The sequence below is a fragment of the Acinetobacter sp. LF10 genome (assembly GCF_048585715.1).
Lineage (GTDB): Bacteria > Pseudomonadota > Gammaproteobacteria > Pseudomonadales > Moraxellaceae > Acinetobacter.
Map to the genome: position 1 here is coordinate 57672 of NZ_CP184160.1, position 57671 is coordinate 115342.

Here is a 57671-nt window from a genome sequence, read left to right on the forward strand (position 1 = left end):
ACGTCATCCCAACTGGCCTGACCAAGATCGTCTACGGTTGGAAACCTTTCGATAAAGCGATCAAAATATTGCAGCACAGTTTTAACTTGAGTCTGTTGTAGCATGATTTCTGACACCCACACTTTGTAGGGATCATCAGCGATTTGCCATGGTAAATCGTGGCGGCCATGTTGGTCGAACCACGTGAGTAGTGCATCAGAAAATGAGAAATCAGACATGAATCAGAACAATCAAAAGCAGAGGCTTAGTATAATGAAAATATAATCGTGGACTCATTTAAATGATAAAAACATTTGTTCGTGTGTAGGAGACATAAATGCCACCTACACAGAATGAAGTCTTTGCGAAAGTTTATGCCAATATTTTGAATCAGGTTAAATGTTTATCTAGTAATTTATACATAGCTTCTAATCCTTGATGTTCAGCTTCGGCGTTATAGCCTAAGTCAACATTATTTGCTTTAGCTCGCTCATCTGCGAGGCGATTACTAAAACCATGTTTGGCATCTTCAAAAATAATCACGTCATGATCGACTTCTGCATCGTGCATTTCCTGACGGAAGCTTGCGACATCATCTAAAGAAACCATGGTGTCGATCTCACCATGTAATACAAGAATTTCAGCCTGAATCTTTCCTTTTTGTGCAGGTGCTTTAGGGCTTAAATTCGCGTGGAAGGTCACCACAGCTTTCAAATCGGCACCAGATCGCGCCAAATCAAGAACAACTTTACCACCATAACAAAAACCAATTGCTGCCAATTTTTCAGTATTGACCTCTGGTTGTGCTTTTAAAGCATCTAAGCCTGCTTGAGCACGCTCAACCACGGTCTCTACATGATCAAATGTTTGCATCATCCATGCAGATGCTTGAGGAACATCAGAGGTAACTTTTTTGTCTCCATACATATCAATTGCGAGAGCGGCAAAACCGTGTTCTGCAAGTTCACGCGCACGTTGCTCGGTATATTCGGTACGTCCCCACCATTCTGGAGCAACAATAACTCCTGCAACTGGTACATCTCGGATAGGTGTCGCAAAATAGCCAATAAGGCGCTGACCATCTGGAGCAGTATATTCAATTTCACGTGTTGTAATTGGAAAGCTCATTTTTTAATCCTGATCTATATTTTCAATGCTTTGATTAAAGCATAAAAAAGCAAAAAATTGATGATGTTAGCGGAAAGACAAATTTTTATTCGGCTGAAATGATGACAATAAAAAAAGAAGAATACGGCGATTCTTCTTTTTTCTTTCTGAATTTTTATTTCTCTTTAAACTAAGCTTTACCGCGTGATAAAAAACCCACTACAGCAAGAATAGCCGCGATCACTAATAAAATGACGGCAAAGTCTTTGGATAAACCAGCAACACCACCAAAACCTAATAAACTCGCGATTAATGCAATCACTGCAAAGATAATAGCCCAACGGAACATATTACTTACTCCTAAATTTATCGTTATGAGATTACTATAGCGTGTATTTTTTGAACCAAATGTGGTGTTTCTGTGGTTGAAATGTTCAATAACTTAAGTATTGTTAATCGCTTAAGTCGCTTGGAAAACAGCTTGATTGGGAATAAATGCTATAATCAACACAAATTTTAAAAGCCTAAAACATTTGCCATGTCTACCGAATTGCGCGCTAACTTTTGGAAACTATATCCACTTGATCAGTTGAATAATACTGAGTGGGAGGCATTGTGTGATGGTTGCGGTTTATGTTGTTTGGTTAAGCTTGAAGATGAAGAAACGGCAGAAGTCGCATACACCAAAGTTGCATGTAAATTATTAGATTGTAAAACGGCACGTTGTTCTGATTATCCGAATCGTCAACAGCATGTTGCAGATTGTATTCAATTGACACCTGAAAGATTGCAAACAATTACATGGTTACCTCCTAGTTGTGCTTATCGCCGTTTGAATGAAGGTAAAAATTTACCGTCATGGCATTATTTAAATACGGGCTCACGTCAAAGTGTGATTAAAGCGAAAAAATCAGCAGCAGGACGCTGTATTTCAGAACAAGATATCAATGACGAAGATATCGAAGATTATGTCGTACGTTGGATACGATAAGATAGAGTTCTCTTTATTGATCAGCGTTTCTCAGCAATAAAAACAATACTTTTACAGTAATTTTTCTATTCCCCCGATAGGATGAGCATCGAGAGGCAGGCATTGTTGCCGCAGGCTCTCTAGTTGTTTGAATGAAATGAGTTTGGGAAATAGACATGATCGCATCAAGAATGCTGTTCTTCACCGTAGGGCTTTTATCTTGTTATTCTTCGGTTTGGGCGCAACCGCTCAGTGAGCAGCAAGTCAAAGAGATTGTAGATCAGCAATTTAAACCACTATTAGATCAATATAAGATTCCTGGATTAGTGGTTGCGGTGACATTGAAAGGGCAGCATTACTTTGTAAATTATGGTGTTGCTTCCAAGCAAAGCAATCAACCGATGAGTAATAAGACCTTATTTGAACTTGGCTCAGTCAGTAAGACCTTTAATGCTACTTTGACAGGCTATGCACAGGCGCAAGGGCAATTATTATTGTCTGATCATCCTGCCAAGTATTTTCCAGAATTAAAAAATACCGCACTGAATAAAGCTACGATTTTAAATTTAGGTACATATACCGCAGGTGGCTTTCCGCTGCAATTTCCAGATGAAGTTGTTACTCAGCAGGATATGGTTCAATATTTTCAGAATTGGCAGCCAAAAACTAAAGTCGGTGCAGCCCGTCAATATTCTAATCCAAGTATTGGTTTGATGGGCTATGTCACAGCCTTGGCAATGAAAAAACCCTATAGCGAACTGATTGAAAAAACCTTGCTACCACAATTGGGAATGACACAAAGTTTTATTCGAGTACCCGAACAGCAGATGCCACAATACGCATGGGGGTATAAAAATGACCAACCCATTCGCGTTTCTGCGGGGATGTTTGATGCGGAAGCGTATGGCGTGAAGAGTAGCAGTTTCGATATGCTGAAATTTTTAGATGCTCAAATTTACCCACAAAAATTAAAACACCCTCTTCGCAAAGCGATTGAAAATACGCATGTTGGGTATTTTAAAGTCGGTGCGATGACCCAAGGTTTAGGTTGGGAGCAATATGCTTATCCTGTTAAGCTTGAAACACTTTTACAAGGCAATTCAAGCAAAATGGCTTTAGAAAGTCATATCGTTACACCGATCAAACAACCAAAGCGTGCTCGAGCAGCAACATTGTTTAATAAAACTGGTTCAAGTAATGGCTTTGGTGCCTATGCTGCATTTATTCCACAGCAGAAAATTGGGATTGTGATGCTCGCGAATACTAATTTTCCGAATGAAGCTCGAATTACTGCAAGCTACCATGTCATGCAGCAGTTACTTCAAAAGAATACTGCGCAATAGAATGTCGCGTGGTTGCAGATTCAAATTGTAGATTTGCCCCAGACGCAATAGACTAGGATAAAACAGCAGAAAGCCCTTGATGATGTCAGATACGCATATTCCACTTCCTGAACGCTTACGTCCCCGTGATTTGTCCGAAATCATCGGGCAGGATCATTTGTTGGGTGAGCATGCACCCTTGCGCCAGATGATTGATCAGGGACATTTGCCATCGATCATTTTCTGGGGGCCTCCTGGGGTAGGTAAAACCACCATTGCCCTGTTGCTGGCTCAGGCGGTGGATCGTCCTTTCATTAGCCTGTCTGCACTGAATACAGGTGTGAAAGAACTGCGCGAAGTGATTGCCGAAAGTGGTGATCTGCTTACGCCAGTAGTGTTTATTGACGAAATTCACCGTTTTAATAAATCACAGCAGGATGCCTTACTGGGTGCGGTGGAGAAAGGCAAAATTACCCTGATTGGGGCCACCACTGAAAATCCATCCTTTGAGGTCAATAGCGCACTGTTGTCCCGTTGTCAGGTCTATACCCTGAATAGTCTGGATGCGGATGCGATTCAAACCCTGATCAATAAAGCCATTCAAAGTGATAAGTTTTTGAAAGAGCGTTTTATTCAGATTGAAGAATATGATGCGCTGATTCAATTTGCTGCGGGTGATGCACGTAAAGCGCTTAATTTGATTGATTTAATTGCCAGTACTTTTGAGGCAGACGTTGAAAATATCGTGACCAATGCAATTGTGGTTAAAGTCGCACAGCAGAATATTGCACGTTATGACAAATCAGGTGAGCAGCATTATGATTTGGTTTCGGCATTTATCAAATCAATTCGTGGTAGCGATGCGGATGCGACCCTATACTGGATGGCACGCATGCTCAAAGGTGGTGAAGACCCTATTTTTATTGCACGTCGAATGTTGATTGCAGCATCGGAAGATATTGGAAATTCTAATCCAAATGCCTTGTTGTTGGCGGGTGAGTGTTTCCGTTCAGTACAAGCGGTCGGTATGCCTGAAGCACGGATTATTTTAGGTCAATGTGCTGTATATCTCGCAACCAGCCCGAAAAGTAATAGTACCTATCTCGCGATTAACCGAGCTTTGGAGCTTGCCGAAAAAACTGCGAATTTGCCTGTGCCGTTACATCTACGTAATGCGCCAACCAAATTGATGAAACAACAAGGTTATGGCGTGGATTATCTCTATCCGCATAATTACCCTGAGCATTTTGTTTTACAGGAATATTTGCCGCCTGAGTTGCGGGGTACGAAGCTGTATGAGCGAGCCTTAAATAAACGTGAAGTTGAAGCCGAACGTTTGCAGCAACGCCGTTGGCAGCAGGAACAACAGCAACAATAAAGATCTGTTTAAACAGATGAGTTGTATTTTCACATTTCACCTAGTTAAGTTCCCAAAAGTGTAAATGGGAATTTGGCTGCGGTTTTATATTCGATTTATTTCAATATGAACTCAAAAAAAGCCACATTCATTGGATTGCTTGCGATCTTCCTATGGAGCTTGATCGTTGCGTTGATCAAGGATGTCAGTTCGCATTTTGGTGCAGTCGGTGGCGCAGCATTAATTTATACGCTTGCCTCTATTTTCCTGTTTTTTTCAGTAGGTTGGAGCAAGCTTAAAAATTTTCCAAAAGCCTATTTAATTTGGGGTAGTATTTTATTTGTTAGCTATGAAGTGTGCTTATCACTATCTATTGGCTTTAGCAGTAATAATCGAGAAGCGATTGAAGTTGGGATGGTGAACTATTTATGGCCAACATTCACGATGGTTGCTGCTATTGTATTTAATCAACAAAAAGCCAATTTTCTCATTATTCCTGGTTTTATGATCTCTCTCTTGGGCATTTGCTGGGTATTAGGCGGTGAGCAAGGTCTTGATTTACCTAGCATGTGGGCAAACATACAACATAACCCACTGAGTTATGCACTGGCTTTCATCGGAACGCTCCTTTGGTCGGCTTATTGTACCCTCACTGCGAAGATGGCTAAGGGTAGTAATGGGATTACCTTATTTTTTATGTTGGTTTCGATGGTGCTTTGGATTAAATATGCATTGATGGGCGGCGGCGCATTTGATTTTGATTGGTCATCTTCCACGTCCTTACTTTTTGCCGCTGCCGCTATGGGCTTTGGTTATGCTGCATGGAATGTCGGGATTTTGCATGGCAATGTCACGTTATTGGCAGGTGCTTCGTATTTCATTCCTGTATTCTCAGCTTTTTTCTCGGCAATTCTACTCAGTACGCCACTGACGATTTCTTTTTGGTATGGTGCCTTTATGGTGTGTATGGGGTCAATTTTATGTTGGTTCTCGACTCGAGTGAAGCAATAAGTAGGCGCATTTCAGATGGGTAGATGCTTTTATTCTGAGTTGTTATAGTCACTATATTTTTTAAGTGGCTACTAGACACTTCACATAAAAGATCGCATTATCGCGGCATATCACGGATGATAAAGCTCTGCCATGATCACAAACAAAATCAATGCTGCGGAAAGTATCCGAGGTTTAGCCTGCCTTGCGGTTGTGTTGTCACATCTATCGTTGACATTCTTTCCTCAAATGCATCATTTTGATTTAAGTGCTGTACCTCAATATCCCTTTTTTGATCAACTTTATCATTCCCCATTTGCATTCTTCTATTCAGGTACAGGCGCAGTTTTTGTTTTTTTTGTTTTAAGCGGTTATGTCCTAAGTTTATCGAGTTTAAAAAAGAAAAATTCAGCTGAAAAACTCAAAAAATCATTAATTAAACGTTATCCACGTTTGGCTATTCCTGCGTTTATTTCTTGTATTGTTGCCTACCTCGTTTGTTTTGTTCCTGTCGATGTTACGCATGTTTCTGAATGGGGGGCAGCTTTGGCAAATCCTCATCCAAAATTAAGTATAGCTTTGTATGAGGGCAGTATCGGAGCATTTTTATTTGGCGACTCAAGCTATAATTGGGTATTGTGGACGATGCAGATTGAGCTGCTCGGTTCATTGGTAATTTATCTCGCCAGTTATTTTTATAGCAAACGACCGATGCTTGCAGGTGTATTCTTGCTGTTGAGTATTGCGACAGCCTATACGATTTCACAAACAGTATTACTCGGTATGCTGAGCTTTATTTTAGGTATGGGTTTATTTCTATATGCATCAGAATTAGCAACAGGGTTATCTGTGTTGCTATTCACGCTGGGGCTATATTTCTGTGGTGCGCATAATGAAAGTTTGAGTTATCGGATTTTTGCTCAATTTTTAGGTGAGCAAACCTACGATTACCTGAATTCCATTGGCGGTTTTTGTATCGTGTATGCGGTATTAAAAGGCAAATGGTTAGCACAATTTTTTGATTCGCCATTTTTAGTTTTCTTAGGCAAGATCTCATTTTCTATTTATTTAATTCATCTTGCTGTGATTTATGCTTTAGCAATTCCTTGTTTTAATCTATTGCATATTCAATTGGGTTTTTCGTATTGGGTAGCGGGTCTGTGGGCGAGTTTGTTTACAGTGATTATAAGTATTGTTTTAGCTACTCCTTATAGTCGCTATGTAGATGATATTGCAATTAAAGTCTCTAATAGGCTTACAAAGATATTTTAATTTTACAGTATTCATTTCGTCTTTTGAATATTGTATCGCACGATAAATATTATTTTCGTATTACAAAAAGAATCCTTTTAACCTTTTTCAACAGAAAAAGAATAAGGTTTAATAATAAAGGCATAATAAAAACATGGAATTAGCTCTATGCATTTAAAATATTTTTATCCTGTTTCTCTCATCACTTTGTTTGCCGTTGCTGTATCTGGTTGTATGAGCATCAAGTCAGCTCAACAGCAGTCAACGGAGAAATTATTTTATGGTGGCTCTATTCTGACGATGGAAGGAATGCAGCCTAAATATGCTGAGGCGCTATTAGTAAAGGATGGGAAAATTGTATTTGTTGGCTCGAAGCAGCAAGCAGAGCGGTTGGCAAATGCCCAAGTTCAATATATTAATCTAAACAACAAAACTTTATTACCGAGCTTTATTGATGCGCATAGCCATGTAAACATGGTGGGTTTTCATCAAATGGTAGCGAATCTTTATCCTATGCCTGATGGTTCAGTTTCAGATATCAACTCACTTGTAAAGGTAATGAATACGTGGAAGACACAAAATCCAGCAGTGATTAAAATGATGGGTGGTTGGATTTTGGGAAATGGTTATGATGATGCACAATTATCTGAACAACGTCATCCTACGGCAAGTGATTTAGATCGGGTGTCCAAAGATCAACCCGTGATGATTTTACATCAGTCTGGGCATTTAGCTTCTGTGAATCATAAAGCATTAGAATTACTGAATTTTAATCAAAATACACCAAATCCAGAAGGAGGAGTTATTCGTCGTGAAGCCAATTCAAATATTCCAAATGGAGTCTTAGAAGAATCGGCTTTATTTACGGCGATTGGTTCAATTTTTAAAGATGTGCCGCCGCAAGTGATGTTCCAAATCGCGCAAAAAGGTATCGATGCCTACGTCAAAAATGGTTTTACCACGGTACAGGAAGGGCGTGCAGATCAGGGCACAACGGAGATGTGGCATGCTTTAGCCAAACAAAATCAATTGCCAATTGATGTGGTTTCTTATCCAGATATTACCACCAGTCAGGAGTATATGCTGAAGCAAGGCAGTAGTCGTCAGTATAATCAGCATTTCCGTATTGGTGGCGTGAAAATCAGTTTAGATGGCTCACCACAAGGTAAAACAGCTTGGTTGACACAACCTTACTTAATTCCACCTGAAGGTAAAGATAAAAACTATAAGGGCTATCCTGCGATTAAAGATAACCAACAGGTCAATCAATATATTAATTTAGCGTTTAAACAGGGTTGGCAAGTACTTGCACATGCCAATGGTGATGCGGCAATTGATCAATTTATTGGAGCTGTAAAAGATGCCACATTAAAACAAGGCAAAGCAGATCGTAGAAGCGTATTGATTCACTCTCAAACGATTCGTGAAGATCAACTGGATCAACTGAAAGCCTTGGATATTATTCCATCCTTCTTCTCATTGCATACGTTCTATTGGGGGGATTGGCATCGTCAACAAACCTTAGGTGAGGCGAGAGCAGCACGTATTTCACCAACGGCAAGTGCTTTGAAGAAACAGCTTATTTTTACAGAGCATCATGATGCACCTGTTGTGCCGCCGAATAGTTTGATGATGTTAGATGCAACCGTCAATCGAGTGACACGCAGCAATTATGTATTGGGTGCAGATGAGCGCGTGAGTCCCTATATGGCTTTAAAATCCATGACTGATTGGGCAGCTTATCAATATTTTGAAGATCAGCATAAGGGCACGATAACTCAAGGGAAACTGGCTGATTTAGTGATCTTGGATCAAAATCCGCTTACGATTCCAAGCCGAGAGATCAAAAATATTCAGGTATTGGCAACCTATAAAGAAGGGAATCTGATTTATCAGAAATTAGGGAAGTAGATAAACAAATAAAAAACCAGCCTAATCAGGCTGGTTTTTACTCAGAAGTTAGAGTTTAGGCTTAGATATTATCTAAGTTAATGCCTAAACGTGTAGCAACTTCTTCATAAGCTTCAACCACACCACCTAAACCTTGGCGGAAACGGTCTTTGTCTAATTTTTTCTTGGTATCTTTATCCCATAAACGGCAACCGTCTGGAGAGAATTCATCACCCAATACGATACGATCGTGGAATACACCGAATTCAAGTTTGAAATCAACAAGAATCATATTACCTGCATCGAATAATGCTTTCAGTACATCATTCACTTGGTAAGTCAGTTCTTTCATTTTTTCAAGTTGAGGTGCTGTTGCCCAACCTAAAGCAATTGCTTGAGATTCATTGACCATTGGGTCACCAAGCGCATCATCTTTGAAGAACAATTCAAATGTTGGAGGCGTTAATTCTTTACCTTCTTCAACACCTAAACGACGACATAATGAACCTGCTGCGTAGTTACGAATAACACATTCAACAGGGATCATTTGTAATTTCTTTACAAGTACTTCTGTTGGAGAAAGTAACTTTTCAAAATGAGTTTCGATACCCGCTTCAGCCAACTTTTCCATGATGAAGGCATTAAAACGGTTGTTCACCTTGCCTTTACGATCTAGTTGCTCAATTTTTTCGCCATTGAATGCTGATGCATCATCACGAAAGACTAAAATCAGGTGATCAGCATTATCTGTTTCATATACAGATTTTGCTTTACCAGTATAGAGCAAGGTTTGTTTTAACATGGGGGAACCTTTTGAAAAAGTATGCCTAGTAAACGACTAGGCTGGCCAATTTTGGTAAATCTGGGTTAACACTTCAGCTGCAACAGCAGGGTCTGCAAATGTTGTATCAAGTTTGAATAGCGCAACTGTATTGCTTGAGCCTACAGCCGATAATTTCAGTAGATAATTTTGATCGCCTACTTTAATCGTTGCTTCATAGCCATTTTCTGCTTGAGAAATAACTTTGTAGTTGAGGCTACTCAAGGTTGCGAAAGTATATTGCCACGCACCTGCTGTTGGACCATCAACTTTGAGTAATGGGTTTTTATTCCCATCAGTGACGAGCTGTGGGCGACCCACTGTTGAAGCTGTTGCTGAAGTATTATCGGCTGAATTTTGCATCGCTTTTGGACGAGGCAATGCATAGCGGTTGCCACTTTCATTCTCAAGCTTTGGCGCATGCTCAATTGCAAGTGGGTCAACCGTAGGCGCTGGATACAATGGCGTAAATGGTCTTGCCGTTATGCCCTCAGGAAATTTGAGTGGTTCAAGGGCTTGAGCTTTTTTATAATCTAAAGAATGATTATTGAGGGCAAAACGACCACAACCAGTCAAACTCAAAGCTGAAATGACTAGGACAACACCAAGACGTAATTGCATCATAAATTGCTCGTATTAAATAATTCCCGCAACTTTTAAATTAGTGCGGAGCGGTTCACGATATTGTTCTGCTAGAGCGGTTAATGGTAAGCGTACGCCAGTACCAATTGATCCCATCTCGTGCAATGCCCATTTCACAGGAATTGGGTTTGATTCGCAAAACAAAATATTGTGTAGATTTGCAATTTGTTGATTCAAGCTTTGTGCTTTTGCTTTATCTCCAACTAACGCAGCTTCACAAATTTCGCTCATTTGCTTTGGTGCAACATTGGCTGTTACAGAGATATTACCTTTTGCACCCAGTAAAATGAGTTCCCAAGCAGTTTCGTCATCACCTGAATAAACAGCGATTTTATTATTTAAACCTTCGATGAGGGCTTGACCACGTGGTACGTCGCCTGTTGCATCTTTAATACCAACAATGTTTTTAACATCAGCAAGACGAATAACGGTTTCGTTTTGCATATCGACACCAGTACGACCTGGTACATTATAAAGAATTTGTGGAATATCAACAGCTTCAGCAATAGATTTGTAGTGTTGATATAGGCCTTCTTGTGTTGGTTTATTATAATATGGCGTAACGAGTAAGGCCGCATCAGCACCTAATTCTTTTGCAGCTTTAGTCAATTCAATCGCTTCACGCGTTGAATTTGCACCTGTACCTGCGATAATTGGAATACGTTTGTTGGCTACACGAATCACTTCTTTGATGACTTGTGTGTGTTCTTCCATGCTTAATGTAGACGCTTCGCCCGTCGTGCCGACCGCAACAATACTATGTGTACCTTGTTGGATATGCCACTCAACGAGCTTCTCAAGACTCTTCCAATCTACGCTGCCATCTTCAAACATAGGGGTGACGATTGCGACAATTGAGCCTTGAATATTCTGTGCTAGCTGAGTCATTTTAAAAAACTATCCTATTTTCCCATCCGAGATTGAATTAGTTGAAACGAAATATTGGATGGTTGCAGTATTTTGATTGGTCACCCAACAATTCGATCGGGTTGAATGACAATTACGCAAATTATGACTGATCGGAGGCATAAGAACAATATGCTTTAGTCAAACTGTGGAAAACTTTAATTCATCTTTATCTTGAATTGTTTTCATCTTTTGTAAAAGTGAAAACATGAGTAGCCAGAACATAATCAGCAGGGTATTGTAAAAATACAAGTTTTAAACTGGAGCATGGTATGCAGACACAATCTCATCATGTCGCATTAATTGTTGTTGATGTCCAAAATGGATTTACTCCTGGGGGGAATTTGGCCGTTGCAAAAGCAGATCAAATTATTCCGATTATTAATCAACTTGCAAAAAAGTTTGAGCATATCGTGCTGACACAGGACTGGCATCCTGAGCAACATATTTCTTTTGCAGATAATCACGACAATAAAGTGCCGTTTGAAACCATTGAATTGCCGTATGGAACCCAAGTGTTATGGCCGAAACATTGTGTTCAAGGCACTCACGATGCGGAATTTCATCCTGATCTGGATGTTCCAACTGCACAACTGGTTATTCGTAAAGGCTTTCATGCCGATATTGATAGTTATTCTGCTTTTATGGAAGCAGATCGTAAAACACCAACGGGTTTGAGGGGTTATTTAACAGAACATCAAATTGATACAGTATATATTGTAGGGATTGCCACAGACTTTTGCGTTGCGTGGACAGCCTTAGATGCTGCACAGATGGGCTTTAAAACTTATGTTATTGAAGATGCCTGTAAAGCGATTGATTTGGATGGTTCACTACAAAGCGCATGGCAAACAATGTTAGAGCAGGGGATTGAGCGTATTCAATCGACTACAATTTTGTCATAAGCTTGAGCCGTTTGATCTAAAGGCGTTAAACTTCTAAAACTGATAAATCAATATCAGTTAAACTCTAACTTCAGACAGAATTGAGCGTTTTATGTCAGTTGAACTTGATGATTTTGATCAGAAAATTATTCATTATTTACAAATGAATGGAAGACTAGCTAATCAAGAATTAGCAGAATTGGTGGGATTATCAACTTCTCAATGTTCACGTCGTCGTATTCAGCTTGAACAAAATAAAATTATTACGGGTTACTATGCGCAAATCGCATTAAGCGCAGATCCGACACCGATCATGGGTATTATTGAAGTAAAATTGCAAAACTACAATGATGCGACACACGATCGCTTTGTTGAGTTTCTTTTAAATGAACCTGCGGTGAAAGATATTCATAAACTCACAGGAAGTTATGATTTTGCACTGAAGGTTGCAGTCAAAAATTTAGATGAAATGGTCAAGTTGATTGGGATTTTGTCATCTAGTAACTTTGGCGTCAGTAATTTAAATACATCGATTGTGTTGGAAAAATTAAAAGAAAATGGGATTGCGATTAAGTAAAAAATCTTTCTCTTAGATCAATATCATTCAAACTGAAGCATTGGACTGTACTGCATAAAGATTATTCAAAAAAGAATATTTTGAGTATAAATTGCATTTATGGTGAAAATATAAGAATAAATTGCGAAATTTGAATAAAAATGATCAAATATGCCATATCTTTCTTTGAAAGATATTTCTCCCTGCTGTTGTTCTCCTATTGAGTTGTATCCTTATGAATACCGATCAGAATATATCTTTGGTCAGTCCAGTCATGCCCGTGATTGACCAACACTCTAAGATTGAAGATGGATTGGCAATGTTAATTGGAACATTCATTCTATCGTTTGCCATGACTTTATTGCAGCAAGCAGGGATTATGACAGGTGGTACAGCGGGCTTATCTTTATTGCTCCACTACATTACCGACATCAAATTTGGTGTTTTATTTTTCCTGATCAATATCCCATTTTATTATTTTGCCTATAAAAAAATGGGCATGGCATTAGTCGTCAAGACATTTATTGCCGTTGGATTATTAGCTGGTTTTACCGAAATTATTCCTCATTTTTTTCATTTATCTAGTGTAAATCCAATTTATGCTGCGATTTTTGCGAATGTGTTGATGGGGGTAAGCTTTCTGATTTTATTTCGCCATCGCTCAAGCTTAGGAGGAATCAACCTCTTAGTTCTATATTTACAAGAACGCTTTAACATTCCAGCAGGTAAAGTGCAGATGGGAATTGATGTTACCATCTTATTAGTTTCGTTGTTTTTCGTAGATTGGAAATTGATTCTAATTTCAATTTTAGGGGCTGTTATTTTAAATTCAATTATTCTTTTGAATCATAAAAGCAGTCGTTATGTGGCTTAAAAATGACCATCAATGGCAATAAAAAAGGAGGGTTAACCCTCCTTTTTTTATTTTGTAATTATTCGACTGTTACGCTCTTAGCAAGGTTACGTGGTTGGTCAACGTCGGTACCACGTAATACAGCAACATGATACGAGAGCAATTGCACAGGAATACTGTACACAATTGGTGCTAACCATTCATTGACAGCTGGAACATGAACGACATGTTGGCGATCTTTGCTATGAATACCACTGTTTTCATCAGCAAAAACAAAGAGTTCCCCACCACGAGCTTGAACTTCTTCCATATTCGATTTTAACTTATCGAGCATTTCGTCTTGTGGAGCCAAGATCACGACAGGCATCTCATTGTCTACTAAAGCCAATGGACCATGCTTGAGTTCACCAGCCGCATATCCTTCAGCATGAATGTATGAAATTTCTTTCAGTTTCAATGCGCCTTCTAATGCGATAGGGAAGTGTGTGCCACGTCCTAAGAACAAGCAGTGGTTCTTTTCAACGAAGAGTGCTGATAGGCGCTGAATCTCAGTATTGCCTTGTAAAGTATCTAAAATCACTTTCGGACAATGCCATAGCGCTTCTGTAATTTCATTCACTTGAGCATCTGCAAGACGTTGTTTAACTTGACCAACTTTCAAGATTAACAACATCAATGCTGCAAGTTGTGTGGTAAAGGCTTTAGTTGATGCCACCCCAATTTCAGGACCAGCAAGCGTGAGTAAATGATGATCTGTTTCGCGAACCATTGATGAAGTGGCAACGTTACAAATGGTCATGGTACTAATGTCGATGTTCTGAGCTTGAGCACGTTTTTGTGTTTCGCGTAATGCGGCCAAGGTATCCGCAGTTTCTCCAGACTGAGAAATACAGATATACAGTGTATGAGCAACAATGACAGGCGTGCGATAACGGAATTCACTTGCAATCTCAACTTGGCAAGGTACACCAATCAATTGCTCGAACCAGTATTTTGCAATCATACCTGCGTGGTAGCTGGTACCGCAGGCAATGATTTGTACTTGCTGAATTTTGTCAAAATCCGCATTGGCATGTTGAAGAAAATCTTCACGCAAATTATTGCCATTCAATGCTTGTGAAATCGTTTGTTGAATCGCTTCTGGTTGCTCATAAATTTCTTTGAGCATGAAATGCTTATATTCGCCTTTTGATGCATTGCTGACAGTTGCATCCAATTCTTTGATTGGACGTTCAACACGGGTTCCATTGACAAAAACTTCAATACTAGTACGTGTTAAGCGCGCAATATCACCTTCTTCGAGATAGACGAAGCGATTAGTAACAGGTAATAAAGCCAATTGGTCTGAACTAATAAAGTTCTCGCCAATACCTACACCGATTACCAATGGTGAACCTTCACGCACAGTAATCAGTTCATCAGGGTGTGCGGTATGCACAATACCCAGTGCAAAAGCGCCTTTTAGGCGAGGAATAACTTTTTGTACAGCTTCAAGTAAGCTATCAGTTTGCTTTAAAGCGTCGTTGACAAGATGAGCAACAACTTCAGTATCTGTTTGTGAGGTAAAGACATAACCTAGCGCTTGTAATTCATCTTTAAGGTCTTGGTAGTTTTCAATAATACCATTATGTACAACAGCTACATCACCTGAAACATGTGGATGAGCATTATTTTCAGTTGGTTTACCATGGGTTGCCCAACGGGTATGTGCAATACCCACATGGCCCATCAAGTTTTGTTCTGATACAGCTTCAGCTAGATTTGCAACTTTACCTACGCGACGCTCACGCAAGATTTTTTGATCATTCAGTAATACCAAACCCGCAGAATCGTAACCACGATATTCGAGACGTTTTAATCCTTCAATGAGGATATCGGTTACAGAACGTTCAGCAACACCACCAACAATACCACACATAATTGTATCCTCTTATTTTTTCAGCTTTTGGGGACGTTGATAATTTGCTTTTTCAAACTGTTTAGATCGTTCGACAGCTAAACTATGCTCAGCCACATTTCGAGTTAAGGTTGAGCCTGCGCCTGTTGTTGCACCTTGACCAATTTTGATCGGTGCAACCAATGAGTTATTGGTACCAATAAATACATTGTCTTCAATCACAGTACGATGTTTATTTGCGCCATCATAATTACAAGTGATTGTCCCTGCACCAATATTACAATTCGCACCAATATCTGCATCACCTAGATAAGTGAAGTGATTGGCTTTTGAACCTTGTCCCATATGGGTATTTTTAACTTCAACGAAGTTGCCAATATGCACGTCATCCGCCAAGTTCGCACCTGGACGTAAGCGTGCAAAAGGACCGATTTGGGTATTTTCACCCACAATTGCATTTTCAAATACGCTATAAGCTTGAACTTTAGTGCCTGCCGCAATACGAGTATTTTTTAAAATACAGCCTGCGCCAAGTTGAACGTTGTCACCTAATTCGCAATCACCTTCAATAATGACATTGACATCAATTTGTACATCTTGACCACATTTCACAGTTCCACGTAGGTCAAAACGATTTGGATCAATTAAATGTACGCCTTGTTGCATCAATTCTTTTGCTTGTTGTTGCTGAAATTGACGTTCCAAAGTTGCAAGTTGTAGGCGGTCATTCACACCTTCAACTTCAAATTCAAGCTCAGGTTGAATTGAAGCAATTTCTAAGCCATCCGCAACGGCCATTGCCACGATATCCGTAAGGTAATATTCACCTTGAACATTGTTATTAGACAGTTTTGGCAACCATTGATGTAATTTGGCATTACTTACACAATAAATACCAGTATTAATTTCTTGTATTAGACGCTGTTCGTCAGAAGCATCTTTATGCTCAACAATCGCTTGAATCTTATCTGCTTGACGAACGATACGACCATAGCCTGTTGGATTCTCAACATTAAGCGTAATCATACCAATACCAGATTGGCTAGAAGCTTCAAGCAACTGTTCAAGGGTGCTTTGACGAACGAGTGGAACATCCCCATATAAAATTAAAGAAATACCATCTTGAGGTAATACAGGGAGAGTCATTTGAACAGCATGACCTGTTCCTAACTGTTCTGCTTGTTCAACCCATTCTATTTGTTCAGCAGCAAAACTTTGTTTAACAAGATCACCACCATGCCCATAGATCGTAATAATATTTTGAGCATGTAATTTTTTTGCAGTTTGAATCACATGTCCTAAAAGTGGACGACCTGCCAATGGTTGGAGAACTTTGGGTAGTTTCGAACGCATCCGCGTTCCTTTCCCAGCTGCAAGAATAATAACAGTTGTTGACATAACTAACCCTAATATCAATGGTTTAAGTCAAAAAATAAAAATGAATCATAAAAATACAAAGCGCAGCCCAAAGACCTGCAATGATGTCATCAAGCATAATCCCTAGACCACCAGTAACTTTTTGGTCTGCCCAACTAATCGGAAATGGTTTCCAGATATCAAATATACGGAAAAAAATGAAACCGACAATGACCCATAACCAGTTTAATTGCTGTACGTAGAGCAAGGGCAATAGCGTAATAGATTGCCCTGCAAATTCATCCCATACAATTCGACCATCATCGTGTACATCAATCACTTTGGCGGTATGTCCACAGATGTATATGCCCACCAAAGACATGATAAAAATTGCTAAAACACTCAAATTAAAACCGAGATATAACCAGAGTGGCGTAAATAGCAATACAAATGCAGAACCAAATGTTCCTGGTGCTTTAGGACTGAGACCAGAACCAAATCCAACCCCGCAGAAAACGATGCAGCGATCGAACCAAGTCATCTGTTTGAAGTGAATGGGAGGCTTATGCAAAATGTTGGTATCCATGAATCTGTAGTGGGTAATTCTCACCCATATACTCAAATAACAATCCAGTTTGTTGGGTAATTTTGCCGATTATTGTAAGCGGAACATCTAATTGTTGTCGTGACAGTTTTTCAAAATTTTGCGGTGATATTGTAAAACATAATTCATAATCATCACCACCTGCAAGCGCATACTGCCAAGCTTGTCGCAAATCTATATTTTTTAGTGACTGATCTATCGGAAGTTGTTCAAGCTGTAATGTTGCACCTACTTTTGAGGCATTCAGAATATGTCCTAAATCTTGTGCGAGTCCATCTGAAACATCAATCATACTTGAGGCTAAACCTTTTAGCTGTTGCCCCAAATTACAACGAGGTGTTGGATAATCTAAGCGTTGTTGTAGAGGATGTCCTAAGTGTTGTAATCCAAACGCGGCATCACCAATCTGTCCACTAATACAGACATAGTCGCCGACTTGTGCACCAGCACGCGTGATGGCTTGACCTTGTTCAATCCAGCCTAAAGCGGTGACACTTATAGTGAGTTGGGTGCTTTGAGTGGTATCGCCACCAATCAGACTCACACCAAATTGATCACAACAATCAAAAAGACCCTGACTAAATCCAGCCAACCAGTCATGATCAACGGTAGGGAGACTCAGTGCGAGTAAAATACTATGGGGTTTTGCACCCATGGCGGCGAGATCAGATAAATTGACCGCGACACTTTTCCAGCCAATGGCATGGGCAGGGGTATCTAAGGGAAAATGTCGACCAGCAACCAATGTATCTGCACAGATCACGAGTTGTTGTGAAGAAGGAGGGGTGACGATGGCTGAGTCATCACCGATACCTAAACTGACATCAGATTTTGATGCACGTTTAAAGTACCGCTCAATAATTGAAAACTCAGCCATGCAACATCAAGCCTATTATTTTGCTTGCTGTTTTTCAGCTTCACGAAGCTTTGATGAAAGACGGTCTAATACACCATTGATGTATTTATGGCTGTCTGCACCACCAAAGTGTTTTGCTAGCTCAATTGCTTCATCAAGTACAACGCGGTATGGAACTTCGAGATGATCTCGTAATTCATAAGCACCAAGTCGTAAGGTTGCAAGTTCTACACCATCTAGTGCAGTTAACTCACGATCAAGTACAGGGATGAGTAACTCATCTAAAGCTTCATGTTGAGCAACCACTTGAGTGAGCAATTCATGGTAATAGTTAAGGTCAACTTTGTGCATAGCATTTTCTACACGTGTACGTGCTTCAATTTCATGGACAGGGTTATGACTCATTTGCCATTCATAAATCCCTTGTACAGCAAAACGACGTGCTTTGCGTTTCGCTGCATAAGCGGCCTGAAGTGTTTGCGACATGCTTTAAATTGCCTTTAATAAGTTAACCATTTCGATTGCAGTCAATGCAGCTTCGCTACCTTTGTTTCCTGCTTTCGTACCTGAACGTTCGATTGCTTGTTCAATGCTGTCTGTCGTTAAGACACCATTGATCACAGGCATTGTGCTTTCAAGTGCAACTACACCTAAACCTTTCGCACATTCACCTGCAACAAAATCAAAATGTGGTGTACTACCACGGATCACTGCACCGAGTGCAATGATGGCATCAAATTTGTTTGAAGCCGCTAATTTTTTTGCAACGATAGGAAGTTCCCACGCACCTGGTGCGTGAATAACAGTAATCGCATCTTCTGAAACACCATGACGTTTTAGAGTGTCGATCGCGCCTTCAAGTAAATGTTCAACCACGAAGCTGTTGAAACGTCCTACTAAGATCGCATAACGACCTTCGCTTGCGAGATGTAATAAACCTTCAATTCGGCGAATTGCCATAGCAACCTCGATTATTTTGCTGTGATTTGATCGGCAGTGATATATTCCACTACCTCTAAATGGAAACCAGATAAAGCATTGAAACGAAGCGGAGAACTCAGAAGCTTCATTTTTTCAACACCTAAATCTCGTAAAATCTGCGCGCCAACACCAATCGTCTGGTATTGATGCGAAAGTGCTGCATTAGACTTAAGCGGTTTTGGTTGATTTAACTGCTCTAAGGCATGTCCTAGATCTTCTAAATGATCTTGACCAATCCATACCAATACACCGCGCTCGCTTGCAGCAATTGTTTTCATTGCTAGATCTAAATTCCACGCTGCCGAACCATCGGCCTTATTTAATTTTAATAAGTCGCGAACAGGATTAAAACCATGCACACGAACAGTGGTGATGCCTTGTTTTGGCTCGCCTTTTACTAAAGCTAAATGAATATCTGGATTACCGATTTCACGGTATTTGTATAAATCAAATTCACCATATTCGGTTTGAATCGTCTCTTGAGACAAACGCTCAACAGTTTGTTCATTGGTCATGCGGTAATGGATCAGATCCGCAATTGTACCGATTTTTAAACCATGTTTCTCTGCAAAGACTTCTAAATCAGGGCGACGGGCCATGGTGCCGTCATCATTAATAATTTCACAGATAACAGAGGCAGGCTCTAGACCTGCTAAGCGGGTGAGGTCGCATCCTGCTTCCGTATGACCTGCACGGTGCAGTACCCCGCCCGGTTGAGCCATTAATGGAAAAATATGACCAGGTTGAACGATATCACTTGGTTTAGCATGTGCTGCAACTGCGGTACGAATCGTATGCGCGCGTTCAGCAGCGGAGATACCAGTACTGATCCCTTCTGCTGCTTCAATTGACAGCGTGAAGTTAGTGGCATGTTGTGCACCGTTTTGATCTACCATTAACGGTAAATTAAGCTGTTTACAGCGATCACGGCTCAAAGTTAGGCAAACTAGGCCGCGTGCATGCGTAATCATGAAGTTAATATCTTCAGGGCGAACATGCGTTGCAGCGATGACTAAGTCACCTTCATTTTCACGATCTTCATCATCCATTAGGATGACCATTTTGCCTGCACGAATATCTGCGACAAGCTCTTCAACACGACTCAGCGGCATTCGCTTTCACCTTTTATGCTGCCTTTTAGGGCACTAGTATTCGATAAATCTGGTGTAGTTTACCGTATTTTAATAAATTTCGCCTGTGCTTCTTTATCAATTAAAAAAGTGAATCAAGCAAATAATAAAGCAACGCTTTATCCTAATGGGCATTTATAGCCTTGTAAGGGAGCGTTGCATTTTGAATTTGAACCGACATATTCGATCGACCTAAGATTCAGTCGAAACTTTTACTTTTTTACCCATCAAAATTTCAGTGCGCAGATTTTGTGCTACGGTGGCACATTGCTCATTCATCCCATTAATCATAAAGGCATGACGAGTCATAATACTACTCGGATTTGGCATCACAACTAATTCATAACTATTTTGAACCGTTTTGAGTTGCTCGTGATTGAGGTGTAAAGCGGCTTCTTTGGCATGTAAGTGTTGAGTTAAGCGTTTGGCTGCCTCAATCGCATCTAATTGCATCGCTTCTACAGCACTAGCAACAGCACCGCGTGTTTGTAGTGCAAAACGTTTATCTTCACGATAGCGTTTATATAAAACATCTGCCAATAACTGGAAAACAGCACCAATCATCATCAGGCATTCTAATGCATGAGGATGTTCTGATGTCGTCGACAAGGTTGCGCCTTCGGCATTAAATTCTTGAACGACGTTAATTTGTGTAGCGTCGAGTTGGTAATGTTTCGCACAGAGATCAATGCTTTTATCCAAGAATAATTGACAGAGTTTAAAGTAAGGCACAGAAACCGATTGATTGACACTGCTCAACAGTTGTTTTGGATCATAAAACTGGATATTCAATGCGACAGTTTGATGATCTAAATTGACTTGTTGATCTGTTGAAGCTTTTTCAATACGTGATTTTGGTTGTGCTTTTGCCTGTTGCTGTGCTTGTGCAACTAACGTGACTGTATTTTGCTTCTCAAGTGCAAGTGCCTGAGTTAAACGTTGAATTTCATGCTTGAGATGATTTTCTTGGTTAATACGGGCTAAATATTCACTACGTGTTGGACGTGCAATGGCACGATACGCCAACCAGATCAACCCATGAATAAATAAAGATGCCAAAATCGCCAGCCATTGCGTGCGTAAGATTTCACCAATACTCGGTTGGATGAGCGTGATTTCAACTGTTCCAACTTTTTTCTCATTTTGTAACGCATCACGGACAAAGACTTCACCTTGACGCGTCTTTGCCATACCACTGGTCGCAAGGACTTGTTTATTGGCATCTAAGATACGGATTGAAGCAATACTCGGATTGGTTGCATAGCGATTGGCAACCAATGCCAATGAGACAGTATTGGCAGGTTCCAACTCTGAAAGACTATCCGCCACTAACTGACTGGTCATCAGTTGTCCTTGGCTGGCGCGATTTTCATTGAGTTGATGTGTCGTTGCAATCACCAATAAAAAGGTATGCAATGCAAAACTTACAATTAGTAGGCTAGCAAATAGCCCTTGGCGAGGCGCATTCAAGTTAAACTTCCAAGGCAAATAGATTTAGGTTGGGTTATGTTATGATTCTTACATACAATAGTTGTCGCTCAAACACGAGTCAATTCATGCGTGAAATCATTCTTATATCCTTTTTAGGACCAGATCAACCGAATCAGTTTACTCGATTAATGCAGGTACTTTCCGTGCATTCTTTGCAAATACTCGATGTGGGTCAGGCTGTTATCCATAATCAACTCACTTTAGGAATTGTTGTTGCTTCGGATAATGAGACTGCAACAGCATTAGCAATGAAAGAGATTTTGATTTTAGCACATGATATTGGCTTAACTGTGCGATTTAAACCAATCTCCAACGCAGAATATGATCAATGGGTGAGTGAAGGTGGGCGTACACGTTATATCGTGACGGCACTTGCACCAGAGCTTACCGCTGCGCATTTGCAGGCAGTCACTAAAATTGTATCGAGTCAGGGCTTTAACATTGAAACAGTAACACGCTTATCTGGTCGTTTAGATCTCGATGCAGAAAGCCAATTTCCACGTCGTGCCTGTGTTCAGTTTGGTCTAAGTGGACAAATGTTGGATGCACAAGCGATGCGAGCTGCATGTTTGAGTTTGTCGGGTGAGCTGAATATTGATGTGGCGGTGCAAGAAGATAATGCTTACCGTCGTAATCGTCGTTTAGTTTGTTTTGATATGGACTCAACCCTGATTGAACAAGAAGTGATTGATGAATTGGCGCTGGAAGCAGGCGTCGGTGAACAGGTCGCTGAAATTACTGAACGTGCCATGCAAGGTGAACTCGATTTCCAACAAAGTTTTCGTGCACGTGTTGCATTGTTAAAAGGCTTGGATGCTTCTGTATTACCTAAAATTGCAGAACGTTTAACCGTGACGGAAGGGGCGGAACGTTTAATCTCGACTCTGAAAGCATTGGGATATAAAACGGCAATCTTATCGGGTGGTTTCCAGTATTTTGCTGAATATTTACAAGCAAAGCTCGGTATTGATGAAGTCCATGCCAATATTTTAGATGTACAAGACGGGTTGGTGACAGGTGAAGTCAAAGGTGCAATCGTGGATGGCGCACGTAAGGCTGAATTATTGCGTCAATTGGCAGATAAAATGGGAATCTCATTAGAGCAGGCGATGGCTGTAGGCGATGGTGCCAATGACCTACCGATGCTTGCAATCGCAGGGCTTGGTGTTGCATTCCGCGCTAAACCGCTCGTTCGTGAAAATGCGAATCAAGCGATCTCAAGCGTTGGTTTAGATGGTGTTTTGTACTTATTGGGTATGCATGATAAAGATTTGAATCGTGCCTAAAACAGCATATTTAGCCTTAAATAAAGCCGCTGTCTAAGCGGCTTTATTGATTTTAGACTCGTCATTAATTCGTCATATTTATGTCTAAATGTATAGAAAAACAACAATAAAGAAATTCTGAAAAAAGTTTCTGAATGATTTAAAAGAGATATATTTTTTTGTAATGACACGCTGCAATTGATGCTATATAGCACTTTGAGACTTTTGTAATTTAAGAAAATGTAATGACAAAAGCACATTGCGACATCTTGTGTCGTATGGTTAATTTCAGACACTTTTTTTCTATAAAAAACCCTCCATAATGCTTAAAGACGTTAATGCAACACCAAATACTGTTTAGAGATTACAGAACAAATATGAGGTTTGGGCATGATCCAAACCACCTTTTAAAGACGGAGGTTTCTATGGAAGCAGCGAATTTCACCATGTGGGTTGGATTTGGCTTAATCGCTGTCGCAGTTATTGCTGTTTTCTTTTCTCCGTATCGTCGTTGGTTAGGTTTTATGCTGGCAGGTATGATGAGTTGGGGGCTGTTAGAAGTGGTGCGCTTTGCTATGCAAACCATGTTCGAAATGTCAGTTGCCTATAGCTATTTGACAGCTCTAAGCCTTGCGATGGTCACGGTTACATTCATTCTTTTACGCGAAGATCAACAAACTAGGAAACAATTGGAGAAGCGTCAATATATTGAACACACACCAGTCTACAAGGATGATCAACAACAATGTTCTAGCCGATAATTTATAATAATTTGAACTACATCAAAGGCATGCTCAGCATGCCTTTTTTGTATTAATTTTCTGAAACAAAGCTTTTACAGAGTTTTCTACAATTGTGCTAGGATACGGTTGTCTTAAATTTCATCATAATACTGTAGGCATAAATGTCATGAAGCTTTCTTCTTTACCTGTGATTCAGTTACCGATCGTTGATGTAAGCACTGATCCATTAGATTTATTGGTGGCAGGTTTGGCGTTACGTATGAAGCAATTGGCACGTACTAGCCCGAAGTTTATTGAGTTGGTTCATGACCGTGAATTCCGTATCCAAATCGGTACTGATTTGGGATTGGCGCGTCAGATTATTGTTAATCGTGGCAAAATTGATACGGTTGCGGGTAGTCCTGAAAAAGCTGATTTTATTTTGCAATTTGCTTCAAGTGAGCAAGGCGTAAAAACTTTGGTAAAGGGTGATCCAACTGCATTCATGACAGGTATGCAAGATGGCAGCATTAAAATGGAAGGTGACTTCAGCTTGTTAGTTTGGTTTAACCAAGCAGCTAAATTGATTCCACCAAAAGTGCCAAAGCCAGTAAAAGAAAAAATCCGTCAAGCACGTGCATTTATTAAAGAAAAAACAGGTAAATAAACCAACCTGAAAGAAAACTCCCTAAAAGGGAGTTTTTTTATGTCTCATTTATTCAATTTCTAAATTAAAAGTCACTGGTCCGTCATTGATTAAATGAACTTTCATATCAGCAGCAAAAATACCTGTTTGGACATGAGCAAATTGTTGACGCGCATACTCAACCAATTGCTCATACAAAGCTTTCGCTTCGGCTGGCGGCATGGCAGGTCCAAAGTCAGGACGTAAGCCTTTTTGTGTTTGTGCCATCAAAGTAAATTGCGAAACCAATAAAAGTCCACCTTTGGCTTGACTGACATTCCACCCCATTTTGCCTTGTTCATCATCGAAAATTCGATATTTTAAAATCTTATCAATGAGCTTTTGTCCTTGCTCTAAAGTATCGCTTTTACCTAGACCTAAGAATACGAGTAAGCCGTGCTGAATTTCGCCCGTGGTTTGACCCTCAACCACGACTTTCGCTTCTAGAACTCGTTGAATTAATGCGCGCATAAGATTAAAAAAATAGGTGAAATAGAATGAGGCAGTGTAACAGACACCGCATATAAAAATGAGTTGTGCAGCAAAAGTCTACTATTCAACAAGCCTAATTTGATTGTATAACAACAATTATTATGCAAAAGAATTGGTTATAACCATCCGCTATGTCTGCCATTATTCGATCTTTACTCGACACTGACTTATATAAATTCACCATGCTACAAGTGGTGCTGCATCAATTTCCACAGACGCATAGCGTGTATTTATTTCGCTGTCGAAACTTAGAAGATACGGTTTATCCTTTGGTTGAGATTCTAGAAGATCTGAATCATCAGCTTGATTTACTCTGTGAATTGCGTTTTGCCGAAGATGAATTGCAATATCTTCGTTCTTTACGTTTCATTAAAAGTGATTTTGTTGATTATTTAGAATTATTTCAGCTTAAACGTCGATTTATTCAAGCCAGTATTGATGAATCAGGTCGGTTGGACATTCGTATCGAAGGGCCGATGGTTCAAGCGATGATGTTTGAGATTTTTGTATTGGCGATCGTCAATGAATTGTATTTCCGCCGTATCCGTAGCGATGAAGTATTGGCGGAAGGTGAACGTCGCTTACAACAGAAATTACTTCAGTTAGAACAATATGCTAAAGAACAAAAAGAGAGTGATCCACCATTTTTAGTTTCGGATTTTGGTACACGCCGTCGTTATAGTTTTGAATGGCAAAAACATGTGGTACAAGCCTTTCATGCGGTTGCACCAAAAGTGTTTCGTGGAACCAGTAATGTTCTACTTGCTAAAGAGCTGGGTATTAGCCCAATCGGGACGATGGCACATGAGTTTTTACAAGCCTTTCAGGCTTTAGATGTCCGATTACGTAATTTTCAAAAAGCAGCTCTAGAAGCATGGGTACAAGAATATCGGGGGGATTTAGGCATTGCCTTGACTGATGTAGTGGGAATCGATGCTTTCTTACGTGATTTTGATTTGTATTTTGCCAAACTCTTTGATGGCCTACGTCATGACAGTGGTGATCCGTACGAATGGGGCGATAAAGCCTATGCACACTATCGTAAATTAAAGATTGATACCAAAACCAAGATGCTGACTTTTAGTGATGGTTTGAATTTAGAAAAAGCATGGTTATTACATCAATATTTTAAGGATCGTTTCCAAGTGAGTTTTGGGATTGGGACGAATTTAACCAATGATATGGGACAGACGCCATTGAATATTGTGTTGAAATTGGTGGAGTGTAATGGTCAGTCGGTGGCAAAAATTTCTGATAGTTCGGGTAAAACCATGACGGATAATGAAACTTTCCTTGCATATTTAAGACAGGTGTTTGAGATTGAACAGAACGAAGTTAGTGTCTAAGCAAACACGTTGATAGGATGGTGGTGATGGCGGTGTCTTACTGGGCATTTTTTAAATATTAGGTTCAACCTTCGGTTCGACCTACTTTTCTTTCGGGAAAAGTAGGCAAAACCATTGTCATCCACAAAACCTGTTCACTTCCTTCTTCTATTTTTATATTTCGCAGAAACAATATCTTGTAGATATTTCGCAGGTTGTGGATGACGTTTTCGAGTATCCAATTTAATGGGATAGGTTATATTAAATCTCAAAAGCATTATGGATATTCGTCAGACAGTATATCTAATTTTCTGCTAATTGAATGCAAAAAATCAGACAAAGATAAAAAGTCGGCTATGCTAAAATCATCCCCAATGCGGATGACAAAACAGCATAAAAATGACTGATGTAGATTTTAAACTGGGTTTACTGATTGAGCCTGAAGAAGTTGTACCTTATATAGGACATGAGCTGATTCGTGTCGTTGATTTAAGCCGAGCATCTGTTTATGAACAATTGCATATTCCTCATGCCATTCATTTACAGCCTAAATTCTTGGTTGCACAGCATGAACAGGCGAATGGGGTATTACCTGATCTAGCAGGTTTGCAGGCTTTAATTGAGAAATTGAATATTACCCCTCAGCACCATGTCGTGGTCTATGACGATGAGGGTGGCGCATGGGCAGGGCGTTTAATCTGGAATTTACATTGTCTTGGTTTTAACCGCACCAGTTTGATTAATGGTGGGATTCATGCTTGGTTAGGTGCAGCTTTGCCAACAACCGCAGATGTTGAAAAAGTCATACCAGTCGCTGATCTTCTACACGTTGATTTAGAGACGGTGCAACAACATCGTATTGAGTACAACGAATTACTTCAGCAAGTGCAAGAACAGAATATTCAGCTCTGGGATTGTCGTACCAATGAAGAATATACTGGACTACGTTTAGCTGCACGACGCGGTGGTCACATCCCAAATGCATTGCATTTTGAATGGAGTACTGCCCTAAACCGTGAAAATCATCTAAAATTACACTCGCTTGAACGCACACAACAACGTTTAGAACAATTAGGCTTTAATTTACAACAACCTGTCGTGGTGTATTGTCAGTCTCACCATCGTTCGGGCTTGGCATATATCTTGGCAAGATTGCTCAATTGGCAAGTTAGAGCCTATGACGGTGCGTGGAGTGAATGGGGCAATCGCCTCGATAGTCCTATTATTTCAGGGGAGTCACCATCTTGAGTTTTTCAGCAGATTTAAAAAAACAACTTTTTATCCAAGCACAAAATTTAGTACCGCAACATCAACTCAGCCGTGTGATTGGTAAAGTTGCCGCAAGTGAAAATGTTTTGGTGAAAACTGCTGTAATTCAAGCATTCAAAGCAAAATACGGCATTGATATGAGCATTGCCAAGCAAACCAATCCGAACCAATATAAGTCATTTAATGAATTTTTTACTCGTGCGCTTAAAGATGGTGTACGTGGTGTAGATGAACAAGCGGATAGTATTGTGTGTCCTGCTGATGGTGCAATTTCACAGTTGGGTAAAATTGAAGCGGGTGATATTTTTCAAGCCAAAGGTCAAAGCTTTTCTGTTGATAAATTGATTGGCGATCCGCAATTGGCGAAACCATTTATCGATGGTCAGTTTGCAACGGTTTACTTGTCACCGAGAGATTATCACCGTGTACATATGCCATTGGCGGGCACGTTGACCGAAACTCTATATATTCCAGGTGAGTTGTTCTCAGTCAACCAAACCACGGCTGAAAATGTGCCAGGTTTGTTTGCACGTAATGAGCGTATGGTATGTTTGTTTGACACTGAACTTGGTCGTATGGCGGTGGTCTTAGTCGGCGCAATGATTGTTGCGGGTATTGAAACTGTTGCGACAGGTAAAGTAAAACCAACAGGTCGTGTTGAATTACAACATCATCAAATGCAGTTAGATAAAGGCGCAGAGTTAGGTCGTTTCTATCTAGGTTCAACTGCTGTTGTTTTATTTGAAAAAGATAAAATGGTTTGGGAAGAGCAGTTTAAAGCCAACTCGACTGTGGTGATGGGTGAGCGGTTGGGGCATTCGCTATAATAAAATTATAAAAACTCTTAACGTTGTTTATAGTAAAATATATGTATTAATTAAAAATATTAATTCATATATTTGAACTATATTATTCAATAGAATCGTACATACTATGTTTAATAGCGTGTACGATTTTTCAGTTTAGAGTTGATCTTTTCTTCAGAAATAAATAATTTATGATTCCAGTTCTTGTTTAGTTTAATGTTTAGGTAGTTTCATAAATAAGAAAAAGTTACATGAAGATAAAAGTATTTGGTTTAAAGTCAAGTGATGAAAAAAAATTATTGGATTAATTAGTAGAAAAAAGAATTAACCTCAATAGTTTTAGCATCGAATAATTTGGTCAAATATTTACGTGTGGAAAGCTAAAGAGTAAGCAAATTCTATCTATTAAATTTTTATATCTAAAGGAACATAATGAATATTCCTAGTTATTTAATAAGTCGAGAAAGTGAAATCGATCCACTTTCTGAACAGGAGTTGTTTTACATATATGAATTTAGACGAAGAGTGGAAAACTATTACACAGCATTGAAGCGTTATTCTGTTCTGGCTATGTCTAAACATGTAATATCTGATGATGTAGAAGTGAGAAAAGCAACATTTGAAGCTAATATGCCAGATATTGATCACATTCAAAACATCGCAATCAAATTTCGTTTCTTTTATGCTGACAAAGAACCAACTAAGCTTGAATCGATTATTAATCTTTTAAGAAAACGGTCTAAAGATGAGTGGGCATGTAACTATCTTGATTTAGTACGCAAACAATACTTTAGTCTAATGAATGGTTGTGATGTCAGTAATAATATGGGGCATGCAGTAAGCAATAGGGAAATAATTAATCTTTGGTTTAATTCTGACTTTTTTCATTCAGATGTTGATAAACGTGAAAGGTTAAATACTCTTAATCAATCCGTTTCAGAGCAAGTATCACTGTTTCAATTATACCTAGCTCTTATTTATGTTTCGCCACAGTTAAAATCGGTATATGCGATCACTCATAAAATTAGTCCAAATGTAAATATAATCTGTACACCTAATCATCACTTTGAAAAGAAGTTACGGGCAAATTGAGATGTGAATAGCTATCAATTTAGTAAATATGTTTCAGTTAAATAAAGCCTGAAACGAACTTCAATTTAACATAATGGCGCTTGTGCGAAACTATCTTGTTATTCACCAATTAAAATGTCTATGCGATAAACCATTTAAAATGTCCTGTTTTTAACCACAAGAGTCAAGAACAGGATTTAAATTTCTTTGTTCAATCACAGCTTTCTGAGCTTTACGGCTTGGCATACTTTTCTTGGCACGAGTACGTTTATTTTGTTTTTCCAACTCTTCATGTTGTTGCTGAATATGGGCCAGAACTGAGCCTAATCTTTTATTCTCAACCACTTCATTCTGCTGTAGTCCAGCCAGTTTATTGAAGACGCTATAGTTAATCTTCCGTCCTTCATGCATGATGGCCACAGTGCCATCCGGGTACTCCAGAAATGAAATGTAGTGCCCAACAAGCTTATGATTGATTGGTGTTGGCTCAAGCAGATAAATACACTTGTCATAGGTGATGGTCAGGTTCTTCGTGACTTTACGTGGTTCCTGCCAGGTGAAAATATCATCTAGCTCAGCATCAGATTCCGTTAAAGGGCGATGCAAGTTTTTTGGGTTTCTCGCACACTTGGCGAACTTCTGATTGAACTGCTCAATGAAGCAGGGTAGCCAAGCATTGGCTTCGGCAATCGAACTAATACCTTCCAGACGCATATCCTTGATCAGGCGATCCTGAAGTGTTCTGTTGGCACGCTCTACACGACCTTTGGCCTGATGTGAGTTGGCAAAGATAATATCTATGTTTAACTCGTTCAGAATCCGCCCAAATTGCGTGATCTGGCTATCTTGGCTCGATTTCTGATTCACTCGGAATACCGAGTGTTTGTCGCTATAAAAAGCCAGAGGCTTGCCATATTGTTCAATGTAGGCTCGGGTGGAAAGCATATAGTCGAAAGTGGTTTCCGCCTCACAAAAGCGCAGATGCAATAGTTTTCCAGTGGCATCATCGATATAAACCAACAAGCAGCATTTGGCTGCTCGTCCTTCAAACCAGTCATGATAAGAGCCATCAATCTGGATCAGTTCACCGAAGCAATCTCGGTTATAACGAGGCTGATATGGACGTTTCAGGCGCCTGGATCGCGGAATCCAGAGATCATTTACCGTCATCCAGCGCCGAAGCGTTTCTACCGGGATATTCAGGTCAAATATGCTGCTGAGCTTCTCATGGGCCAAGGTGGGTCCAAATCCCAGCAGATGCTCAGAAATAATGGAAAGACATTTTGATTTTAATAAATCATCATGGCGATGATGACCTGGTTGACCACGACTGGCATGCGCCATACCTGAAACACCATCTTGATTGAGCTTTTGTAATAACCGGGTAATTTGACGAGTTGAAAGATTGAGGATTTCAGCAGCACGAACTTGGGTAATACGTTGATCTCGAACGTCTTGCAGGACTGCAAGACGTTGTATTTCTTTGTCAGACATAGTGATCAGCATCTATATTTCATATCCAGTCCATGATGGTTAAACCATCATAAACTAGACATTTTTATTGGTGAGAATATAGACATTTTAAATGGGTTCTAACACTCATAGCTTCGCATAAGGCGTATTATGTTAATTGTAGGAAAACTTCATTATCTTCCTAAAATCTCGATTAGCTGTTCTTTGGTTAAACTATAAGGCTCACCAAACTCTTGCCACTTAGCAATCATTCGTTTATACACATGAACTTTAGCTGAATGAGAGTTTCTGTGTCCATTTTGAATTACATCAGTAAAACAATGGGATTTTTCTAAAGCATCAACAAAGCCCATAAATTCAGTTTCATTATTACCATCAAAACCAGGGAACTTAATTTGATGTTCTGAAATTAGGCTCTTATCTGATAGTCCATCATAAGCATCTTCAATCATTTGATAGATTTGTAAGATATTTAAAACAAGCTCAGCATCATCATCAGATAAATTTTCAGAGAAGTTATCGAAACTTTGTGAATATAACCACTTATGACCATCACGTAGTTGTTCAGCTAACTTTAAGTGATAGTCTGAATTATCAGCATCTAGATGGCTTAAAATTTCATGCTGATTAGCTAGAAATAGTCGTTCTTTATCTGTTAATTCAATTTTCATTTCTATCTCTAAAAAAATTGTTGTCTGCAAGATTCTTTAATACTTGTTTAAAGAAATGTGACTATTTGGGCTTAATTCATAAAAATAAATTACTTTGTCCAACCAAATTTTTTGAAAATAGTATTACCTTGTTGGGATTTTAAAAATTCTATAAAACTCTTAGCTTCAGAATTTTTCAAACTATGTTGAGTTAAAGCAATACCTGTATCGCGATAAATAACCAAATTTGGCTCTATAGGAATGATTTGACCTATATCAGGATTGCTAATACCCCAAATATTAAATACTAACCAAGCATCATAGCTACTGTTTTCTTCCCAATTTTTTTTGGCAACTCCTGTATTAGGAGCAAACATGACAATGTTTTTTCTAAATGACTTGGTTAATTGAATATTTCCAGTTCGACCCGCAATATCCTCCCACATACCGACTTGTCCTGCACCATGTGTAACTAAAACTTTTGTATTAGGCTTAGCAAGATCATGAAACCCCTGAATATTTTTTGGGTTCCCTTTTCTGACTAAAATAGCAGCAGGACGTATATATATCGGTTCTATAGAATCTTTTATAATTTGATTAGAGAATTTTAACTCTAGATCAGACATCATGGCCTCAGAGCCACTATAAAATATATCGGCATCTAATTTAGCTTTTTCTTCCCATTGTGCTGTTGGTCCTGCGACGACATTTACTTCAATTCCAGTTTTATTTTTAAATTGCTTCGCAGCCTCATGGATAGCTGGTGCAGGACCACCGGGGCCGTATACATTAATAGCGGCTATGGCGTCTATAGAAAAACAAGATAGTATTAATGGAAAGAAGTAGTGACTTAGTCTATATTTTTTTAACATTTTCAATTACCTAGTTGATGTATTAAGCACTATAATGTTATTTATTATCAGTTTTTTTTAATTTTTGTATTAATTTTCCTGCTATTTGTATTTTTAGCTGCATAGGATTTGGTTGATTAGCTAATTAAAACGTAAAAAAAAATTGATTTTAAAAAGAGTCTCTTAAACGTTTTATAAAATGACTATTAATTGAACGCTTCTGTGGGGAAATTTAAAAATACACACCTCTTATTAGCGTGCATTTTTAAATTTTTATTTAGATTTTTATGGTGAGGTTATGATTTATATTAATTAAAAATATAGGTTTGATTGAGGGATTTTAATATTAATCATTAACTAAGTGGTAATACCTTTCTTTTAACAGATTGATATCGGACTGCACTAAATAAGGAATTAATTGATTAAACTTTTCTGGTTCTAAATCATATAATTTTAAATTTAAAAGTTCTTGTATTACCTCATTACTAAACCTCATTTTCACTTTTTGAGCAGGGTTTCCTGCTACGATACTATACGGCTCAACATCTTTCGTTACGATACTACCAGAGGCTACAATAGCGCCTTCCCCAATATTAATTCCTGGCATAATCATAGCTCTCATACCAATCCATGCACCATCTCCAATGATTGTATCTCCCTTCATTTGATAAGCATCAACAATATGCTCCATAAATGGATACAAACTAAACCAATCTGTACGATGAGTATGATTACCTCCCATGAGAATTACGGCTTCTGCAGCAATACAAACATAACTACCAATATGCAACTGATCTATTTCCCAAAGAGGTTCCCAAGCTTTTAAACTGTATTCATCACCATACAGATATCTCACTACACTTTGTTCAAATGAATCACTCCATGCATGGCTGTAGTAACTGGTTGTACCTTTAATATGAATATTTGGATTCTTAACTGTTTGATGTAAATATTCAACTTGTGACCAATGTGGTTTGTTCATTCTCTTACTCTTAATCGTAGCTAATTTTGTAAAGATGAAATAACAAATTTATTTTTCTAATTCAATTATGATCAAGTAACAATTTAAATTTATTATTTATTTTTCAATCAGATAAGTTGATAAAAAATGTAAATAAGTTGTTCATTTGCCTTGAACTCATAAAAAATTATTTTAGCTAAATTAATGATTTAAATATATTAATAAATATCAAACATAAGGAATTCTAAGCATATGTAAAAATAGCCGTTTTAGCTCATGAACTGCTAAAAATTTTCTTCATTCAAGCCAAACAACTTTATAAACTTTTATTTAGAGCTTTTTTAATGCCAAGTCAAAAAAACAGAAGTAGGCTTTCTACTTCTGTCTCTTCTGAAAAAAATAGTCGAATAAGTCGATTCAATCCCGTTTCATTTATTCCATTATTAGGAGCTATTTGTTATCCATTCTTGCTGATGCTCTTTCATGAAGTTGCTAGCACATCGGCAGAAAAAATGAACTTACTTCAGATTTTAATAGCATCTTTTATTCTTATCTGTACTCTGTTAGTTCCAGTTACAGGGATTGTTGTGTCATGTTATGCGAACATCCCGAAGAACGTTAGACGTTTAGCTTATGCCTGCGTGGTATCTCCCACGCTATATGTTTTACTAGGGGTAGTACAAGCTCTTGTTGGAAGTTCTATTCCTGATCCATGGATTTGGTGCATCATATGGCTGCTTGTAGCAATATGGGCATTTCGCTCAACTGACTATAACTCTTCTGTAGAAATGCCTATTAATATGGCACGGTGGCGAGTTGCCCATGGAATATGTGCATTAATTGTTTGTGTTTACGTTATTTTCCACTTGGGAAATCATCTGGTAGGGCTGATTGGACCTACTCAATATGAAATCGTTATGAATATTGGGCGGATTATTTATCGTGCCGCTTTTATCGAACCATTATTGGTTGCTGCATTCTTGTTTCAGGTAGGAAGCGGACTTTATCTAGCATGGAAATGGAGCGGAAAAAAACACGATTTTTTTCGGACTTTTCAAATTGCATCAGGGTTGTATTTATCTATTTTCATTCTAGGACACATGAATTCCGTTTTTATTTACGCTAGAACTTATCTCGGAATTGAAACAGACTGGAATTTTGCCACTGGGTACCCTTCAGGACTAATCTATGATCCATGGAATATACGTTTAGTACCGCATTATTTTCTAGGTGTATTTTTTGTTTTAGCTCATCTTGCAACAGGACTAATGTTTTTATTTAAAGCTCATGGTGTTAGGCAACCTGTAATCAATTACTTGTGGGGAGTTGGTCTCATCGGAAGTTTGATTGTTGCATCTGCCATAATTCTTGGAATGATTGGTGTTAGGATTTGATTTTTATCAAGTAAGTAATGTGGAATTTTCCTAAAATTAACATAATGAGCGTTATGCGAAACCATTCTTAATTATTTTAATTAAATCAATTATTTGTGAATTTTACATAACCCAAAAAAACACTAAAAAGCCGACTCGGAAACGAGTTGGCTTCTTTTTAAGCAGTTTTGATATTTTTTACCAAGTATAAAATTAACCATGTACGCTTTTTCTTACACCAATTCTAGTCAATGACCCATATCCGTACCCATCTAAATCACCTAATATCAACTCATCAGGAACAGGAAGTTCCAAAACATAAAACAAGAATGATAAGTTTGAGCATCAGGACGTGAGGTAGGACAGGAGTTATACCTAAAGTGCGAAATACGAAAAAGCCCGACAGGATGTCGGGCTTTTTCATTTGATCTGAACTCAGTAAGTTCCTAAAAATTCATCTGCTTAGCATTGTAATAAGTATGAATAGCATCTGCACAACTGTTAATGATAGGGTCTTGATCCTTTTTCCAGATTAATCTGACTTCACTCAAAGCATTGTCATCATGAATGGGAATGAGTCTGACATTATTTGGAAGAATCACTTTAAATTCCTCAGGTACAATACAAATGCCAAAACCATTCGCGACTAATTCCAGTTGAGACCTTTTTCTCGAATAGATTTTGGTTCTTTGGGGAGTAAAACCATTAACCAAACATAAATTAGCAGCTAGATAGCTTAGCCCACCACGTCCTTTATGAGGCACAGAAACAAAATTAAGTTGTGCTAACTCACGAATCATCACACTTTCTTTTTCGTAGAAAAAGGAGTCTGCGCTATGAGCAGCCACATATAGGGGTGCAGTGTATAAACTGATCGAATTTACATCATTTAGATTGTGATAAATCGGCGGGCGAATAAAGCCCAAATCAATGCTGCCATTTAATAAATATTCGAGCTGTAGTTCAGATGATAAAGTATTCATTTCAATATTAATCAAATGTGTATCACACAACTGCTCAAAGATTTCGAGCTTATTTTGATCAAGCACAATACTACTAGAATGTGCGATTTTAATAATTCTGCCTTCACCGCGACTAATACTTTGAGCGCTCACAATCGAGCTTTTTAAATGATCAAGATTGGTCTTTAAACTTTTATATAGTGCTTCACCTGCAGGGGTGAGCCTTATTTTTTTCTCTGAGCGATCAAAAATTTCAAAACCCAGTTCTTCTTCTAAATTTTTAATTTGCCTGCTGAGAGCTGATTGGGCAATAAAAAGCTTTTCTGACGCTGCGATAAAGCCACCAGTTTCAACAATCGTGATTAGATAATTGAATTGTTTTAATGTCCACATATCTCAAAATTAGATTATTGCTTGTTTTTTCTATATTAGATTAGATGGTAAAAATCTTATACCTTTTTCATAGATTCTTTATTTGAGTAACTGAAGATGACCATGACAAAGAAAATATTGATATTGATCGCTTTTGTTATCATTTGTCTGCTCGCTCAAAGCTATGATGCTTATATGGGAATGACGAATTCAATAGATCATATGAATTTATTAGGTGATTAACCGCATTCATTTAAGTTAAAGATTAGATTTAATCTATTTGATAAATGGATCTAAAATTTAATCATGTACGCTTTTTCTTACATTGATTAAGGTGAATATCCCATTTGCAGCTTTAATTGAATTGTCTAATATGAACACATCAGGAACAGGAAGTTCCAAAACATAAAACAAGAATGATAAGTTTGTGCATCAGGATGTGAGGTATGACAGGAGTTGTATCTAGTGAAAGGAATATGAAAAAAGCTCGACAGGATGTCGGGCTTTTTTTTATTCGATTTGAATTTGTTTTGCCCAAAACTCAATAAGAAATTGCAAAGATTGGCTGAGCGATTTGTAGCTTGGCCAAATCGCCTGAATCGGCATATCTAACCCATTGGTCGTATCACTAAATGCTAAACGAGCTAAACTTTGCTGATAAAAATGCTCTTTCACAACAGAAAGGGGAAAATTTCCCCAACCTAATCCTTGCTCGACCATCTGAATTGCCATCGACAAATTATCAGTCGTCCAATAGGTTTCAGAAACTAGAATGCGTGGATCGGGTAAAGCATAATGTTTACTCGCGACAATAATTTGTCTAGGATCATGCAGATCAGTTTAATAAAAGCATTTTTGTTAGATTTAAGTCTGATGGTTCTGATACCTTGTTATACCTTTGGTTTACCCAGCCATTTGGTGGAGTCGAAAATTGTATCTGTTTAAGTCATTCCTTCATTTGAAATGTATTTTTATCTATGTGTTATTGATCTCAAAATCACAGAATTATTTGAAAAAAGAGCGTATTTATATACGCTCTTTTTGATGGATTTTTAATCTAAACTTGAAAGAGAGATTTCAAATTTAGAGACGAATCCACGTCATATTTCTAAACGTATTATTATTCGGGTTTTTTGCATTTATCGTGAGCATTTTACCTGTTTTGCTTAAACGCGCATTCAAACTATATTTATATCCATCATAAGGATTGATCCATACACCTTGTCCAAATTCTTCATTTAGATTCAGCATTTTAAGATTACTCAGTACTTCCATACCAATAATCGGCTGATTTTTTAAAGCACCAGTACAAGGGGTGCATAGTGTAGGAATCGCCTCTTTGCCTTGAGGATACATTTTCACAATGACAGCACTGTATTGTTCAGTTTTAGAATTACGTCTGATCACAATATCCGATAGATAAGAACCACTCCGTTCATCTACCACTTTCCAAGTACCGATCAATGGATCAGTAGGCATTGCGATCGCTGAAAATGAACTACTTAAGCCTAGGAGAAAGGCGAAACTACGAAAGAAATGAGAATTCATAAAATATATTACGTCTAAAGAAGAATGTGTAAGCGGTGAAATTAATCAGAATATTATTATATTATTATTGTAATTAAATTGTAATATTAAATATTTAGGGAGCAATTTTAGCTCCCTCTATTTTAACCTATACGATACAAACGTTCTTTGGGAAAGACAGCGGTAAAGGTTGAGCCTTCGTTTTCTTTGGAGCTAATTTCTAAATGGGCACCATGTTGCATTAAAACATGTTTGACAATTGCTAAGCCTAAACCTGTTCCCCCTGTCTGACGGCTACGTGCGCTGTCAACACGATAAAAACGCTCAGTTAAACGGGGTAGATGTTTTGGATTAATGCCAATTCCATTGTCTTGTACGGTAAAGTAAGCGTGATCGCCATCTTCATGCCAGCCAATCGTAATAATGCCGCCTTTCGGCGTGTATTTAATTGCATTGGTGATTAAATTACTAAACGCACTAGCAATTTCCATATCAGAGCCGATTAAATCACAATGACTGTCGATATCTAAATTTAAAGTATGACCATAATCGAGATTATAAGCACGCGCATCATCAAATAATTGATTCATCAAATTTGCCATGTCAATAATTTGATTTTTTGCGACTTTTTTATTGTTTTCTAAATTGGATAAAAGCAATAAATCATTCACCAATGCATTCATACGTTTGGTTTGTGATTGCATTTGAGTGAAAGCACGTTTCCAGCGAGGAGTAATGTCATCTTGATCGATAAATGTTTCGATATAACCACTCAGTACGGTGAGAGGTGTACGTAATTCATGAGAAATGTTGTCCACGAAGTCTTTACGCATTTGTTCAAGATTATGTACGCGAGTGGTGTCATACGCCACCAATAAGCGACTTTCGCCACCAAAGCGAGTTAATTTGACTTGCACATATCGGTCTTCGTCCATTTGAGCCTGTAGACGGATACCATCAGGTGCTTGATCGATATGATTAAAATATTCAATAAAACTGGGTTGACGCAAAATAGCCAGTAAATTACGTCCACGATCCAAAGGATTGATGCCCAATAACTTCTCGGCAGCAGGATTCCACCATTCAATTTGATGTTGGTCATCAATCAAAACCACAGCTTCCGCCAATGCAACCAGAGATGATTGAGCACGATCAATCAAACCTACCATTTCGGCTTGAACGATACGTTCTTGTCGCTGCGCTCGATAGACATTAAATAATAATGCACCCCAAATACCGCTTAGATTTGGGGGAACATCATAGGGACGATTTGAAATCCACTCATTGACTAAATACAGTGAGCGGAGTTGGAGTATAAAAAAAACGACGAACGCGACAAAAATAAAGCTCCAAAAGTATCCAACCCCGAATCCAATTAAGCTCGCAATCAATAAGAAAAAAAGTAGCAGTCTTAGATCTTGTTTTGCAAACGTCCATAAATTGCTGTCACGGAAACGTTGATGTTCACGTGCCAGTTCAGGGACGGGATAAGGTTCATACATAAAGGATTTTAACCTGCTGCTAAATCAGCTCGTGTAGAAAAACGATAGCCTGTGCCACGTACTGTTTGTACAAAACGATCTACGCCAAAAGGTTCTAAGACTTTGCGTAAACGTCGGATATGCACGTCAATGGTTCGGTCTTCGATATAGACATTACCACCCCAAACTTGATCCAGTAATTGTGCACGTGTATACGCACGTTCAGGGTGTGTCATAAAGAAAGCCAATAAACGATATTCGGTTGGACCCATATCGAGAATACTGTTACCAAAGCTCACACGCTGGCTGACTGGGTCGAGCATTAAGCCATTGGCATCAATGACTTTTTCGCCACTGAGAGCATTGGCACGACGTAATACAGCCTTGATACGAGAAACCAATTCACGTGTGGAGAATGGTTTGGTCATGTAATCATCTGCACCTGCATCAAGTCCTTGCACTTTATGGTCTTCTTCACCACGTGCAGTGAGCATGATCACAGGAATCTCTGCCAAGTTTTCATCACGTTTGAGGCGACGGCATAGATCTACACCACTGACACCCCCTGGTAGCATCCAATCCAGCAAAATAAGAGCAGGACGCTGATCGACGATAATCTGATGCGCTTGTTTGGCATCCTCAGCTTGTAAACATTGGAAGCCTGCCATATCCAAAGAGGTATGGATCATTTCGCGGATCGGTAGCTCATCATCGACAATTAAAATATAGTCATCTTTCACTGCGCAATACCCTTAAAATCTGTAACGGTGAACCGTTTTGTTGTTATGACAGGCTTATTACAAAGATTAATTATGACAATATCATTGCAAAAGAGTTAATAAAGTCGAATTTAGCAATAAATTGTGACAATTCTAGGGCAGAGTAGTGACCAAATGATGACAAGTTGTTTGTAAATAAAACAAATCAATTCATTTGGTTAATACCATTGAAACCTTTTTATTGTGTTCGTCACAAAACTGTAAAAGGATTTTAATTTTTTTGTGAGGTGGTTTCAATAAATGATAAAAAAACAGCACAACAAGCAGATAACACATCTTCTAAGGGCTGTTTAAAACCTTCGGAAACCCAACGAATAATAATATGCGTCACATAACCATTTAAACCTGTTGCCATTAATGAAACTTCTTCACCACTTTGAGGTGCATTCGGCATGGTAATCATCACGAAAGCTTGGATAATTCGGTCAAATTGAGTCAAGGTTTCTTGAATCGTCGCCTGATTATGTAAATCTTGTACCAACATGGCATCGATATAAATAATTCGTGCCATACGAGGGTCATCTTTAATTGCGCTTAATAATGCGGATAAACCTGCCGTGACCATATTCTTAGGTTCAGGCGCAGCCATCAGCACGGCTTGGGTTAAACAATTTTGCATTTTGCCAATCATTCTTAAGAATACCGTTTGGAAAAGTTCCTCACTTTTCTTAAATGATTCATAAAAATAACGCTCAGTCAGCTTCGCCTCATTACAGACATCTTTGACAGTGACCGAAAAAAACCCCTGTGTACCATAGGTTGCAATGCCTGCTTCAATCAACTTTTCGCGGCGAACTTCTTTGCGTTCAGTTAAAGAGAGACCTTTAAACTGACGCTCTTTCGCTTCGGTATTATTTTTCTTGCGTGTCGCTAGATCTTCAGTTGCCATGGAAAAACCGTTCCCTAAAAAGTCTTTAAATCGTATATCTAAGATTTATTTGCATTTTAAACAGGTCTTGCAGATTTAGAATAACTAAATTTCGTAAAACATGCTTGATCACATCTCAACATCTTACGTCATGAAATGTAAATAGACCTAATATGACAAGTAATATGTTGGTTATTGCCATTTGTCTTAAAGCTGTAGTGTACTATATTGACAACCCATATTGTCAAAATTATATTGGTTATAGCTTAAACTGCACATGATCAAGACAAATGTGTGCATATCATTCGCAATACAAAGGATAGGCAATGAAAAATTTTAAAAATAAAGTCGCAGCGATCACAGGTGCAGGTTCTGGGATTGGACAACAATTGGCAATTTTATTGGCTAAACAAGGTTGCCATTTGTCATTGAGCGATATCAATGAGAAAGGATTAGCGCAAACTGTTGAGTTGGTAAAACAAAACCCAATCACAGTAACGACCAAAGTTCTTGATGTGTCTAACCGTGAAGCGGTGAAGCAATGGGCGCAAGAAACTGTTCAAGATCATGGCTCAGTGAATATGATTTTCAATAACGCAGGTGTGGCACTTGGCTCAACTGTTGAAGGCGCAAGCTATGAAGATTTAGAGTGGATCGTGGGAATTAACTTCTGGGGCGTGGTTTACGGCACCAAAGAATTCTTACCATTCATTAAGCAAACCAAAGATGGTCATATCATTAATATATCAAGTATTTTTGGTTTAACTTCGCAACCAACACAATCTGCATACAATGCAACAAAATTTGCGGTACGTGGTTTTACTGAATCATTACGTCAAGAACTTGATATTGAAAAGAGTGGCGTAAGTTCTCTTTGCGTACACCCAGGTGGTATCCGTACCAATATCGCAAAAGCTGCTAAAATGAATGACAGCTTAAAGAGCTTGGGCATGGATCCAAATAAATCGATCAAGCAGTTTGATAAATTCTTACGTACACCGCCAGAAGAAGCTGCTCGTCAGATTTTAAATGCAGTATTGAAAGATAAACGCCGTCTGTTAATTGGAACAGATGCTCGTATTGTGGATTCTTTCCAACGTCTATTCCCGACGGGTTATCAACGTATTGCTGCACTTGCAACGAAAATGATGTAAGTTTCAAGCATAAAAAAGCCATTCTTAGAGAATGGCTTTTTTATTTGAGGATCAAAGAAATTTTTAAATAAGGACTTTGATCTTGGTTTTCTTCCAAAAGAACTGATAATAAGAGGCTTGTAATACGCATAAGCACACAAAAGAAAGTGCATAAGCAGTCCAAATGCCCGTTAAGCCCCATAACGAACTAAACCAATAGGCACAAGGAACTTCAATTACAATAATGGTCAGAATATTAATCATCATCGGAACATTGACGGTTCCACTAGCCCGCATGATTGAAGCAAAAATAGCACTCGCACCAAAGAATAAAAGCGACCACAATACGATGAATAAGAGCTGCTGCCCAAGTTCAATGACGCTGTGATCAGTAATAAATAATGCCATTAAATATTTGGAAAATAAGTAGGCTAAAGTGATCAAACTACCAGTAAATATGACATTCATTCCCAAAGCGGTTCGTGTGACTTTGGCCAGTAAATCGGGCTTGCCAGCACCAATCGCCTGCGCGGCAAAAATAGAAGCCGCAATTGAGATAGAGAGGGCAGGAAACTGAATATAGTTGAGTACTTGGTTCACTGCACCATACGCTGCGGTCGCATGCGCACCATAATGATTAACCAAACCAATGATGACTAAGCCTGCCAATGAGGTCGTCACCATTTGGATGCCTGTTGGGATACCAAGCTTTAAGATTAGTTTGCTTAGATTGCTATCGTGACGAATACTTTTCAATAGACGGGCATCTATTTTCAGTGGATGGTTCTTGTAATTAAGGTAGAAGCTCAGAAAAATAAGGACTGCGGCATATCCCATAATAGTTGCCACCGCAGGCGCGACAATGCCCAGAGCAGGGAATCCAAAATAGCCTTTGAGCAAAACAGGTGTTACCGCCAAACCAATCAGGCTGGTTAGGCTCAATGCAATCAAAGGGGTAACACTATCACCGACACCGCGTAAAATCGAAGTATAAATAATATAGACAAACAGTAATGGACTACCCACCAGCATCCAACGAACATAAGGTAAAGAAAGATGCATGACTTTAGGATCTGTACCTAATAATTGCAAAATATGCTCGGCAAAGCTCCAACCTAAAACAGCAATAATGCTGCCCCCAATTAAAGTCATAAATAGAGTCGAACCAATCACACTTCTGACTTTTTCAAGATTTTGTGCACCCCATGCCTGTCCAATCAGTACAGTCGTTCCTGCGGAGATCCCGATGACAAATGCCAATAAAAAGAAAAGAATTGGGAAGAATACAGAAACCGCAGCAATCGCATCAACTCCCATCATTTGACCTACAAAGATGGTATTAATCGTTCCCGACAAGTTCTGTAAAATGTTGGTAGCAATCAACGGAACAAGAAAAACAAAAAAAGTTTTCCATAGATTGGGTTGCATGACCAAAGGTTGGCGTGGTGTCATTCTATTTCCTTCACGCTTCGCCCAGAAACGTTTCTATTTTTTCCACCATACCATCATCGGTCATATTGACGTCATGATTGTTCGGTTTATTTTTGTTGATCAACACTCTGCAAGGATTGCTCCTGCACGTTGTAAAGTCTGATCAGTTTTGGCAAAGCAGAATCGAATCAGGCGTAGTGACTCGGGGGCTTGTTGATAAAAAACGGAAATAGGAATCGCGACAATTTTGTGTTGCTCTGCGAGGAATTGGCACATTTCCACATCATTCAAGTCAGGGCGAATCGCACTGTAATCGAGATTTTGGAAATAGGTACCTTGTGATGGAATAAATTGGAAACGTGAATTTTGGATTTGGGTATTAAAAAGATCCCGTTTTGCCTGATAAAAATGTGGGAGTTCCTGAACGTGCTCAGGATGCTGCTGCATATAGTGCGCTAAGGCAACTTGGCAAGGTGTGGTGCCGCAGAAATTGGCAAATTGATAAATCTGACGGAACAGATGCATCAAATGCGGAGCAGCAACACAATAGCCTGTTTTCCAACCTGTAACATGATAACTTTTGCCAAAAGAACCAATCACATAACTACGTTCACGTAATTCTGGAAATTGTAGTGCGCTATAGTGCTTTTGCCCGTCAAAAACCAAATGTTCGTATACTTCATCTGACAGCACCACAATATTTTTATCTTGAATGAGTTCAATCAGTTGGTGCCAGTCTTGTTCTGACCAAATTGCCCCTGTTGGGTTATGTGGTGTATTGACGATAATCATGCGAGTTTTTGCATTGATACAATCTTTGACCTTTTGCCAATTCACCTGAAATGTTGGCGCTTCTAAATGAATATGAACTGATTTTCCCCCTGCCAGTTGTACCGCAGGGGCATAGCTGTCATAGCTCGGGTCAAAAATAATGACTTCATCATCTGCATGAATACAGGCTTGAATGGCACAAAAAATCGCAATGGTTGCGCCAGGGGTAATGGTAATTTCAGTGACAGGATCGAGTTGCAGTTGATCTCGCTGCAAAAACTGCTTTGCCAATTGCTCTCTTAATGCCAACACACCATCACCCGCAGGGTACTGGTTATAACCTGAAAGCGTGGCTTGGCTAAGGGCTTCGAGTAGTGCAGGCGGAGCAGGAAAATCGGGAAAGCCTTGTGATAGATTCAGTGCATTCAGTCGTTGTGCGAGTTCAGTCATCACGCTAAAAATAGTAACACCTTGGCTTGGGAGTTTTGACTGAAGCTGCAACATTGTGGTTAACCTAATTCCATTTTATTTTGAGGTGATTGTAGCGATAAAGAGGGGATTTTTCCAAATTCTCGCTTTCTAAATAACAAGAGATAAGTCTCTCTTGTTCGTTTAAAGAGTGTGTTTCCCATCAAGAGAAATACTGGAATTGTGTCTTAATAAAAACAATTCTGACAGAATTGGTCAATTTTGATTTAAAATTGTAAATTTAATTGTTAATTTTCAAATATATAGGGTATTTATATTTTATTTTTTAAGCGATATAATTTACAGGTGTTGATTAAAATAAATACTATTTTTTGTCAAATAGGGCATTCAGTAATGGACAGTTTCGATCTAAAAATACGCTACCCACATCATATTGATTTAAAAGATGTAGAGCAGCTTGAGGCACTGAATACGATTGGGGTATTAACTCGCTTTGATAAAATGGGTTGGAAAAAACAATTAAGCCGTTGGCTACAGCTTAATGGTGCTAGCCCAACGTTTACCATTACCGATGAAAACAAGGAACGAACGATAGAAATTGTCTTGAATCCTTATGGGTCTGCTCAAGAACTTAAATTTATCGTGAAGACTAATATTCCAGTGGTTATTGCTAAAAAGCAAATCTTTGGATTAATTACGCTTCAGGCAAAAGAAAAGATTCATTTTGATCAACTTTCATTGGTACAAGTGAAAACTTATCTAACCGCATTTTTAAAGCAAGATACAGATGCTTTGACTCGTTATTATCAAGAAAGTAAATACATGGTTTGATCTACGAAAAGGGCGTGAAATGATAGATTTCTAAATCAGATGATATTCGTATTGGGGCTTATTTTATTTCAATTCAGTGATAAAAAAGACGACAAAACATTACGGTTTTACCGTCCTTAATCATATCATTTACAAAACATTTTCAACAATCGCACGAATCACACCGAGGGCTAAACCAATAAACGCACCCACGATGACGCCATTGACACGGATCATATGCAAATCACCACCCACCTCACTTTCGATTTTGGCAATCATTTCACGCGAATCCCATTCATGAATGCGTTCACTGATATAGCGAATAATCTTATCGCTGTATTGCTCACTGAAATTGGTTGCTAAGCCGACCATTTTCTCATTCAAGACTTGGCGCACTTTTTGATTTTGAATCAAGCTTTCACCCAACTGTTGAATCGCGACTTGTAAGTTGGTGGCAATGCCTGAATCTTCTTGCATTAAATCAGTTTTAATCGCATCGCATAAAATCGCCACTGCACCACTGATAAAGTTCAGCACTTGTGGGCTATCGAGCAGCGCATCTTTTCCACTATTTAAACGTTGGCTGGCATCACTGTCTGTATCTGCCAGTTGTAACATCAGTGCATGCGTGGTTGCTTCAATGTCTTGTCGCCATGGATGTTCAGGATTGGCTAACATTGATTCAACTTTTTCAATCAGTGAGTCAATCGTCCGTTGTTGCACATCAATCCCAATCCAACTTGCACCTTTAGCAAGCTTCCAAACACCTAATTCTTGGAACAGTTTACGTGATAGATCTCGTGCCTCTTCAGGATGAGAGACCATCCACTCATGCGCCAGATCAAGACCACGTTGTAATACGTCTTGATGGAAATCATTTTCTAAAACAGCACGTAACATTTCACTGGCGAGTTTATTGATTTTGGTACTGCGTACCCATTGCACACTATTGTTTTGCACAAAGTGGGCAATTTGATCTTGGCTCACAAATTCAAAAATTTTCGGTACAGTATGTTGAATCATCTGTACGACTTGTTGGTTATTTTGAGGGTTGGCTAGCCATTGACCGACGGCCAAACTGAGGTCGGCATTTTTTAAACTGCGTTCAACAATTTGAGGAGATAAAAAGTTTTCTTGTACAAAGCGTCCCATTGATTCTGCAATACGCGCTTTATTCCGTGGAATAATTTCGGTGTGGTCACGCAATAGTTTTGGTAAAGGCATTTTCCCAAAAGGGTTGCGGAAAAGTACAGTGACAGCGTACCAATCAGCCAGCCCACCAACTACACCTGCTTCTGCACCGAGCATCAAGATGTGGATGATCCATTTATATTCAGGTAGAAAATGTGCCACGACCATTAATGCAATCCATGCTACAACCGCAATGATCAATGCCATAGTGGCGAAGTACTTACTTCTTTGCAGGCTCGGTACGTGAATTTCTTCGACTGAATTCATTGAGTCATCCTTATCAATTTACTTTTTGTTTTGAGGTGGTGCAGGGGGCTGCAACACGTCTCCTGTTGGACTCAATCCGTATTTTTGCCCTAATGATTGCAAAATGAGTTGCGCATCAAAAGCATCAGGTGATTGCTGCTGAGTCTGAAAACACTCGATAGTATACGACACTTGGATTGGATCAAGATTGACCACTTGAGGCATATCATAGAATGGATCGGGCCAAAAGGCAGGGTGACGACGATAGTAGCCATATGGGTAATACGATGGGGTGGAGTAAATCACGGCTTGGCGTTGCGTTTTATGTCGTGCGTTACTTGGGTCATCGACCACGGTAAAATAACGGAAACCATTTTTTATCGTGGTTTGTGCAGCTTTGAGTAAAGTAATTTCCTCTGCTGTACCATAACTCAAATTATTATCTGCTTGGAAACCAATGCGGTAAGTTTTGTTATTTAATGGATAAGCGGTGAATTGACCCAGTTGATCGAAGGTTTTGGGTTTAGATGGAACGGTTGCACAGCCTGTGAATGTCAATGCAACAAGGAGGGGCGTGTAGATCAATAAAGCTTTCATCTGCAATTCCTATGGTCAAAGTCGTGGGAGATGAGTGACTTAAAAGCTGCTATTCGGTTGTGTTAAAAACGCTAGTTCTTCGGGGGTTGAGACGCGCCCTAATAGTGCATTGCGATGTGGGTAGCGTCCAAAACGGTCGATAATGACTTTATGTTTTTTCTCGAAATTTAAGTTAATTTCGTTGCCCAAGCGTTGGAACAGTTTTAAAGCAAACTCATGTATCAGCTTAGATTCACTATGCATAAATGGCATATACAAAAATGCACGTTGTTCAGGGCTAAGTTGAGCATCGAGTTGTAAGCTAATCGCTTCTTGAGCCAGTATCAACGCCATATTGTCATAGGCAAAGGCTTGCGCTTGGTCTCGATATAGATTGCGAGAAAATTGATCTAGCACAATGATCTCAGCTAAACGACCTTCTGGTGTGTGTCGCCAAGACCAAAGCTCTGCTTGGATCGCTTGATGGTGAATTATTTGAAATTGGTCGCGAATTTTTGCATCAAATTCATCACTTTTGGCAAACCAAAGCGAACGATGCTCAGGGTCAAACCAGAAATTAATAATGTCCTGCGCTTGCATAGTTCAGTATCCATCGGAAGATTTATTTTTTAATAAAATCACAATTTCAGCATGTCTTATGTAATAAGATTGTGATAAAAATTGCCAAACTAAATCAGATGACTAGATCACAATTGTCGTTATAATTGGCGGAATAACCGAGTCGCGACCATTGATGTGGTTTGCTGATCTTAAATAAGCGAGCATATAAATTATGAATCAACCCAGCATACTTTCTTCCTTTGTGATACCGACTTGGGTAGATGCTTCGCTATTAAAAGGAATGTTACGCGGTATTGAACGCGAAAGTTTACGTATGCAAAGCAATGGATTTTTATCACAAAAAAATCATCCAGATGCTTTGGGTTCTGCACTGACACATCCGCATATCACGACAGATTATTCAGAAGCATTGATGGAGTTTATTACCACACCGAAAACAACCATCGCAGCTGCATTAGATGAATTAAGAGATATCCATAGCGTAGTGCATCAGCAGCTAGAACAAGGCGAAAGACTTTGGCCACTTTCTATGCCGTGTATGTTGGACGACAACGAAGAGAATATCCGATTAGCACAGTACGGCACTTCTAATATTGGCCGCTTTAAAACCTTATATCGTCATGGTTTAGGTGTACGTTATGGTCGCCGTATGCAAACCATTTCGGGTGTGCATTACAATTTATCTTTTCCTGATCAATTGTTTGCAGTATTACAACAACATGAAACCAAGCCAGAATTAAAACAACTCAGTTTGCAGGATTATCGTAGCCATCGTTATTTCGGTTTGATTCGAAACTTTATTCGTTTGATCCCTTTAGTGATGTATATGTTGGGTGCAAGCCCATCTGTCTGTCGTTGCTTTTTAACAGGGCGTGAGCATCACTTGCAGCCGTTGGTTAAAGGAACTTTATATTTACCAGAAGCGACCGCTTTGCGAATGGGACGTTTAGGCTATCAAAACTCAGCGCAAAAAGAATTAGGCATTCATTACAACGATCTACACGATTATCTTGATGGATTACAAAAAGCGGTACATACGCCTTATCCTGAGTTTACCGACTTAGGTCTCAATGATGCACAGGGTGAACCGATTCAGATCAATGATCATGTGCTTCAAATCGAAAATGAATACTACAGTCTCGTTCGTCCGAAGCAAGTGCCACAAGCGGGCGAAACCCCATCACAAGCCTTGAAGAATCGTGGTGTTGGATATGTAGAATTACGTGCAGTCGATGTCAATCCCTATAGTGCGATTGGAATTGATGAAATCTCGGCAGGTTTCCTTGAAAGTTTAGCATTGTATTGCTTATTAAATGACAGTCCTGATTTGTTTGCAGAAGAACAAGAGCAAATTGATCATAATCAAACCGAAGTGGTTAATCGTGGACGTGCAGTAGATGCTAAAATTATAGAAGGTGAAACAATAGTTTCACTTCATGATTGGGCACAGCGTCATTTAAATGCGATTCAAGACTGCGCTATTTTGTTAGATCAAATGGATGGTTCACAATTATATTGTGAGGCAATCCAAGTGATGCAGCAGCGTTTAGATCATGTTGAAAATACACTTTCCGCGCATGTGATTAAAGATACTTTGGATCATGGTGGGACATGGAACTTTGGGAGTGTCATGGCTCAACAACATGTCAACCGTTATGAACAACATCAGTTGGGTGCAGAAAGAGAACAATATTTTGCAGAATTAGCGCAAACATCGTTGCAAAAACAGGCGCAACTTGAACAAGATAACGACATCAGCTTCGAACAATATCTTGCACAATACCGTTAAAATTTTAGAGGACTTCCCATGCGATGGACTTACCGCTTAGTTAGTGCATTACTGGTACTAACGAGTATTATTGGTATCTCGTTTGCGTTGTATTTAGAACATGTGCAAGGTTTAGAGCCTTGCCCACTGTGTATTTTCCAACGTATTGGCTTAATTGGAATGGGATTGATTGCCTTAGTCGCATTTATTCATAATTCGATTTCAAATGGTTTTAAACGTTTTTATGCACTATTAGCAACCTTATCCATTGGTTGGTCAGTTGGCGTGGCATCTCGTCATGTTTGGCTACAACATTTACCACCTGATAAGGTGCCAAGTTGTGGTCCAGGCTTAGACTATTTAGTTGATGCATTGCCAATGAAAGCGGTATTTCAAGAAGTGCTTTCAGGTTCAGGCGAATGTGCAGCAATTGATTGGACTTTCTTAGGACAATCTCTACCAGTATGGTCCTTGCTGTATTTCAGTTTGATCTTATTGGTATGTTTATGGCAGTTGTTTAGACATTATAGTGCTGCTAAATAATAAAAAAGCCAACGATAAGTTGGCTTTTTTATTGGATCAAGAAGACTGACATCAGGTTTCTACGATGCCATCTAAATCATCAAAAGTATAATTATTCGGAACGTTGATTAAATGTGTTTGGATACCTTCCTCAACGACTTCGTCAACATCGGGATATAACCAACGCGTAATCTGTTCAGCAACACTCGAATGGTATTGAATTTCAAAATGGTTTAAACCATAGAATACGGCTTTATGGGTTTCTGGTAATTTAAGTTGGAAGCGTGGATTTTGATGTTCACCTAGCGCACTTTTTACACTAACCAAATAATCGCCAATGACAGAGAGTGCTTTATTACGCAATTTCTCAAATTCTAAAGTACCTGCAATTAAGAAGGTATTGATATGTGAGGGTAATGGTGCAGGTTTACGATTGTCATCAGCAAAGCCAATACGTGCATCATTATGTTCCCAATCATCATCTCGAACACTGCCATGACGCAAATCTAAAATACCATTACTACGAATGTTGACCAGTTGACCAATTAAGCTAATAAAAGGGAATGCGCCCAATTTATCTTGCAAAATAAAACCAAAGCGTTCTAGCACTGCACCATGATGTGGCGAACCAATACAAACTAAATTCTCAACCATGTGCACCCATTGGTAGAGATTTTGTTTGCCATAAAATAGGGCACTACGAGAAACCAAGCCACCCATACTATGTCCGATTAAATCAATGCTGGTGATTCTTGGATTTCGTTGCACTAAATCTTCAAGTACATTTGCAAAGCTTCGACCATTTGCAGAAATACGACGCCCTGTATTGTAGTTCAGATATAACATGGTGTTGTTGTCCCGTTGCGCAAGCAGACGTTCACCAATTCCACCATAACGACTATTTGACCAGCTGAGATGATTCATACACAGACCATGTGTAAGAATGACAATACGACCAGTTAATTCACCTTGTTGTAATGATCCATAATGATCATAAAGCACCATAGGTAAAGCCATTGGGTTGTGTTGTTTTAAGAAAAAGTCTCCAAAAATGCCATTTAATGCACCCACCACAAAATGAAGTGTTGGTGTCAGGGGCTTATCATGCAGCACCGGGAATTTTTCAATAATATGACGTAAACTTGGTGCAAGAAAACTGCTACCGTACTTCTGTAATGTGTCATAAGAAAATTGATAAAATTTTTGCAACTGTGGAAGTTTCTGTAATTTTTTAGCTTTTTGTGCGCTTAAACCAAGTGTTGTCCGTAACACTTCTGTTTGCACTAATTGCACCAATTCGTGAACACCACTTAAGCTTGTGCTCACAACTTGTGCAAAACCTTCCAAGACATCTGCCTGACTAGGGGGTGTACTGTCCCATTTGCAGTAGGTTTCATGCAGAGGCGTTAAACTTGGCATATTGATTTCCCCATCCTTGATATATACCGAAGGTTTGAAGTAATTGACTTAATATTCTTTAGATAAACTACAACAAACGCTTACATCTTATGTGTTTCATAAGTAATTTTTTTAGAATACTGATGAACGGAGTGCACTATCGTTTTTTGTGTCAGACAATATCAAGCTTAAATGTAATTTATATTGTTGTTTGTTTGTCTATTAATCTGAATAATGTGATTTATTTGGCAATAAGTCAAGCTGTTGTCTATTATGGTGCGTATGCAAATTATTTATTTACATGGCTTTCAAAGCAGCCCCATGTCAAAAAAGGGGCAACAATTAGAACAATATTGCACGAATGTTGAGCATACTGATGTGCATTTACCTGATTTGAATAAGCCGCCTGAACACGTTTTAAGAGATGTTTCTAAGCTGATTGAAAGTTTACCACTCGATCAAGTTGCATTGGTTGGAAGTAGCTTAGGGGGATTCTATGCGACATATTTTGTCGCAAAATATGGATGCCCTGCTGTACTGATTAATCCTGCTATGCAACCATGGCAGTTATTCGAAGATTTATTCGGGATTGAACAAATCCCGCTCAAAGTCACTGATTCATGGACACTCGATGCCGACCAATTGCAGCAATTACAATCAATTGCTGACACGAAGTTAAAGCATGCTGATAAAATTCTTGTACTGTTGCAACGAGGTGACGAAGTCTTGGATTATCGTCAAGCACAACGTTATTATAATGCAGCACAGCCATCGGCATTGATTTTAACCGACGCTGATGGTGATCATGCAATGGATGATTTTGAAGAAAAATTACCTTTCGTACTCCGATTTTTATCGACAGCCCTCTAATAAGGAAGTCAGACCCAGTGACACAATACACGGCACAATCCCTTGAAGTTCTTTCAGGTTTAGATCCTGTTCGTCGTCGTCCCGGTATGTATACCGATACCTCACGTCCAAACCATTTGGCGCAAGAGGTGATTGACAATGCGGTGGATGAAGCACTTGCAGGACATGCCAATCAAATTTGTGTCACCGTATATGAAGATGGTTCATTGTCAGTCGAAGATAATGGACGAGGTATGCCAGTCGATATTCATCCTGAATATGGACAAAGTGGTATTGAAATTATTTTGACCAAATTACATGCAGGCGGAAAATTTAGTACCGATAATTATCAATTTTCTGGTGGTTTACATGGTGTTGGTATTTCTGTCGTGAATGCCTTATCAACACGTGTTGAGGTTGCGGTACAACGCCAAGGTAACTTGTATCAAATGGCATTTGAACAAGGCGAACCTGTTGCACCATTATCGGTGTTAGAAGGTAAAGTTGCGAAACGTGCGACAGGAACAACCGTTCGGTTCTGGCCAGAAGCAAAATATTTTGATAGTCCAAAATTTGCCCTAAAAGCATTGAAGCATAATTTAAAAGCTAAAGCCGTTTTAGCGGCGGGCTTAAAAATTATTTATGACGATAAAATTAATAATGAAAAAATTGAATGGCAGTTTGAAAATGGTTTAGTCGACTATTTAATGGATGAACTTGAGGGTCGAGAGATTCTACCTGATCCTGCCTTTGTCAGTAGTGGACAAGCAGAGCGAGCAGCTTGTGAATTTGCGATCTGTTGGAATGTTGAGGGTGGTGAACAAATACAAGAAAGTTACGTCAATTTGATTCCAACTGCGCAAGGTGGTACGCATGTCAATGGATTGCGTTCAGGGGTCACGGAGGCGTTACGAGAGTTCTGTGAGTTACGTAATTTATTACCACGTAATATGAAACTCTCTGCGGAAGATGTTTGGGATGGGGTCAATTTCATTCTATCGCTGAAATTCCAAGAACCTCAATTTTCAGGACAAACTAAAGAACGTCTATCGAGTCGTGAAGCCTCCAATATTGTGTTGAATATTGCCAAAGATGCCTTTGCTTTATGGTTAAACCAACATGCTGAGATTGCAACGCAGTTAGCTGAAATGGCAATTGCTAAAGCTGGACGTCGCTTAAAAGCAGCGAAAAAAGTGGAGCGTAAAAAGATCGTCTCTGGTCCTGCGTTACCCGGAAAACTGGCTGATTGTGTGGGTTTAACGCGTGAAGACAGTGAATTATTTATTGTCGAAGGAGATTCTGCGGGTGGAAGTGCTAAACAAGCGCGTGACAAGAATTTCCAAGCGATTATGCCGATTCGTGGAAAAATTCTAAATACGTGGGAAGTATCTTCGGATGAGGTGCTCGCTTCTCAAGAGGTTCATGATATTGCGATTGCCATAGGGGTTGATCCGGGTAGCGATGATCTATCTGAATTACGTTATGGCAAAATCTGTATTCTTGCCGACGCAGACTCGGATGGTCTACATATCGCGACATTACTCTGTGCGTTGTTTGTGAAGCATTTCCCGACTTTAGTTGAAGACGGTCATTTGTTTGTCGCAATGCCACCACTGTATCGTATTGATATTGGTAAAGATGTTTATTATGCGTTGGATGATAGTGAACTTGAAAGCATTTTGAAAAAAGTGAAAGGTAATAAAAATCCGCAAATCACTCGATTTAAAGGATTGGGTGAGATGAATGCCAGTCAATTGCGTGAAACCACGATGGATCCCAATACCCGCCGTTTAGTCCAACTCGATTTGGATGATGCACATTTTACCGCAGGATTATTAGATAAATTGCTTGCAAAAAAACGTTCGAGTGATCGTAAGCATTGGTTAGAACAGAAAGGTAATTTGGCGGATATTATCGTCTGATGAAACAATATCCTTCACCTGATGATATTCAGGAAATGCGTCGCAGAGGTTACGATTCCATTACAATCGCAGAAGCTGAGGAATTATTACCACGTTGGCATCAGTTGAATCAGCTCAGACAAAAGATTGAGAGTGCTTTTGCTGGGGTCACTTTGCAAGAGGGTATTGGTTTATATGAAGCGCAAGGAATAGATGATTATGCAAGTCAGGCACAATGTCTGGCTTATCGTGCCAAAGATGAAAAATTAGACTGGCATAATATCTCAATCAATGACTTGAATCGCTGTAACAGCAGTCCAACTTTCTTTGATGCTCAGGGTATGCTGTTTCATTTACCTGCATTTTTATTGGCAAGTTTAAATGGTGATTATTTACATGATCTCACTTTTACATTGATACATCTAGGTGATGACAGAGAAAGAAAATTTTGCTTATTTAGTGCTGAACAGCGCGCAGTTGTTGCAGATTATTTACAATTTTTGTTGGATGAGCCTGATTGTAGTTACCATCATCAGGAAATTATGAACGCATTAATTACTGGTTATTGGTCTAATACAATCTAATATTAACGTGTTGGAAAACATTTAAAGAAGCCGCATCTTTGAATTTGGATGATGCGCATTTTACAGCAGGGTTGTTAGATAAATTACTTGCCAAAAAACGTTCGAGTGATCGTAAACATTGGTTAGAACAGAAAGGTAATTTGGCGGATATTGTGGTTTGATTTGAATCGATTTTTTGCATAGCCCAGTCCATCTGGGCTTTTTTATGTCTTGTTAAAAATATGAATTCATAAGCATAAGAATAAATATGGAACGCTATTTGCTTTTTATCTATCGGTAAAATTCTATCTAACATTTGAAGCACATTGATCAAAATGTCTTGTTTGTTTCTAAGATTTTAAAATTCAAATATATCAAATTTTCAATTGATAATAGTGGAAATATAATGAAGCGTTTTTTAAGTATTTTTTTTCCAATTTTGTTTAGTAATACGATTTTTATTCTGAGTGGTGTTATTGATACCGCTTTCTTATCCCACTATAGCCATGTGCATTTAACGGCTTTATCCGTTTCTCTTTCAGTTTACATGATTGTTTTTGTGGTGGGCTACGGCTTACTACAAGGAATGTTTCAAATCCTCGCTGAAGAAAAAGGGCGGGAAATAAATCAACAAAAATTAACTAACGTCGTGAGTTTGGCTGTATTAATCGCAGCTGTGTTTAGTATTTTCGCGATCATTTTGATCAACAATACTGAGCATCTATTAACCTTTTTTCAAGCACCTGACGCGGTTCTGATACTGGTTAAAAATTGCTTGATGATTTTTTCAGTCGATCTAGTGATTCGTCTATGTTGTCGTATCTTAACCATACAAATACAGGTTTTAGATCGTCCTATCATCGCGACATATATTGGTGTGGTTTTTTTGTTGATCAAACTGCCACTGTCCTATGCTTTGATCAATGGAGTGGCGTACTTTGATATTGCACCTTGGGGTGTCTATGGTGCCGTATTTTCGACATTGCTTGGGGACAGTGTGATGTTGATATTGCTGTGCGGTTATATACGTGGCAAAGCTGTTTTTAAACTTGATCTGAGTCGCTTTTCTTTCAATTATGAATTGTTGATTCGTTTTCTTCGAATTGGAATACCCACCGCTCTCATGATCGTGATTGATGTGATTGCTTTCATGGCGATTTCGATTTTAGCATTACCACTTGGCAGTATCGTGATTGCCTCGCATCAAGTGATCGCAAGCATATGTTCCATGCTATACATTTTACCTGCCGCATTTTCTGTTGCATTCAGTTTGATGTTATCTGAAAAAATTGGTGCTCAACAGAAGCAAGTTGCTTTACTTTGGTCAAAAAAAGCCTTTCTGCTTATATTTGTTTTAGCTGTGACTTTATGCAGTATTTTACTACTTCTTCGTGAGGAATTCATTTCCCTATTTACTCAAGATTCAGCGGTTATTCAGATCACGATCTACCTCTTTATACTCGGAATACTGTTTCATTTAGCCGATGCAATGTTATGTATTTTTGCAACGGTATTACGTTGCTGGGACATAACGATTGTACCGAGTATGATTTATAGCAGCTCGTTATTGATCTTTGGTCTAGGCTTTGGTCAGGTATTGGCATATTGGGGAATGGATTGGTGGATATTCAAGATCGCTCCATTGGGAATTTATGGATTTTGGTTTGCTTTAATTGTGTCTTATAGCCTAGCTGTAATCATGTGTGCTTTATGTTTTAAATATCGAAATATCACATGGATTCGTTAAATAAAAGGACTTTGAATTTATCAATCTTTTCCAAAGCAGAAATTTAAGTTTTCGCTATCAGGGTTAACTATCAATTTCACGTCTTGAATAAGTGATTCTGCATCATTTTGGTTCATTACGTATTTTTTGTATGCAATGTTGTATACAAGATTGGATTCTTATTTATCTTATTTAATAAATATTAAAATAAAACAATAGCTTAAATTATTGGCACAGAAATTGAATAACTCCACTCAGTAAAAATCACAATATCAACCTGTGGAGAACAAAGATGCAAAATAAATTGATGTCGATGTCTGTACTTATGGCAGCGATGATGGGGGTAGGACTGGTCGGTTGTTCAAAACCAGCAGAAAAAACAGAACAAACAAAAACTGAAACGAAAGCGGCACCTGCGGCAAGTGGCGATACGATTAAGGTAGGGATTTTACATTCACTCTCAGGCACGATGGCAATTTCTGAGACATCTCTGAAAGATACTGCATTGATGACCATCAATGAAATCAATGCCAATGGTGGGGTGATGGGTAAAAAACTCGAACCCGTCATCGTTGACCCAGCATCGGATTGGCCGTTATTTGCTGAAAAAGCACGTCAGTTAATCACTCAGGACAAAGTTGCCGTTATTTTTGGTTGTTGGACATCAGTATCACGGAAGTCGGTTCTTCCTGTGGTTGAAGAGTTAAATGGTTTATTGTTCTATCCAGTGCAATATGAAGGTCAGGAACAGTCTAAGAATATTTTCTATACAGGTGCAGCGCCGAATCAACAAGCCATTCCTGCCGTTGAATATTTAATGGGAGATGAGGGTGGTAAAGCACAACGTTTTGTTTTACTCGGCACAGATTATGTCTACCCGCGAACAACCAATAAAATCTTACGTGCATTCTTGAAGTCTAAAGGCATTGCCGATGCAGACATCATGGAAGAGTACACGCCATTTGGTCATAGCAACTATCAAACCATTGTTGCCAATATCA

At 38.9% G+C, this 57671-nt stretch carries 56 protein-coding genes and 2 pseudogenes (2 of these 58 cut by a window edge); 27 read left to right on the plus strand and 31 right to left on the minus strand.

Annotation, left to right across the window (positions count from 1 at the left end; all coding sequences use genetic code 11):
- From mutY to ACN19N_RS00250, 3 genes are all read right to left on the minus strand, one after another.
- On the minus strand, window positions 1-218 hold the 5' end (the start) of the coding sequence (gene mutY, locus ACN19N_RS00240; protein ID WP_420001746.1) for an A/G-specific adenine glycosylase. It extends 829 nt beyond the left edge of the window; the window shows 218 of its 1047 coding nt (coding positions 1-218); it begins with the start codon at window positions 216-218; its stop codon lies beyond the left edge, outside the window.
- A gap of 151 nt (window positions 219-369) precedes the next feature.
- Window positions 370-1107, minus strand: a complete 738-nt coding sequence (locus tag ACN19N_RS00245; protein WP_420001747.1) for a dienelactone hydrolase family protein — start codon at window positions 1105-1107, stop codon at window positions 370-372.
- A gap of 169 nt (window positions 1108-1276) precedes the next feature.
- Window positions 1277-1435: a DUF1328 domain-containing protein gene (locus tag ACN19N_RS00250; RefSeq protein ID WP_004659733.1), complete on the minus strand. Its 159-nt coding sequence runs from the start codon at window positions 1433-1435 to the stop codon at window positions 1277-1279.
- 189 nt (window positions 1436-1624) lie between these two features.
- Between ACN19N_RS00250 and ACN19N_RS00255 the strand changes: the two genes are divergently transcribed.
- The 6 genes from ACN19N_RS00255 to ACN19N_RS00280 all read left to right on the plus strand — a co-directional run bounded on the left by ACN19N_RS00255 (window position 1625) and on the right by ACN19N_RS00280 (window position 8887).
- On the plus strand, window positions 1625-2077 hold the full coding sequence (locus ACN19N_RS00255) for a YcgN family cysteine cluster protein (RefSeq protein WP_269229274.1): 453 nt from the start codon (window positions 1625-1627) through the stop codon (window positions 2075-2077).
- 155 nt (window positions 2078-2232) lie between these two features.
- Window positions 2233-3399 (plus strand): class C beta-lactamase, encoded by a 1167-nt coding sequence (gene ampC / locus ACN19N_RS00260; protein WP_420001748.1) that lies wholly within the window; start codon window positions 2233-2235, stop codon window positions 3397-3399.
- An 82-nt stretch (window positions 3400-3481) separates the two neighbouring features.
- Entirely contained in the window at window positions 3482-4756 is a 1275-nt protein-coding gene (locus ACN19N_RS00265) for a replication-associated recombination protein A (protein WP_420002339.1), read from the plus strand.
- Window positions 4757-4861: 105 nt separating this feature from the next.
- On the plus strand, window positions 4862-5746 hold the full coding sequence (yddG, locus tag ACN19N_RS00270) for an aromatic amino acid DMT transporter YddG (RefSeq protein ID WP_420001749.1): 885 nt from the start codon (window positions 4862-4864) through the stop codon (window positions 5744-5746).
- 132 nt (window positions 5747-5878) lie between these two features.
- Window positions 5879-6997 carry an acyltransferase family protein gene (locus ACN19N_RS00275; RefSeq protein ID WP_420001750.1) on the plus strand — a complete coding sequence of 373 codons (1119 nt, stop codon included), beginning with the start codon at window positions 5879-5881 and terminating at the stop codon, window positions 6995-6997.
- A gap of 147 nt (window positions 6998-7144) precedes the next feature.
- A complete protein-coding gene (locus tag ACN19N_RS00280) occupies window positions 7145-8887 on the plus strand; it encodes an amidohydrolase (protein WP_420001751.1) in 1743 nt (580 codons plus the stop codon).
- A 61-nt stretch (window positions 8888-8948) separates the two neighbouring features.
- Here ACN19N_RS00280 and purC read toward each other — a convergent pair whose 3' ends face one another.
- The 3 genes from purC to dapA are packed head-to-tail and all read right to left on the minus strand — an operon-like array spanning window position 8949 to window position 11216.
- Entirely contained in the window at window positions 8949-9668 is a 720-nt protein-coding gene (gene purC / locus ACN19N_RS00285; protein WP_269229279.1) for a phosphoribosylaminoimidazolesuccinocarboxamide synthase, read from the minus strand.
- A gap of 36 nt (window positions 9669-9704) precedes the next feature.
- Window positions 9705-10307: a lipoprotein-34 precursor (NlpB) gene (locus tag ACN19N_RS00290; RefSeq protein ID WP_269230383.1), complete on the minus strand. Its 603-nt coding sequence runs from the start codon at window positions 10305-10307 to the stop codon at window positions 9705-9707.
- Between the two features lie 15 nt (window positions 10308-10322).
- The gene (dapA, locus tag ACN19N_RS00295) at window positions 10323-11216 is read right to left on the minus strand and encodes a 4-hydroxy-tetrahydrodipicolinate synthase (protein ID WP_420001752.1); all 894 of its coding nucleotides are present in this window, start codon (window positions 11214-11216) and stop codon (window positions 10323-10325) included.
- A gap of 290 nt (window positions 11217-11506) precedes the next feature.
- On the opposite strand from dapA, the gene pncA reads away from it, so the two are divergent.
- The 3 genes from pncA (at window position 11507) to ACN19N_RS00310 (ending at window position 13548) form a co-directional block, all read left to right on the plus strand.
- The gene (gene pncA, locus ACN19N_RS00300; RefSeq protein WP_420001753.1) at window positions 11507-12139 is read left to right on the plus strand and encodes a bifunctional nicotinamidase/pyrazinamidase; all 633 of its coding nucleotides are present in this window, start codon (window positions 11507-11509) and stop codon (window positions 12137-12139) included.
- A 91-nt stretch (window positions 12140-12230) separates the two neighbouring features.
- Window positions 12231-12695: an Lrp/AsnC family transcriptional regulator gene (locus tag ACN19N_RS00305; RefSeq protein ID WP_004659756.1), complete on the plus strand. Its 465-nt coding sequence runs from the start codon at window positions 12231-12233 to the stop codon at window positions 12693-12695.
- A gap of 214 nt (window positions 12696-12909) precedes the next feature.
- Window positions 12910-13548, plus strand: coding sequence for a YitT family protein (locus ACN19N_RS00310; RefSeq protein ID WP_420001754.1), 639 nt, complete (start codon window positions 12910-12912; stop codon window positions 13546-13548).
- 58 nt (window positions 13549-13606) lie between these two features.
- Here ACN19N_RS00310 and glmS read toward each other — a convergent pair whose 3' ends face one another.
- From glmS to ACN19N_RS00350, 8 genes are all read right to left on the minus strand, one after another.
- Window positions 13607-15445 (minus strand): glutamine--fructose-6-phosphate transaminase (isomerizing), encoded by a 1839-nt coding sequence (gene glmS, locus ACN19N_RS00315; protein WP_269238742.1) that lies wholly within the window; start codon window positions 15443-15445, stop codon window positions 13607-13609.
- Window positions 15446-15457: 12 nt separating this feature from the next.
- Window positions 15458-16822 (minus strand): bifunctional UDP-N-acetylglucosamine diphosphorylase/glucosamine-1-phosphate N-acetyltransferase GlmU, encoded by a 1365-nt coding sequence (gene glmU, locus ACN19N_RS00320; RefSeq protein WP_293744086.1) that lies wholly within the window; start codon window positions 16820-16822, stop codon window positions 15458-15460.
- Between the two features lie 22 nt (window positions 16823-16844).
- Entirely contained in the window at window positions 16845-17366 is a 522-nt protein-coding gene (locus ACN19N_RS00325; protein ID WP_420001755.1) for a phosphatidylglycerophosphatase A, read from the minus strand.
- On the minus strand, window positions 17344-18261 hold the full coding sequence (gene thiL, locus ACN19N_RS00330; RefSeq protein WP_420001756.1) for a thiamine-phosphate kinase: 918 nt from the start codon (window positions 18259-18261) through the stop codon (window positions 17344-17346). Before thiL ends, ACN19N_RS00325 begins: the two co-directional genes overlap by 23 nt.
- A gap of 15 nt (window positions 18262-18276) precedes the next feature.
- Window positions 18277-18726 (minus strand): transcription antitermination factor NusB, encoded by a 450-nt coding sequence (nusB, locus tag ACN19N_RS00335; RefSeq protein ID WP_004659763.1) that lies wholly within the window; start codon window positions 18724-18726, stop codon window positions 18277-18279.
- Between the two features lie 3 nt (window positions 18727-18729).
- The gene (ribE, locus tag ACN19N_RS00340) at window positions 18730-19200 is read right to left on the minus strand and encodes a 6,7-dimethyl-8-ribityllumazine synthase (protein ID WP_004659764.1); all 471 of its coding nucleotides are present in this window, start codon (window positions 19198-19200) and stop codon (window positions 18730-18732) included.
- An 11-nt stretch (window positions 19201-19211) separates the two neighbouring features.
- A complete protein-coding gene (gene ribBA, locus ACN19N_RS00345) occupies window positions 19212-20333 on the minus strand; it encodes a bifunctional 3,4-dihydroxy-2-butanone-4-phosphate synthase/GTP cyclohydrolase II (RefSeq protein WP_269229300.1) in 1122 nt (373 codons plus the stop codon).
- 210 nt (window positions 20334-20543) lie between these two features.
- Window positions 20544-21839, minus strand: a complete 1296-nt coding sequence (locus ACN19N_RS00350) for a hypothetical protein (protein ID WP_269229301.1) — start codon at window positions 21837-21839, stop codon at window positions 20544-20546.
- Between the two features lie 68 nt (window positions 21840-21907).
- Here ACN19N_RS00350 and serB point away from each other — a divergent pair, with 68 nt between their 5' ends.
- The 3 genes from serB (at window position 21908) to ACN19N_RS00365 (ending at window position 24496) form a co-directional block, all read left to right on the plus strand.
- Entirely contained in the window at window positions 21908-23128 is a 1221-nt protein-coding gene (gene serB, locus ACN19N_RS00355; RefSeq protein ID WP_420001757.1) for a phosphoserine phosphatase SerB, read from the plus strand.
- 404 nt (window positions 23129-23532) lie between these two features.
- Window positions 23533-23868, plus strand: a complete 336-nt coding sequence (aciT, locus tag ACN19N_RS00360; RefSeq protein WP_269238738.1) for a ciprofloxacin tolerance protein AciT — start codon at window positions 23533-23535, stop codon at window positions 23866-23868.
- Between the two features lie 148 nt (window positions 23869-24016).
- Complete coding sequence (locus ACN19N_RS00365; protein WP_004659770.1) at window positions 24017-24496, plus strand: hypothetical protein; 480 nt, start codon at window positions 24017-24019, stop codon at window positions 24494-24496.
- 48 nt (window positions 24497-24544) lie between these two features.
- Here the strand turns inward: ACN19N_RS00365 and dtd are convergent, their stop codons facing one another.
- A complete protein-coding gene (gene dtd, locus ACN19N_RS00370; protein WP_420001758.1) occupies window positions 24545-24985 on the minus strand; it encodes a D-aminoacyl-tRNA deacylase in 441 nt (146 codons plus the stop codon).
- 152 nt (window positions 24986-25137) lie between these two features.
- On the opposite strand from dtd, the gene pncB reads away from it, so the two are divergent.
- From pncB to ACN19N_RS00390, 4 genes are all read left to right on the plus strand, one after another.
- Window positions 25138-26352: a nicotinate phosphoribosyltransferase gene (pncB, locus tag ACN19N_RS00375; protein ID WP_420001759.1), complete on the plus strand. Its 1215-nt coding sequence runs from the start codon at window positions 25138-25140 to the stop codon at window positions 26350-26352.
- A 378-nt stretch (window positions 26353-26730) separates the two neighbouring features.
- Complete coding sequence (locus ACN19N_RS00380) at window positions 26731-27579, plus strand: sulfurtransferase (protein ID WP_420001760.1); 849 nt, start codon at window positions 26731-26733, stop codon at window positions 27577-27579.
- Entirely contained in the window at window positions 27576-28427 is an 852-nt protein-coding gene (asd, locus tag ACN19N_RS00385; RefSeq protein ID WP_420001761.1) for an archaetidylserine decarboxylase, read from the plus strand. Before ACN19N_RS00380 ends, asd begins: the two co-directional genes overlap by 4 nt.
- Window positions 28428-28838: 411 nt before the next feature.
- Entirely contained in the window at window positions 28839-29498 is a 660-nt protein-coding gene (locus ACN19N_RS00390; RefSeq protein ID WP_420001762.1) for a hypothetical protein, read from the plus strand.
- 150 nt (window positions 29499-29648) lie between these two features.
- Here ACN19N_RS00390 and ACN19N_RS00395 read toward each other — a convergent pair whose 3' ends face one another.
- From ACN19N_RS00395 to ACN19N_RS00410, 4 genes are all read right to left on the minus strand, one after another.
- Window positions 29649-30983 (minus strand): ISNCY family transposase, encoded by a 1335-nt coding sequence (locus ACN19N_RS00395; RefSeq protein WP_420001763.1) that lies wholly within the window; start codon window positions 30981-30983, stop codon window positions 29649-29651.
- 140 nt (window positions 30984-31123) lie between these two features.
- On the minus strand, window positions 31124-31621 hold the full coding sequence (locus tag ACN19N_RS00400) for a YfbU family protein (protein WP_420001764.1): 498 nt from the start codon (window positions 31619-31621) through the stop codon (window positions 31124-31126).
- An 89-nt stretch (window positions 31622-31710) separates the two neighbouring features.
- Complete coding sequence (locus ACN19N_RS00405; protein WP_420001765.1) at window positions 31711-32472, minus strand: substrate-binding domain-containing protein; 762 nt, start codon at window positions 32470-32472, stop codon at window positions 31711-31713.
- Between the two features lie 325 nt (window positions 32473-32797).
- Window positions 32798-33433 (minus strand): CatB-related O-acetyltransferase, encoded by a 636-nt coding sequence (locus tag ACN19N_RS00410; protein WP_269229309.1) that lies wholly within the window; start codon window positions 33431-33433, stop codon window positions 32798-32800.
- 323 nt (window positions 33434-33756) lie between these two features.
- On the opposite strand from ACN19N_RS00410, the gene ACN19N_RS00415 reads away from it, so the two are divergent.
- Window positions 33757-34806 carry a hypothetical protein gene (locus ACN19N_RS00415; protein WP_420001766.1) on the plus strand — a complete coding sequence of 350 codons (1050 nt, stop codon included), beginning with the start codon at window positions 33757-33759 and terminating at the stop codon, window positions 34804-34806.
- Between the two features lie 425 nt (window positions 34807-35231).
- Here ACN19N_RS00415 and ACN19N_RS00420 read toward each other — a convergent pair whose 3' ends face one another.
- The 6 genes and pseudogenes from ACN19N_RS00420 to ACN19N_RS00445 all read right to left on the minus strand — a co-directional run bounded on the left by ACN19N_RS00420 (window position 35232) and on the right by ACN19N_RS00445 (window position 40795).
- A complete protein-coding gene (locus tag ACN19N_RS00420) occupies window positions 35232-36140 on the minus strand; it encodes a LysR family transcriptional regulator (protein ID WP_420001767.1) in 909 nt (302 codons plus the stop codon).
- 489 nt (window positions 36141-36629) lie between these two features.
- Window positions 36630-36959: pseudogene (locus ACN19N_RS00425) on the minus strand (LysR substrate-binding domain-containing protein); the annotation flags it as partial.
- A 243-nt stretch (window positions 36960-37202) separates the two neighbouring features.
- Window positions 37203-37667: a DUF2147 domain-containing protein gene (locus ACN19N_RS00430; protein ID WP_241282303.1), complete on the minus strand. Its 465-nt coding sequence runs from the start codon at window positions 37665-37667 to the stop codon at window positions 37203-37205.
- A gap of 122 nt (window positions 37668-37789) precedes the next feature.
- Entirely contained in the window at window positions 37790-39148 is a 1359-nt protein-coding gene (gene phoR, locus ACN19N_RS00435) for a phosphate regulon sensor histidine kinase PhoR (RefSeq protein WP_269229312.1), read from the minus strand.
- A gap of 8 nt (window positions 39149-39156) precedes the next feature.
- A complete protein-coding gene (gene phoB / locus ACN19N_RS00440; protein WP_004659793.1) occupies window positions 39157-39867 on the minus strand; it encodes a phosphate regulon transcriptional regulator PhoB in 711 nt (236 codons plus the stop codon).
- A 250-nt stretch (window positions 39868-40117) separates the two neighbouring features.
- A complete protein-coding gene (locus tag ACN19N_RS00445; protein WP_269229313.1) occupies window positions 40118-40795 on the minus strand; it encodes a TetR/AcrR family transcriptional regulator in 678 nt (225 codons plus the stop codon).
- 305 nt (window positions 40796-41100) lie between these two features.
- Here ACN19N_RS00445 and ACN19N_RS00450 point away from each other — a divergent pair, with 305 nt between their 5' ends.
- Window positions 41101-41928, plus strand: a complete 828-nt coding sequence (locus tag ACN19N_RS00450; RefSeq protein WP_004659799.1) for an SDR family NAD(P)-dependent oxidoreductase — start codon at window positions 41101-41103, stop codon at window positions 41926-41928.
- A 63-nt stretch (window positions 41929-41991) separates the two neighbouring features.
- On the opposite strand, the gene ACN19N_RS00455 is transcribed toward ACN19N_RS00450, so the two are convergent.
- Complete coding sequence (locus ACN19N_RS00455) at window positions 41992-43359, minus strand: MATE family efflux transporter (RefSeq protein ID WP_420001768.1); 1368 nt, start codon at window positions 43357-43359, stop codon at window positions 41992-41994.
- A gap of 99 nt (window positions 43360-43458) precedes the next feature.
- Window positions 43459-44613, minus strand: coding sequence for a methionine aminotransferase (locus ACN19N_RS00460; protein ID WP_420001769.1), 1155 nt, complete (start codon window positions 44611-44613; stop codon window positions 43459-43461).
- Window positions 44614-44931: 318 nt separating this feature from the next.
- Between ACN19N_RS00460 and ACN19N_RS00465 the strand changes: the two genes are divergently transcribed.
- Window positions 44932-45369 carry a hypothetical protein gene (locus tag ACN19N_RS00465; RefSeq protein WP_269229316.1) on the plus strand — a complete coding sequence of 146 codons (438 nt, stop codon included), beginning with the start codon at window positions 44932-44934 and terminating at the stop codon, window positions 45367-45369.
- A 129-nt stretch (window positions 45370-45498) separates the two neighbouring features.
- Here ACN19N_RS00465 and ACN19N_RS00470 read toward each other — a convergent pair whose 3' ends face one another.
- Genes ACN19N_RS00470 through ACN19N_RS00480 form a run of 3 tightly spaced genes read right to left on the minus strand, consistent with a single transcriptional unit; the run spans window position 45499 to window position 47961 of the window.
- A complete protein-coding gene (locus ACN19N_RS00470; RefSeq protein WP_420001770.1) occupies window positions 45499-46806 on the minus strand; it encodes a DUF445 domain-containing protein in 1308 nt (435 codons plus the stop codon).
- Between the two features lie 18 nt (window positions 46807-46824).
- The gene (locus ACN19N_RS00475) at window positions 46825-47382 is read right to left on the minus strand and encodes a CC0125/CC1285 family lipoprotein (RefSeq protein ID WP_241334482.1); all 558 of its coding nucleotides are present in this window, start codon (window positions 47380-47382) and stop codon (window positions 46825-46827) included.
- Window positions 47383-47421: 39 nt separating this feature from the next.
- Complete coding sequence (locus ACN19N_RS00480; protein WP_293743505.1) at window positions 47422-47961, minus strand: DUF924 family protein; 540 nt, start codon at window positions 47959-47961, stop codon at window positions 47422-47424.
- A 193-nt stretch (window positions 47962-48154) separates the two neighbouring features.
- Between ACN19N_RS00480 and gshA the strand changes: the two genes are divergently transcribed.
- Window positions 48155-49732 carry a glutamate--cysteine ligase gene (gene gshA / locus ACN19N_RS00485; RefSeq protein WP_420001771.1) on the plus strand — a complete coding sequence of 526 codons (1578 nt, stop codon included), beginning with the start codon at window positions 48155-48157 and terminating at the stop codon, window positions 49730-49732.
- Between the two features lie 18 nt (window positions 49733-49750).
- On the plus strand, window positions 49751-50254 hold the full coding sequence (locus ACN19N_RS00490) for a disulfide bond formation protein B (RefSeq protein WP_420001772.1): 504 nt from the start codon (window positions 49751-49753) through the stop codon (window positions 50252-50254).
- A gap of 51 nt (window positions 50255-50305) precedes the next feature.
- Here ACN19N_RS00490 and ACN19N_RS00495 read toward each other — a convergent pair whose 3' ends face one another.
- Entirely contained in the window at window positions 50306-51652 is a 1347-nt protein-coding gene (locus tag ACN19N_RS00495; RefSeq protein ID WP_269238724.1) for a hypothetical protein, read from the minus strand.
- A gap of 261 nt (window positions 51653-51913) precedes the next feature.
- On the opposite strand from ACN19N_RS00495, the gene ACN19N_RS00500 reads away from it, so the two are divergent.
- The 6 genes and pseudogenes from ACN19N_RS00500 to urtA form a co-directional block, all read left to right on the plus strand.
- Window positions 51914-52501, plus strand: coding sequence for a YqiA/YcfP family alpha/beta fold hydrolase (locus ACN19N_RS00500; protein WP_269230384.1), 588 nt, complete (start codon window positions 51914-51916; stop codon window positions 52499-52501).
- A gap of 17 nt (window positions 52502-52518) precedes the next feature.
- A complete protein-coding gene (gene parE / locus ACN19N_RS00505; protein ID WP_269238723.1) occupies window positions 52519-54402 on the plus strand; it encodes a DNA topoisomerase IV subunit B in 1884 nt (627 codons plus the stop codon).
- Entirely contained in the window at window positions 54402-54965 is a 564-nt protein-coding gene (locus tag ACN19N_RS00510) for a DUF6714 family protein (protein WP_269238722.1), read from the plus strand. The genes parE and ACN19N_RS00510 overlap by 1 nt, the downstream gene beginning before the upstream one ends.
- Before the next feature lie 38 nt (window positions 54966-55003).
- Window positions 55004-55126 (plus strand): annotated as a pseudogene (locus ACN19N_RS00515) (hypothetical protein); the annotation flags it as partial.
- 224 nt (window positions 55127-55350) lie between these two features.
- Complete coding sequence (locus ACN19N_RS00520; RefSeq protein ID WP_420001773.1) at window positions 55351-56691, plus strand: MATE family efflux transporter; 1341 nt, start codon at window positions 55351-55353, stop codon at window positions 56689-56691.
- A gap of 271 nt (window positions 56692-56962) precedes the next feature.
- Window positions 56963-57671 carry the 5' portion of an urea ABC transporter substrate-binding protein gene (gene urtA, locus ACN19N_RS00525; RefSeq protein WP_420001774.1) on the plus strand. It continues 572 nt past the right edge of the window, so 709 of the gene's 1281 nt are visible here — the first part of the coding sequence; it begins with the start codon at window positions 56963-56965; its stop codon lies beyond the right edge, outside the window.

Bases quoted from the DNA above. Each gene is read 5' to 3' on its own strand.
- ACN19N_RS00245 (WP_420001747.1), bottom strand. From the start codon at position 1,107: ATGAGCTTTCCAATTACAACACGTGAAATTGAATATACTGCTCCAGAT.
- ACN19N_RS00250 (WP_004659733.1), bottom strand. From the start codon at position 1,435: ATGTTCCGTTGGGCTATTATCTTTGCAGTGATTGCATTAATCGCGAGT.
- ACN19N_RS00255 (WP_269229274.1), top strand. From the start codon at position 1,625: ATGTCTACCGAATTGCGCGCTAACTTTTGGAAACTATATCCACTTGAT.
- ampC (WP_420001748.1), top strand. From the start codon at position 2,233: ATGATCGCATCAAGAATGCTGTTCTTCACCGTAGGGCTTTTATCTTGT.
- ACN19N_RS00265 (WP_420002339.1), top strand. From the start codon at position 3,482: ATGTCAGATACGCATATTCCACTTCCTGAACGCTTACGTCCCCGTGAT.
- yddG (WP_420001749.1), top strand. From the start codon at position 4,862: ATGAACTCAAAAAAAGCCACATTCATTGGATTGCTTGCGATCTTCCTA.
- ACN19N_RS00275 (WP_420001750.1), top strand. From the start codon at position 5,879: ATGATCACAAACAAAATCAATGCTGCGGAAAGTATCCGAGGTTTAGCC.
- ACN19N_RS00280 (WP_420001751.1), top strand. From the start codon at position 7,145: ATGCATTTAAAATATTTTTATCCTGTTTCTCTCATCACTTTGTTTGCC.
- purC (WP_269229279.1), bottom strand. From the start codon at position 9,668: ATGTTAAAACAAACCTTGCTCTATACTGGTAAAGCAAAATCTGTATAT.
- ACN19N_RS00290 (WP_269230383.1), bottom strand. From the start codon at position 10,307: ATGCAATTACGTCTTGGTGTTGTCCTAGTCATTTCAGCTTTGAGTTTG.
- dapA (WP_420001752.1), bottom strand. From the start codon at position 11,216: ATGACTCAGCTAGCACAGAATATTCAAGGCTCAATTGTCGCAATCGTC.
- pncA (WP_420001753.1), top strand. From the start codon at position 11,507: ATGCAGACACAATCTCATCATGTCGCATTAATTGTTGTTGATGTCCAA.
- ACN19N_RS00305 (WP_004659756.1), top strand. From the start codon at position 12,231: ATGTCAGTTGAACTTGATGATTTTGATCAGAAAATTATTCATTATTTA.
- ACN19N_RS00310 (WP_420001754.1), top strand. From the start codon at position 12,910: ATGAATACCGATCAGAATATATCTTTGGTCAGTCCAGTCATGCCCGTG.
- glmS (WP_269238742.1), bottom strand. From the start codon at position 15,445: ATGTGTGGTATTGTTGGTGGTGTTGCTGAACGTTCTGTAACCGATATC.
- glmU (WP_293744086.1), bottom strand. From the start codon at position 16,822: ATGTCAACAACTGTTATTATTCTTGCAGCTGGGAAAGGAACGCGGATG.
- ACN19N_RS00325 (WP_420001755.1), bottom strand. From the start codon at position 17,366: ATGGATACCAACATTTTGCATAAGCCTCCCATTCACTTCAAACAGATG.
- thiL (WP_420001756.1), bottom strand. From the start codon at position 18,261: ATGGCTGAGTTTTCAATTATTGAGCGGTACTTTAAACGTGCATCAAAA.
- nusB (WP_004659763.1), bottom strand. From the start codon at position 18,726: ATGTCGCAAACACTTCAGGCCGCTTATGCAGCGAAACGCAAAGCACGT.
- ribE (WP_004659764.1), bottom strand. From the start codon at position 19,200: ATGGCAATTCGCCGAATTGAAGGTTTATTACATCTCGCAAGCGAAGGT.
- ribBA (WP_269229300.1), bottom strand. From the start codon at position 20,333: ATGCCGCTGAGTCGTGTTGAAGAGCTTGTCGCAGATATTCGTGCAGGC.
- serB (WP_420001757.1), top strand. From the start codon at position 21,908: ATGCGTGAAATCATTCTTATATCCTTTTTAGGACCAGATCAACCGAAT.
- aciT (WP_269238738.1), top strand. From the start codon at position 23,533: ATGGAAGCAGCGAATTTCACCATGTGGGTTGGATTTGGCTTAATCGCT.
- ACN19N_RS00365 (WP_004659770.1), top strand. From the start codon at position 24,017: ATGAAGCTTTCTTCTTTACCTGTGATTCAGTTACCGATCGTTGATGTA.
- dtd (WP_420001758.1), bottom strand. From the start codon at position 24,985: ATGCGCGCATTAATTCAACGAGTTCTAGAAGCGAAAGTCGTGGTTGAG.
- pncB (WP_420001759.1), top strand. From the start codon at position 25,138: ATGTCTGCCATTATTCGATCTTTACTCGACACTGACTTATATAAATTC.
- ACN19N_RS00380 (WP_420001760.1), top strand. From the start codon at position 26,731: ATGACTGATGTAGATTTTAAACTGGGTTTACTGATTGAGCCTGAAGAA.
- ACN19N_RS00390 (WP_420001762.1), top strand. From the start codon at position 28,839: ATGAATATTCCTAGTTATTTAATAAGTCGAGAAAGTGAAATCGATCCA.
- ACN19N_RS00395 (WP_420001763.1), bottom strand. From the start codon at position 30,983: ATGCTGATCACTATGTCTGACAAAGAAATACAACGTCTTGCAGTCCTG.
- ACN19N_RS00400 (WP_420001764.1), bottom strand. From the start codon at position 31,621: ATGAAAATTGAATTAACAGATAAAGAACGACTATTTCTAGCTAATCAG.
- ACN19N_RS00405 (WP_420001765.1), bottom strand. From the start codon at position 32,472: ATGTTAAAAAAATATAGACTAAGTCACTACTTCTTTCCATTAATACTA.
- ACN19N_RS00410 (WP_269229309.1), bottom strand. From the start codon at position 33,433: ATGAACAAACCACATTGGTCACAAGTTGAATATTTACATCAAACAGTT.
- ACN19N_RS00415 (WP_420001766.1), top strand. From the start codon at position 33,757: ATGCCAAGTCAAAAAAACAGAAGTAGGCTTTCTACTTCTGTCTCTTCT.
- ACN19N_RS00420 (WP_420001767.1), bottom strand. From the start codon at position 36,140: ATGTGGACATTAAAACAATTCAATTATCTAATCACGATTGTTGAAACT.
- ACN19N_RS00430 (WP_241282303.1), bottom strand. From the start codon at position 37,667: ATGAATTCTCATTTCTTTCGTAGTTTCGCCTTTCTCCTAGGCTTAAGT.
- phoR (WP_269229312.1), bottom strand. From the start codon at position 39,148: ATGTATGAACCTTATCCCGTCCCTGAACTGGCACGTGAACATCAACGT.
- ACN19N_RS00445 (WP_269229313.1), bottom strand. From the start codon at position 40,795: ATGGCAACTGAAGATCTAGCGACACGCAAGAAAAATAATACCGAAGCG.
- ACN19N_RS00450 (WP_004659799.1), top strand. From the start codon at position 41,101: ATGAAAAATTTTAAAAATAAAGTCGCAGCGATCACAGGTGCAGGTTCT.
- ACN19N_RS00455 (WP_420001768.1), bottom strand. From the start codon at position 43,359: ATGACACCACGCCAACCTTTGGTCATGCAACCCAATCTATGGAAAACT.
- ACN19N_RS00460 (WP_420001769.1), bottom strand. From the start codon at position 44,613: ATGTTGCAGCTTCAGTCAAAACTCCCAAGCCAAGGTGTTACTATTTTT.
- ACN19N_RS00465 (WP_269229316.1), top strand. From the start codon at position 44,932: ATGGACAGTTTCGATCTAAAAATACGCTACCCACATCATATTGATTTA.
- ACN19N_RS00470 (WP_420001770.1), bottom strand. From the start codon at position 46,806: ATGAATTCAGTCGAAGAAATTCACGTACCGAGCCTGCAAAGAAGTAAG.
- ACN19N_RS00475 (WP_241334482.1), bottom strand. From the start codon at position 47,382: ATGAAAGCTTTATTGATCTACACGCCCCTCCTTGTTGCATTGACATTC.
- ACN19N_RS00480 (WP_293743505.1), bottom strand. From the start codon at position 47,961: ATGCAAGCGCAGGACATTATTAATTTCTGGTTTGACCCTGAGCATCGT.
- gshA (WP_420001771.1), top strand. From the start codon at position 48,155: ATGAATCAACCCAGCATACTTTCTTCCTTTGTGATACCGACTTGGGTA.
- ACN19N_RS00490 (WP_420001772.1), top strand. From the start codon at position 49,751: ATGCGATGGACTTACCGCTTAGTTAGTGCATTACTGGTACTAACGAGT.
- ACN19N_RS00495 (WP_269238724.1), bottom strand. From the start codon at position 51,652: ATGCCAAGTTTAACGCCTCTGCATGAAACCTACTGCAAATGGGACAGT.
- ACN19N_RS00500 (WP_269230384.1), top strand. From the start codon at position 51,914: ATGCAAATTATTTATTTACATGGCTTTCAAAGCAGCCCCATGTCAAAA.
- ACN19N_RS00510 (WP_269238722.1), top strand. From the start codon at position 54,402: ATGAAACAATATCCTTCACCTGATGATATTCAGGAAATGCGTCGCAGA.
- ACN19N_RS00520 (WP_420001773.1), top strand. From the start codon at position 55,351: ATGAAGCGTTTTTTAAGTATTTTTTTTCCAATTTTGTTTAGTAATACG.